Genomic DNA, 47,326 nt, shown 5'->3' with positions numbered 1-47,326 from the left:
AGCGGCGCGACCGAGTGGACCGCGACCCCGACCCCGTCCCGGTGCAGGGCGCTCAAACCGATGTTGAGCAGCACGGTCATGAGGCCGGTCATCCAGCGCAGCACGACGGGCCAGTGCCCGCCGTCGCCGTTCAGGCGGGCAAGCGTGGCATCCATGCGCACCACGATCACCACCGCCGCGTCCACGACGACCGGCAGGATCGGCGCCGTCCACTCCCACCCCTTCGGGGTGTGGCCGGCCATGAGCGGGGTCACCGTGAGCACGCTGTAGAGGACCGCGCCGAACGTGATCGCCCACGTCCCGGCGGTCAACGCGCGCTCGGCGGATCGGATCTGCGCGGGGCTCATTGCCGCCTTCATCGCGGCCCCCGCTCCGGCCGCAGTGAGCGGCTGGTGAGCGCGCTCACGGCGGCCGTGAGCGCGGTGAGCAGGTGGCTGTTCACGCCGCCACCCGCTCGGTGCTCGCGGTGCGGCGGATGACCGCCGGGCGCCGCAGCGGCACCGGGGCGGTGCTCAGCAGGCGCTCGGCGTAGGCGGCCAGCTCCGGGTCCTCCCGGCGCAGGTCCGCCAGCACCGCCAGCGCCACGTCCATCCGGGCTCGGTACGCGAGCGCCGACTCACCGGGCACCCCGGCGAACAGCTCCTCGTCCACGCCCAGCGCCAGCTCCGCGAACTCCTCGGAGTCCACGGCGTACTGGCCTGCAACAATCGACTTCACGGGTCACCTCTTCCAGAGGGGGAGGTGGGCCCCAGGGGCTGCCGCGCGCCCGGCCAAGGAAAGCGCGGCGGCCCCGACGTATCCGGGCCCAGACCACTCGTCACGTCACGAGTAGCCATGACCCCCGACCCGCCACAGGACGGATCGGGGACCAAAGACACTCGTTGTTGATCGGTTGCGTCTTTCGGGAGCGTGCTCCCGCTTCAGGCAGACGCGGATCTTGCGATCACTGCCCTCCGGACTGAAAAGGCGCCGGGAACCATGGCCCCGTGAGGCCGCTTCGCCCTGGGACCGGCGGTAGCCGACCATTCGCAGGCGCATTCGTGCAGGTCAGAGCAGCCCAAAGAAGGGCTGTCAGTTCGCCCGCCTCGCTGTGCGAGACATGTTGAACATGTCTCTTACGATGCCGAGAAGCGGACGGTTCGTCAAGTCCTTCGCTCGGTTCGGCCGGTGAGTCCCGGCCGCGCATCAATAGATTCGGCCCTCTGGCCCTGTCGGAACACGGCGCATCTGGACGGCTACGGTCCGACTTCGCTACGGTCGAAGTCGTCCCAGATCGTCCAGGCGCCGCACCATCGTCCAGGGGAGGGTGAGATGGCCAATGAGAGACTGAGAGGGGCGATCCTCGCCGCCAATTTGACGGTTGAGCAGATCGCGGAGCGGCTCGGCGTGAGCACGCGAACCGTCGAGCGGTGGGTGGAGGCCAAGGACGAGCGCCGGCCGTATCGGCGCTTCCAGTACGCACTCGCCAACCTGCTGCAGCGAGACCTGTCGGAACTGTGGTCGGACGAGCAGACCAGCAGCGCGAGGGCGGAAGCAGGACGAGCTGAGCTGGTGAAGCTGTACCCACACCGCGCGGTCGTGCCGAAGGACCTGTGGACGTCCCTATATGCGAAGTCCACGCGGCACTTCGACCTGGTGGTGTACGCCGGTTTCTGGCTCTCGGAGGACCCGCTGTTCTTCCGCCTCGTTCGGGAGAAGGCACAGGCTGGCGTACCGGTACGGCTCATGCTGGGTGACCCCGGCTGCGTGGGCGTGGCTCAGCGGGGTGAGGACGAGGGGATCGGCCCGGCCATGGCGGGCAAGATTCGCAACGCGCTTGCCAACTACGCGCCGCTGTTCAGCGTTCCCGGAGTTGAGTTCCGGCTCCACGCGACGACGCTCTACAACTCGCTCTACCGGGCCGATGACGACCTGCTCGTCAATGGACACGTCTACGGTGTCGGCGCCTATCTGGCCCCGGTGATGCACCTTTCCCAGGTGCCCGGCGGAGAGTTGTTCAGCACGTACGCGGCGAGCATCGAGCGGATCTGGGAGAGCTCCCGGACCATCACCTCGCCGCATCTTGAGAATGAGGCAGCATGAGCCGTATTGACTACTTCCATGACCCGGCCGCCCCGCCGGCGAACTCCGTTGTGCCCTCTGTTACCGCCGTCGTAACGGACACCGACGGGCGGCTGCTGCTGATCCACAAGACGGATAACAACCTGTGGGCGCTTCCCGGCGGCGGTCACGACATCGGGGAGTCCGTGGCGGACACCGTGGTTCGAGAGGTTCGGGAGGAGACGGGGGTCGACGTCGAGGTGGCTGCGGTCGTCGGTCTCTACACGGACCCCGGTCACGTCATGGCCTACGACGACGGGGAGGTCCGGCAGCAATTCTCCATCTGCTTCCGGGCTCGTCCCGTCGGTGGCGACCTCCGGACGAGTTCGGAATCGAAGGAGGTCCGCTGGGTGAACCCAGCGGACCTCGACGACCTGGACATTCACCCGTCCATGCGGCTGCGGATCAAGCATGGCTTGGCGTCGGACCGCACCGAGCCGTACATCGGCTAGGCCGACGGGCCGACCTGGAGCAGCCGGCCCTCGACGCGTCGCGAGGCCGCATCGATCTCCGGCTCAGCGCGGCGGATGAACCGGCCGACGACGCTGTCGGGGCCGTATCGCCCCACGATCTCGGCGATCCGGTCGGGCGTCGTCGTCGGCGTGCCGTCGGGGGTGGTGGTCATGTCGCAGTAGATCATCGCGTCCACCAAGTGAGGTTCCTCCAGGGGGAACTCCACCTCCAACTCCCGGCGAAGGCCCCGCTCCTCGGCTTCGAGCAGGGCGCAGGAGTGGTGGGCGACCAGGCGCACGACGCGCTCGTCCACGTTCTCCGCGCGGAGGAACCGCGCGCCGTCGAGCGGGTGGAAGCCCGTGTCGGCGATCCGCGGCGAGTAGCCGACGTCGTGCAGGACGGCTGCGGACTCCAGCAGCTCAGCATCCGGGCCGAGGATGCCGGCCAAGGTGCGCGCCTTGCTGGCCACCCCCTTGGAGTGGTCCCAGCGGCGCGGCAGGTCGGTGGACAGAAGGGATTCGGCAAGCTCGTAGGCCCACACGATGGCATCCGTTCCTAGGTGGCTGGGGTCAGGCGTGATTGGCGGGAAGGGCGCGGACGCGTCGCCCCTTCCCGTGACGTACTTCGAGAACGCCGGCGCCTTCCAGCTGTGCGAGGGCGCGCCGGACCGTGCCCCGCGCGGCGCCGGTCGTCTCGGTGAGTTCCTTCTCGGACGGAAACTCGGCGTCGACACCGAGTTTGTGAACCAGGGCGGCGAGCTGGTCGAGCACCGGGACCTTGGGCGCGCCTCCGACAACGAGCCACCCGACACCGGGCTGCGATCGGATCAAGCCCTCGGCCGCGAGGACGTCGAGGGCGCGCTTCACCGTGGTGCGGGCGACGTCGTGCTCCTTCATCAGGTCGGCTTCCGATGGAAGCGACGCCACGGTGGAGTCTCCGCTGATCTTGGCGCGCAATGCGTCGGCAATCCGCAAGTACGTACCGCGCGGGCTCCGCTCAGGCACAGGGCCGCTCCTTCCGTAGGTGGATACCTAGACAGGATGGACGATCCCGGGGGCAGTTGCCAGCCTCGGCGGTAGCCTGCCCCATACCGGCGGTGAGCTGGGGTGATCTCGTGCGCCTGCGACATCACCTTCTGACATCAACAGCAGCGGACACCGGCAACCCCACCGGCACTTGGGTGGATCATCGCCGGGCCGCGATCAAGGGCGCGTGCAGCTCCGGACACCACCCGATCGAACTTACAAAGCAGGTGTGTGCCTGGGCCGCCTGTGGGCCGCCCGGGGCTGGCCGGTGGTGGCCAATGGCGCTCGCCAGTGACCGCTCCGTGGCCGGTGATCAGAGGCTGAGTGATCCTGTACGGGGATGGCATCAGTTCCTGCGCAACAAGAAGCAGGAGTGGGAGGAGTACCGCTCCGAGGTGACGCCGTTCGAGCTGCGCAAGAACCTCCAGGTGCTCTGAAGATTCTGACGATCAGTCAACCGTAGTGGATGGTACGGCCGATGTCCCCCGGGCATGGTAATCCGTTGGGCCAAAGCGGCTAATCCGCAGCGGTGCGAGCCGTTGCGGGGTGACGAACAGGCGTATGCAGAAGATCCGTTTTGCGGATCACCCTGGAGTGTCATGCGTACTCGAATCACCACCCTGGCCCTGTCCGGACTGACCTCGGCCGCCCTCGTGTGTGGGGCCGCCTCGGCGGCCTACGCCTCGCCCTCCGCCGACCACCGTGCAGCCGCCGAATCGGCCGAGGCCCAGGGTGAATGGGTCGACGGTCTCCTCCGTCAGGCCGCGGAGGACAGCGGCGACACCATTCACGCCCGGACCTTCGGCAACCGCGACTCGCGGCCGGCGAAGCTGGTGGTCCGGCAGTTCGACCGGACGGACGGCGTCACCGAGACGGTCGCGGTCGACCCGGCCGAGGCGGCCCCGGCCGACGTCGTCCCGGCCGAGGTGGCCCCGGCCGGCGGTCAGGCGCCGGCCGTCGCCGCCGAGCAGGGCGTGGTGGCCCGGGAGGGCGACGAGGGGGACGAGCAGGGGGTCGCGGCCCAGCCGGCCGAGGAGGGAACCGATCAGGGCGCGGAGGAGCAGCCGGGCGAGGACGAGCGCGGGCTGCCCGGTGTCCGGCCGTCGAGGCCCGGGTTCCTCGACGGGCTGAAGGGGCACTCGTCGGCCCCCACCGGCAAGCACTGCCACCACGAGAAGCCCGCCTGCCCCTGCCACCACGAGCACGGCGGGCACGAGGAGCACGGCGAGCACGGTGGGCACGAGGAGCACGGGGACCACCAGGGGCAGTCCGAGACCCAGGGACAGGGGCAGTCCGAGAGCCAGGGCCAGAACCAGTCCGAGAGCCAGAACCAGGCCCAGGGTCAGTCCCAGAACGGCCAGCAGAGCCAGGACTCGCAGATCAACGTGACGGTCGTCGTGCAGAACCACATCCACAACGACGTCAACAACAGCGCGAACACCAGCGTCGCCAGCCACGTGAACAACTCCTCGAACAGCTCCGCCAACAACTCCCTGAACAACTCCGCCCAGAACACGGCGAACAACAGCAACAGCAACAGCCAGAGCCAGAATCAGACGGCCTCGCAGAGCAACACCGTCAGCAACGTGAACAAGTCCAAGTTCGTCGAGGTGGAGCACCCGACCCCCAAGCCGCCCCACCACGGCCAGGAGCACAACTGGCACCACGGGGAGCTGGCCGAGACGGGCAGCGGGAGCTCGCCGGCCCTGGCCGGACTCTCGGCGGCGTTCCTCGTCGCGGGCGCGGCGGCCATGCGGATCGGCCGACGGTCCACGCGGTCCACGCGCTCCGCGTGACCCGGTCCGGCCCGCAGGGCGCCGGGTGAGCGCCGGCCGCGGTGGCCGGAGCAGGCAGTGACGGACGGGCGGTGCGCGATACGGCGCACCGCCCGTCCGTCGTGTGCCCGTCCGCCCGGCTCACCGCAGTTCGGCGGGCGGGGCGCGGACCGGGTCCATCGGCTCCTCCCGCAGCAGGCTGCCCCAGACGGCCATCCGGTAGCGCGAGGTGTAGACCGGCGTGCAGGTCGTCAGGGTGATGTAGCGGCCGGGTCCCCCGTACGGGGAGCCGGCGGGCACCGGGGCGATGACGCCGGTGTCGTCCTTGGAGGTCTCGGGCAGCGTGGCGTCGACGCGGTAGACGTACCAGCGGTCCCGGGTCTCCACGACCAGCGGGTCGCCCGGCTTCAGCCGGTCCAGGTCGTGGAACTTCGCGCCGTGCCCGTCGCGGTGGGCGGCCAGGGCGAAGTTGCCCTGCGGCTCCCAGGGCATGGCCGCGCGGTACGGCGCCGTGTAGGCCCCGGCGACCCCGTCCGCGAGGGTGTCCGGGTCGGCGCCGACCTCGATCAGCACCTGGTAGCCGGAGCCGAGGGCCGGGACGTGGAGGAAGCCGATGGCGTCGCCCGGGTCGAACGGGGGCGGTGCGGGGGAGTCCGGCGGTGCGGCGGCGGTCGGCGGGGCGGCGGCCGGGGCCGACCAGGACCGGCGCAGCCGTTCGCCGGAGAGGTCCGCGTGCCGGGCGGCCGTGAGGTTCGTCCACCACAGCGAGTGGACGAGCAGCAGGGCGAACAGCACGCCGACGGTGAACAGCAGATCGCCGGACACGCCGATCGCGACCCGCAGGGGGTGTTGGCCCCGGATGCTCCGCCCGGCCGGGTACTCGCTCGCCATGGGTCGTCCCTTCGGGTGGGAGTGGGGGGAGAGCCACGGGTCGGCCGGTCCGGCGTCCCGGCCGGCCATGCGTACTCCACCGCGCCGCCGAGCCGACGGGCAAGGCGACACGCCCTGCGGGCCCGGGGCGCGTAGCCTGCTGGGGCGGACCGACGGAGGGACGATGGCGGTGGAGGAACAGCGGGCCGGAAGCCGGGTCAGCCGGCCGGAGATCCGGCTGGTGCGGCGGGGGTTCACCGATCCGGAGCGGGCGCTGCGGCTGCTCGCCGAACCGGCGCTGACCGGTCTGGCCGCCGATCCGCTGCTGCTCGACGCGCTCGCCGCCACCGCCGACCCGGACCTCGCGCTGCTCGGCCTGTCCCGGCTGCTGGAGGCCGCCGACCCGGCCGACCAGCAGACCCTGCGGGACACCCTCACCACCTCCAAACCGCTGCGCGACCGGCTGCTCGGCGTGCTCGGCGCCTCCACCGCGCTCGCCGACCACCTGGCCCGGCACCCGCACGACTGGCACGTCCTGGTCACCTTCGAGCTGCGCGACATGCACCCCGGCCCGGAGGACTTCCGCCGCGCGCTCGCCGAGGGCGTCGCCGCCGCCGCGGCCGACCCCGCCGGCCGCCCGGCGGACGCGCTGCGCGTCGCCTACCGCCGCTGCCTGCTGGCCATCGCCGCCCGCGACCTCACCGGCACCACCGACCTCGCCCAGACCGCCGCCGAACTCGCCGACCTGGCCGGCGCCACCCTGCAGACCGCCCTCGACCTCGCCGCCGCCCAGGACCCGCAGGCCGCCGAGGCCTGCCGGCTCGCCGTCATCGGCATGGGCAAGTGCGGCGGGCGCGAACTCAACTACGTCTCCGACGTCGACGTCGTCTACGTCGCCGAGCCGCGCGAGGGCGTCGGGGAGCAGGAGGCGCTCCAGGCCGCCACCCGGCTGGCCGCCGCCCTCACCCGGCTGTGCGCCGACACCACCGGCGAGGGCACCATCTGGCCGGTCGACGCCAACCTGCGCCCCGAGGGCCGCAACGGCCCGCTGGTCCGCACCCTGGCCAGCCACCTCGCGTACTACCAGCGCTGGGCCAAGACCTGGGAGTTCCAGGCGCTGCTCAAGGCCCGCCCGGTGGCCGGCGACCCGGAGCTCGGCGAGGCGTACACCGCCGCGCTGGCGCCGATGGTCTGGCAGGCCGCCGCCCGGGAGAACTTCGTCGCCGACGTGCAGCAGATGCGCCGCCGGGTGATCGACTCGATCCCGGCCACCGAGCTGGACCGCCAGCTCAAGCTCGGCCCCGGCGGGCTGCGCGACGTCGAGTTCTCCGTCCAGCTGCTCCAGCTGGTGCACGGCCGCAGCGACGAGGCGCTGCGCAGCGGCAACACCCTGGAGGCGCTGGCCGCGCTCTCCCGCGGCGGCTACGTGGGCCGCGCCGACGCCGCCTCGCTGGACACCGCCTACCGGTTCCTGCGCTCGCTGGAGCACCGGATCCAGCTGCACCGGCTGCGCCGCACCCATCTGATGCCCACCGGCGATGAGGACCAGCGCAGGCTCGCCCGCTCGCTCGCCCCGCTGATCAACGACGACACCCGCTCCGACCCGGTCGCCGCGCTCCAGCGGGAGTGGAAGCGGCACGCGGTCGAGGTGCGCCGGCTGCACGAGAAGCTGTTCTACCGGCCGCTGCTGGACGCCGTCGCCGAACTGCCGACCGGCGCGGCCGGCCTGCGCCCGGAGGCCGCCCGGGCCCGGCTGGAGGCGCTCGGCTACGCCGACCCGGCCGCCGCGCTGCGCCACCTCACCGCGCTCGCCTCCGGGGTCAGCCGCAAGGCCGCCATTCAGCGCACCCTGCTGCCGGTGCTGCTCGGCTGGTTCGCCGACTCCGCCGACCCGGACGCCGGGCTGCTCAACTTCCGCCAGGTCTCCGACGCCCTCGGCCGCACCCCCTGGTACCTGCGGCTGCTGCGGGACGAGAGCGCCGCGGCCGAGCAGCTGGCGCGGGTGCTGTCGGCCGGCCGGCTCGCCCCGGACCTGCTGCTGCGCGCGCCCGAGGCGGTGGCGATGCTCGGCGACCCGCAGGGCCTGGTGCCGCGCGGGCGGGACGCCCTGGAACGGGAGGTGCTGGCCGCCGTCGGCCGGGCCGACTCCACCGCGGCCGCGGTGGCGGCCGTCCGGTCGGTGCGCCGCCGGGAGCTGTTCCGCACCGCCGCCGCCGATGTGCTCGGCCGGCTCGGCGAGGACCCGGCGCAGGCGCTGGACACCGCCGGCGAGGCGCTCACCGCGCTGAACGCCGCCACCCTGCAGGGCGCGTTGCGGGCCTGCGTGGCCGGCTGGGAGGCCCGCAACGGCGCGCTGCCGACCCGGCTCGCGGTGATCGCGATGGGCCGGTTCGGCGGGCACGAGCTGGGCTACGGCTCGGACGCGGACGTGCTCTTCGTCCACGAGCCGCTGCTCGGCTCGCTGGAGGAGGAGGCCGCCCGGGCCGCGCAGGCGGTCTGCCTCGAACTGCGCGCGCTGCTCGCCGCGCCGTCCACCGAGCCGCCGCTGGAGGTGGACGCCGACCTGCGGCCGGAGGGGCGCAACGGCCCGCTGGTGCGCTCGCTCGCCTCGTACGAGGCGTACTACCGGCGCTGGTCGCACGCCTGGGAGAGCCAGGCGCTGCTGCGGGCCGAGCCGGTGGCGGGCGACCCGGAGCTGGGGGAGCGCTTCCGGTGGCTGATCGACCCGCTGCGCTACCCGGGCACCGGAGTGCCGGAGCGGGACCTGCTGGAGATCCGCCGGATCAAGGCCCGGATCGAGGCGGAGCGGCTGCCGCGCGGCGCCGACCCGACCACCCACACCAAGATCGGCCGGGGCGGGCTGGCGGACGTCGAGTGGACCGTCCAGCTGCTCCAGCTCCAGCACGGGCACGGACTGCCGGGACTGCGCACCACCCGGACCAGGCAGGCGCTGGCGGCGGCGGCCGGGGCCGGGCTGGTCGGGGCCGAGGACGCGGAGGTGCTGGACGCGGCCTGGGTGCTGGCCTCCCGGGTGCGCTCGGCGGTGATGCTGGTGCGCGGCCGGGCGGGCGACTCCTTCCCGACGGACGCCCGGGAGCTGGCGGGGGTGGCCCGCTACCTGGGCTACGGGGCCGGGCACAGCGGCGAGTTGGTGGACGACTACCGGCGCACCACCCGACGCGCCCGGTCGGTGGTGGAGCGGCTGTTCTACGGGTGAGCGCGCAGAGCTCCATGGGTGAGCGGGCAGCCGAAAGGGGCCCCGGTTTCTCCGGGACCCCTCTCGGCGTCTTGGCGGCCGCTAGCGCCGGGCGCTGCTCACCGCGGGTTCGCTCCACTGCTCCGGGACGGTGACCGGCCGGGCCGGCTCCTCCTCCCGGGCGGGCACCTGCGGGAGCTTGTAGACCCAGGAGTGGTAGAACCAGCGGGCGGCGAGGAAGCCCACCAGCAGGCAGATCTCGCCGCCGACGGCGTCCATCCAGAAGTGGTTGGCGGTCGCGACGATCACCACCAGGGTGGCCGCGGGGTAGAGCAGGCCGAGCACCCGGACCCAGGTGCGCCGGGCCAGGAAGAAGATGGTCAGCCCGCACCACATCGACCAGCCGATGTGCATCGAGGGCATCGCGGCGAACTGGTTGGAGACGTGGGTGGCCGGGCCGGAGGCCATCGAGCCCCAGGTGCCGTGCGACTTCACGGTGTCGATGAAGCCGCCGTCGGTCATCAGCCGGGGCGGCGCCAGCGGGAAGAAGTAGAAGCCGACCAGCGCGATCGCGGTGGTGACGAACAGCACCGTGCGCACCGCGACGTAGCGGCCCGGGTGCCAGCGGTAGAGCCAGACCAGGACGCCGATGGTCACGATGAAGTGCAGCGTCGCGTAGTAGTAGTTCATCCCGGTGATCAGCCAGCCGACGCTGTCGACCGCGTGGTTGATCGAGCGCTCGACGGCGATGCCCAGGGAGTGCTCGAGGTCCCAGATCCAGCCCGCGTGCTTCTGCGCCACCGACTCCTGCTCGGGGACGGCGTTGCGCACCAGCGAGTAGATCCAGTAGCTGAGACCGATCAGCGCCAGCTCGAACCAGATCCGCGGGCGGGCCGGCGAACGGCGTTGCGCGCGGACGCGGGCGCGCAGCGCGGCCGTCCGGGTCTGGGCCGCGCTGGTGGCTCCGTCGGGCATGCGGCCGCCGTTCTGCTGGATCTCGGTCGGTTCCCCCATGGACGAGAAGTCTGCCAGACGTCCCGTAGCCGTCCGCTCATCCTCCGGAAGTGGATTCTTCACCGGCTGTCCCCCTTGAGTGGTAGGGGGTGGCTCCCACCGGGGGAGGGGGTGCGGGCGGGTCTGGTGCGGACCGGTGGGACGGGCATACGTCCCATTGTCATGCCGGGAGGGCGGGGAGGCGCAATCGGGGGTGGGCGGCGGGCGGGGTGAGGCATTGTGCCCGCCCGCAAGGCTTTCCGCAGCTTGCTGAAACTTGTTCCAGGCCTGCGGGCCCTGTGCCGTGCGGGCTTCGACCGTTTCGGGTGCCTTCCGGTTCCGTTCAATGGACGGGGTTGACCGAAAACCGCCCGTGGCACGGCCGGAAAGGTGACGTGCCGCACCTGTCCGGCGCTGTCCGCCGCCGCCCGGGCCGGGGGTGGGCCCTGAGCGCTGGTCAGTGCCTGCCGGGGGTGAGCAAACCTTTTCGGCGGGAATGAAAACGATCTCCGGAAGTTCTCGCCGCCGTAACACTGCCGGGTGTCCGCCGGATCTACGGGCCGGTAGCTAATCGGCCAATCCATGGCATGCATCTGTCATTAACGGCTCGTTTGCTGCCACGATTCCTCCTGCTGCAGCCGAGGGGACCCCACCCCCCGGCGCAGCGGTCCGAGGTGAGGAACGGCGCGTCCCCTGCCGGAAAACGCTCGACCACCTTGCTCCGCAACCGCACCCGCGCCGCGTATCGGCGGCGGGGGCCCCCACTGAGTCGCAACCGCGGCCAGGTTCTCTCCACCGTCCGCGAACCCCGCGGCGGTCGGAAAAGGAGTCCGCATGTCCCGTTACGCCCACGCCCGGAAGGCCGCGGTTGTCATGGCCGCATCCACCGCGCTGCTGGTGACCGGCATCCCGGTCATCGCGCAGGCGGCCACCCCTGACGCGCCGGCGGTCGTCGCCGCGCAGCAGGCGAGCCGGGCGGAGCTGATCGCCTCCGCGAACCAGCAGACCGTCGGCATCGCCCAGACGCTGGGCCTGACCGGCAACGAGAAGCTGGTCACCAAGGACGTCGTCCAGGACACCAACGGCGCCCGCCACCTGCGCTACGAGCGCACCTACGCCGGTCTGCCGGTGCTCGGCGGCGACCTGATCGTCCACCAGGACGCCACCGGTGCCACCACGGGCGTGACCAAGGCCAGCGAGGCCGTGCTGAGCGGCGTCGACACCACGCCGAAGCTCGCCGCGCCCAAGGCGCAGGAGACCGCGCTGGCCGCCGAGGCCGGCTCCGCGCTCGACACCGCCCCGCGCCTGGTCGTCTGGGCCGCCGACGGCACCCCGAAGCTCGCCTGGGAGACCGTCGTCTCCGGCCGGGAGTCGGACGGCACCCCGAGCCGGCTGCACGTCGTCACCGACGCGACCACCGGCGCGGTCCTGAACAAGGCCGACGGCATCAAGACCGGCACCGGCACCGGCGTCTTCGTCGGCAACGTGCCGCTGACCACCACCCAGAGCGGGTCCAGCTACCAGCTCAAGGACGGCACCCGCGGCGGCCAGTACACCACCAACATGAACCACGGCACGTCCGGCAACGGCACGCTGTACAGCAAGACCAGCGACACCTGGGGCAACGGCCAGGCCAGCAACAGCGAGTCCGCCGCCGTCGACGCCCAGTACGGCGCCGCCGCCACCTGGGACTTCTACAAGAACACCTTCGGCCGCAACGGCATCCGCAACGACGGCGTCGGCGCCTTCAGCCGGGTCCACTACTCGACCGGCTACGTCAACGCGTTCTGGGACGACAGCTGCTTCTGCATGACCTACGGCGACGGTTCGGGCGACACCCACCCGCTGACCGAGCTGGACGTGGCCGGCCACGAGATGAGCCACGGCGTCACCTCGGCGACCGCCAACCTCAACTACTCCGGCGAGTCCGGCGGCCTCAACGAGGCCACCTCGGACATCTTCGGCAACGCGGTCGAGTTCTACGCGAACCTGCCCGCCGACAACCCGGACTACCTGGTCGGCGAGCTCATCAACATCAACGGCAACGGCACGCCGCTGCGCTACATGGACAAGCCCTCCAAGGACGGCTCCTCGGCCGACTCCTGGTACTCGGGCGTCGGCAACCTGGACGTGCACTACTCGTCCGGCGTCGCCAACCACTTCTTCTACCTGCTGGCCGAGGGCAGCGGCGCCAAGGTGATCAACGGCGTCAGCTACAACAGCCCGACCGTCAACAGCATCAGCCTCTCCGGCATCGGCCGGGACAAGGCGCTGCAGGTCTGGTACAAGGCGCTGACCACGTACATGACCTCCACCACCAACTTCGCCGCGGCCCGCACCGCGACCGAGAACGCCGCCAAGGACCTCTACGGGGCGGGCAGCCCCGAGGTGATCGCGGTCGGCACCGCGTGGGCCGCCGTCAACGTCGGCACCCTGCCGCCGGACCCGGGCGGCGTCACCGTCACCAACCCGGGCAACCAGAGCACCAAGGCCGGCACCGCGGTCAGCCTGTCCGTCAAGGCGAACGGCGGCACCGGCGCGCTGACCTACTCGGCCACCGGTCTGCCGGCCGGCCTGTCGATCAACGCCTCCACCGGCGTGATCAGCGGCACCCCGACCACCGTCGGCAACTCCAACGTCACCGTGACGGCCAAGGACTCGGCGGGCAAGACCGGGACCACCAGCTTCACCTGGGCGGTCACCGACCCCAACAGCAGCTGCACCCCGGCGCAGCTGCTCGGCAACGCGGGCTTCGAGACGGGCACGGCCGCGCCGTGGACCGCCTCCAGCGGCGTGGTCGACAACTCGTCCTCGCAGGCGCCGCACGGCGGTTCGTGGAAGGCGTGGCTGAACGGCTACGGCTCGACGCACACCGACACGCTGTCCCAGACGGTCACCATCCCGGCGGGCTGCTCGGCGACGCTGAGCTTCTACCTGCACATCGACACCGGTGAGTCCGGCACGACGGCGTACGACAAGCTGGCCGTCCAGGTGAACGGCACCACGCTGAAGACCTACTCGAACGTCGACGCGGCCGCCGGCTACCAGCTGCGGACCTTCGACCTGTCGGCCTACGCGGGCCAGACGGTGACCCTCAAGTTCACCGGCACCGAGGACGTCTCGCTGCAGACCAGCTTCGTGATCGACGACACCTCGATCACCACGAGCTGACCCCGCGCCGGTGAAGCCGGCGGAAACCAGGTGAGACAGGGGCAGGGCCCGGCGGGTGCGACCGCCGGGCCCTGTGTCGTGCGCGGGGTATTGACGGCCTCCGGCCGGGCCCCTAGGTTCAGCGCTGCAAGTTTCTGAAACATTTCAGCAAGCTTTCGCGCGTGGTCCCCGGACTTCCCCCACCCGGCCACCCCCCCCCACAGGAGACAATGTGGTCACCACCGCCCGCGCAGCCGGCGCGCTCACCGCCTCGGCGGCTCTCGCGCTCTCCCTCACCACCGCCTTCGGCGCGGCCCCCGCCGCCCAGGCCGCCCCGCCCGGCAGCGGCAAGGACGTCACGGCGACGCTCTTCGAGTGGCGCTTCGACTCGGTCGCCAAGGCCTGCACCGACACCCTCGGCCCCAAGGGCTACGGCTTCGTCGAGGTCTCGCCGCCCCAGGAGCACATCCAGGGCAGCCAGTGGTGGACCTCCTACCAGCCCGTCAGCTACCGGATCGCCGGGCGCCTCGGCGACCGGACGTCCTTCCAGCGCATGATCGACACCTGCCACGCGGCCGGCGTCAAGGTGCTCGCCGACTCGGTGATCAACCACATGTCCGCGGGCTCCGGCACCGGCACCGGCGGCACCGTCCACAGCAAGTACACCTACCCCGGCTACTACCAGGACCAGGACTTCCACACCTGCCGGACGGCGATCGGCAACAACTACGGCGACCGCTCGAACGTGCAGAACTGCGAACTGGTCGACCTCGCCGACCTGGACACCGGCAGCACCTACGTCCGGCAGACCATCGCCCGCTACCTCGACGACCTGGCCTCGCTCGGCGTCGACGGCTACCGGATCGACGCCGCCAAGCACATCGCCGCCACCGACCTCGCCGCCATCAAGGCCACGACGGCCAACCCCCAGGCCTACTGGGTGCAGGAGGTCATCTACGGCGCCGGCGAGCCGATCCAGCCCTCCGAGTACACCGGCACCGGCGACGTCGACGAGTTCCGCTCCGGCACCTGGCTGAAGAGCGCCTTCCAGGGCGGCAGGCTCGCCGACCTGTCCGGCTGGGGGAGCGGCCTGCTGCCCACCGCCAAGGCCCGCACCTTCGTCGACAACTGGGACACCGAGCGCAACGGCTCCACGCTCACCCACCGGGACGGCTCGACCTACACCCTGGCCAACGTCTTCCTGCTGGCCCACCCGTACGGCTCGCCGAACGTGTACTCCGGCTACGCCTTCACCGGCCACGACGACGGCCCGCCGAACGGCGGCACCGTCAACGCCTGCTACCAGGACGGCTGGAACTGCACCCACGCCTGGCGGCAGGTGGCCAACATGGTCGGCTTCCGCAACGCGGTGGCCGGGACCGCGCTCACCAACTGGTGGACCAACGGCGCCAACGCGATCGCCTTCGGCCGCGGGAGCAAGGGCTTCGTGGCGATCAACCGGGAGAGCGGCCCGGTCACCCAGACCTACCAGACCTCGCTGCCCGCCGGCTCCTACTGCGACGTCCAGCACGGCGACCCGGCGTCCGGCGGCTGCACCGGCCCGTCCTACACGGTCGGTACGGACGGCCGCTTCACCGCGACGGTCGGCGCGGGCGACGCCGTCGCGCTCCACATCGGCGCGCCCGGCAGCGGCACGGCGGTGACCGGCGGCGCGTCCTTCGGCGTCAACGCGACCACGGTCTACGGGCAGAACATCTACGTGGTCGGCGACAACACCGCGCTGGGTTCCTGGGACACCACCCGGGCGCTGCCGCTCTCCTCGGCCGGGTACCCGGTCTGGAAGCTCGATGTGGCGATGCCCGCTGGTACCGCCTTCTCCTACAAGTACATCCGCAAGGACACCTCGGGCGCCGTCACCTGGGAGTCCGGTGCCAACCGGACCGCCACTGTGCCGGCCTCGGGCAGGGTGACGCTGAACGACACCTGGCGCCCGTAGCAGCCCCGTTGGGCCAGGACCCTCGTCTCCGCCGGGACGAGGGCCCCGGTTTCTGCCGGGGGTCAGCCGCGCCCGATGTACGGCATGGCGCTCGCCATCACCGTCGCGAACTGCACATTGGCCTCCAGCGGCAGCTCCGCCATGTGCCGCACCGTGCGCGCCACGTCGGCGACGTCCATCGTCGGCTCCACCGCGACCCGCCCGTCCGCCTGCGGCACGCCGCTGCTCATCGCGGCCGTCATCTCGGTGGCGGCGTTGCCGATGTCGATCTGCCCGCAGGCGATCCGGTACGGACGGCCGTCCAGGGAGAGGGACTTGGTCAGCCCGGTGACGGCGTGCTTGGTCGCCGTGTAGGCGGCCGAGCGCGGTCGCGGGGCGTGGGCGGAGATCGACCCGTTGTTGATGATCCGGCCGCCCTGCGGCTGCTGCGCCCGCATCTGCCGGAACGCGGCACGGGCACAGAGGAAGGCACCGGTGAGGTTGACGTCGACCACGGCCCGCCACGCGTCGACGTCCAACTCGTCCACGGTGCCGGCGGGGCCGAACGCCCCGGCGTTGTTGAACAGCAGATCCACCCGCCCGAACCGCTCGACCGCCGCCCCGAACAGCGCGTCCACCGCCTGCGGGTCGGTGACGTCGGTCGGCACCACGAGCGCGTTCTCCCCGCCACTCGACCGACCGCTCTCCCGCAACGCCTCCTCCCGCCGCCCGGCCAGCACCACCCGCCACCCCCCGACGGCGAGTTCCACCGCGACGGCCCGCCCGATCCCGCTCCCGGCTCCGGTGACGACGGCGACGCGTTCCAACATGGCGGGCTCCCGGTCGGGTTGCTGTGGGCTCGGACGGGCGACAGGGCTTGAGCCCTCAGCAGATCGTAGGGCGCCCGGCGGTGGGATACCTCGTCCGCATCTTCGAAAGGAGCACCGGACCGGCTCCCCTCCTCGTAGGCGACGACTGACGGGTTCCGGTGGGCGGGTGGCGGTTGGGGCCCGCCGGTCGGCGGGGGTGGGGGCCCCGCCGGTTGGGAGGGGTGGTGGGGGGCTTTACCGGATCGGGAACAAACATTGGATCGGTGCTGGCCAACGCGCAACCGGGGCATGGCGGCCCACGTCATAAGATCGCAGGACGGCGCGCTCCCGTGAGGGCGGCCTCCCGGGGGTCCCGCACAGTGTCGCGGCCCCGGTCCTGTCCGGCCCCACCCGGGGGCCACCGCCCGGCTCCGTGGGAGCGGGCGCGACACCGGTCGGAGAGTTCTCACCGTGCAGCCGCAGTCCTTCCGTTTCCGCGCCGTGCTGACCGGCGCCACCGTGTTCACCCTGGCCGCCGCGCTGGCGGCCTGCGGCAGCTCGGACGGCGGGAGCGCCGGGAAGGCGGGGGACGCGGCGAAGGGCGGCAGCTCCTCGGCGGCGGCCACCGGTTCCTCCTCCGCGCCCGGGTCCCCGACGGCGGCGGGGTCGAGCTCGTCGGCGGCCGCTCCGGCCACGACCGCGCCGCCCGCGACCCCCGCGTCGTCCGGCAAGGTGCTGATGCCCACCGGCCCGCAGGCCGCGTTCAGCAAGGCCAGGGACACCGCGGCCGGCCAGATCACGATGACCACGCTGACCGGCGCCAAGTCCGGGGTCACCGGAAAGGTCTGGGTCTGGCTCCCGCCCGAGTACAACGACCCCAAGTACGCGAAGACCGGCTTCCCGGTGCTCACCCTGTACGCGGGCGGCCAGAGCGCCGGCTACAACACCTGGACCGACAACCAGCTGCCGATCCAGGAGGTCGACGCCGACCTCGCCAAGCAGGGCAAGGCGCACCCGTTCATCATGATCATGCCGGTGCAGAACCTGGACTCCAACGAGGCCAAGGCCCTGGAGTGCGCCGACATCCCCGGCCAGCCCAAGATGGGCACCTGGATGGCCGAGGACGTCCCCGACTTCGTCCGCGCCAACTTCCGCACCGTGAAGGGCCGCGACGGCTGGGGCCTGATGGGCGCCTCCACCGGCGCGTTCTGCAGCGCCAAGCTGGCCCTGCAGCACCCGGACAAGTTCAAGGCCGCCGTCCCGATCGACGGCTACTTCACCCCCGACTCCCCGCTCTGGAAGGGCTACGAGAACGACCGCCAGGCCAACAGCCCCGACCTGCTGGTCACCCAGGGCAAGGCCGACGTGCGGATGCTGGCCACCGCCGGCGGCGCCAACGCGTACGAGAACAAGCTGGTCAAGGCCTGGGTCGCCAAGGCCGCGCCGCCGCTCACCGTCGAGTACTACGAGCAGCCCGGCGGCAAGCACCTGACCAGCGACTTCAAGAAGATGATCCCGGACACGCTGCAGTGGCTCAGCAAGAACCTCGAGGGGCCGCAGAGCGACTGAGCCCTGCGCGGCTGTGACGGGAAAGGGGCCGGTCGGGCTGGGCGGATCGCCGAGCCCGACCGGCCCCTTCGTCGATCGCGCGGCGGAATGTTGCGCCGCGTTCGCCGGCGCGTCTGCCGGAACCGGCCGAACGGCCGCTGAGCTGCACGTCAATCGGACATTGATTCGCCTCTGATGTCCTCTCACCACTGTGGTGGGAGCGTCGTCCCGCCAGTTGTGCCAGGCCGAGCCAGGCCCCTGTCCGAGCGTGAAAAGAGTGCCATGCCCAGCCACCTGCTGCCCGTAGCGTCCCCGGTCTCGCCGGCAGTGCCCGCCAAGGGCGGCCCAGCGCACGAGCACGTCGTCGACGAGGAACCGCAGGCCGTCCGCTTCGCCGGACTGCGCCTGGTGCACGCCGCGCTCCGCCGGGACCTCGCCAGGCTGCCCAACGCGCTTCGGCTGCTGCAGCCCGGCGAGGACGAGAAGGGTGCCGCGCTGCTGCGGCACTGGACCTTCGTCACCGCCATGCTGACCTGTCACCACGAGCAGCAGGACACCCGGATCTGGCCGATCGTGCGCCGGTTCGCGCCCGAGCTGCGGCTGCTGCTGAACTGGCTGGAGGCGGACCACCACAACCTCGACCACTCGTTCACCCGGGTCACCACCCTGGTCCGGATCGCCAGCCGGGACACCGGCTCGGTCTGGCCGGTGGCGTACGCCATCGAGGACCTGGAGGCCCGGCTGGAGACCCACCTGCGGACCGAGGAGCGCCAGCTGCTGCCGCAGATGGAGCGGGTCTTCGCGGAGAACTCGCGGGTCGGCAGCCTGCCCGAGCTGCTGGACGTGCTGCACTCGGCGCAGGGTCCGGGCAGCCCGGACGCACTCGCCTGGCTGCTGGACGGCGTCGAGCCGGCGATGGTCGAGCGGTTGCTCTCCGACTGCGACGACCTGGTGGCCCGGAACTGGCCGCACTGGCAGTCCACCTACCAGCGGTGCACGGCTCCGCTGTGGGGGGCGCCCGGGGCGTGGGACGCGACGAACGACTGAGCGCGGGAGGTTTTCGCGGGCCGTTGATCTACGCGCGTGGCACATGTCGATGGCGTATGCCTGGAGTGTGGGGGTCAGCGCAGGCCGAACCGGGCCAGGTAGCCCGGAAGATCGGCCGGGTCGTGGGTGGCCAGGCCCAGGTAGCCGTCCGGCCGGACGACGAACAGGCCCCGCCCGTACGCCCGCTGCGCGACGCCGCCGTCGACGCGGTGTCCGCGCACCCCGGTGGGCAGTCGCGGTAGGGCGTGGCCGATCGCGAGCACGGTGACCTGGGGGCCGCGCAGCAGCTCGAACAGCCGGCGCCCGGCCAGGGCGTTCACCGGTGCGCCGTCCAGCCGGGCGCCGTCCAGCGGGGCGTCGGGTGCCCGCTCGCCGGCCCGCAGCGCCTCCTCGGGCAGGCCGGGGCGCGCCTCGACGGTCAGCGGGCCGTCCTCGTAGCCGAGCCCGAGTTGCTCGGTGCGCGGGCCGCGCCGCAACCCGCCGGCCCGGACCCCGCCCGCGCGGTGCAGCCGGGTGGAGATCTCCAGCACGTCGGCGGCGATCGGCAGGCGCTCCTGCTCGTAGCTGTCGAGCAGCGCCTCGTCGGCGCCGTGCCGCAGCACCTGGCCGAGCTTCCAGCCCAGGTTGTACGCGTCCTGGACGCTGGTGTTGAGGCCCTGGCCACCGGCCGGGGAGTGGATGTGCGCCGCGTCGCCGGCGAGGAAGACCCGGCCCTCGCGGAACCGCTCGGCGAGCGCCGCGCGCGGCCGGAAGCCGGACGCCCAGTGCACGGCGCCGACCGCGGACTCCGGCAGGTGGGTGCGGGCGGCGATGGTCCGCCGTACGCCGTCCGCCGAGATGTCGGGCTCCGCCGGGTCGCTGTTCGCCGGGCTGCTGTTCGCGGGGCTGCTGTTCGGCGGGTCGACGTCCGCCGGGCTGCCGTCCGCTCGGCCGAACTGGGCGAACAGCTGGAAGGCGGTGGTGCTCGGCAGCGGGCAGAGCAGCAGCGCGCCGCCGGGCGCCTTCGGCCAGCAGTGCCAGTTCTCGCGGTCCAGACCGTCGATCTCGACATCGGCGACCAGGGCGGGCCGCGGGTCGACCTGCTCGCCCGTCATCGGGATGCCGACCGCCCGGCGGACGGTCGACCGGCCGCCGTCGGCGGCGACCAGGTAGCGGGCGGTGACCGTGCGGCCCGTGCCGTCGGGGCCGGTCAGCCGGGCCTCGACCCGGTCGGGGCGCTGGTCGAGGCCGTTCAGCGCGGTGCCGAAGGCGACCTCGCCGCCCAGTTCGCGCAGCCGCTCGTACAGCAGCTCCTGGGTGCGCCACTGCGGGAGCATCCAGACGTCCGGGAACGGCACGGTCGGGTCCGGCTCGGCGCGCCCGACGAGGTCCCACTCGCCCTGCCGTTCGCCGTCCTCCCAGCTCACCATGCGCGGGTACGGGCCGCCGGCGGCGTGGACGGCGGCGAGCAGGCCGAGGTCCTCGAAGACCTCCTGGGTGCGGGGCTGGAGGCCCTTGCCGCGTGAGCCGGGGAAGAGCGCCGGGGCCTGCTCGACCAGCAGCGCGGACACCCCGCGCCGGGCCAGGTCGCAGGCGAGGGTCAGTCCGGTCGGCCCGGCGCCGACGATCAGGACCTCGGTCCGGCTCCGGTTCTGGGCGTGCGCCATCGCACACTCTCCTTAACGTTGTTAAGTGGCGGACGTCCAGAAGCATCGGCTTAACGGTGTTAAATTGTCAATGCCGGACGTCGGCGTCGGGACGACGGCAGCCACCTGGAGGGAAGTGCGACATGCCGCCGAAGCTGGACCGCGCCCAGGTGGTCGACACCGCCCTGCGCCTGCTCGACGAGACCGGGCTGGACGGGCTCACCCTGCGCCGGATCGCGACCGAGCTGGACGTCAAGGCGCCCGCGCTGTACTGGCACTTCGCCAACAAGCAGGCGCTGCTCGACGAGATGGCCACCGAGATGCTCCGCCGGATGTCCGCCGGGCCGCCCGCCGTCCCGGACACCTGGCAGGACGCCGTCGCCGGTACCTGCCGCGGCCTGCGCGCCGGGCTGCTCGGCTACCGGGACGGGGCCAAGGTCTTCAGCGGCACCCGGCTCACCGACTCCGGGCACGCCGGAGGGCAGCAGGCCCTGCTCGCCGTGCTGGGCCGGGCGGGCTTCGAACTCGCGGACGCCGTGCTGGCCTTCACCACCGCGTACGCGTTCACCATCGGCTTCGTGATCGAGGAGCAGGCCGTCCATCCGATGCCGGGGGAGCGGGCACCCGGTTACGACCCGGACCGGCGGGCGGCGGGCATCGATCCCGAGCACGCCCTCGCCGCCGCCGCGAGCCGGGAGCTCTTCGGCGACTTCGAGCGGCGCTTCGAGCGCGGCCTGGCGATCGTCCTCGCCGGGATCGAGGCATCGCTGGTCGTGTCGTCAACTTCGGCCAACCCCTAAGGGTTTCCCCCTCGGGTTCGGTGGTGGCGACGGCCTCGGGCGTCCGGGGCGGGCCAGGGGCGGAGTACCGCCGCCGGGCGATGTCCGGCGGTCGGCGCGCGCCTACCGTCGGTGCCATGACCAGCGCGCCCACCTCTCCGCACCAGGACCACCGTCCGACCCGTCGCCCCGGCCGTCGCCGGGTGCCGGCCGTCCGCTCGGCCGCCCTCGCGCTCGGCGCCGTCGTCCTCCTCGGCGCCGGACTCACCGCCTGCAAGGGCGGCGTCGCGCTCTGCCTCGACGACAACAGCTGCGACGTCGCCGTCCGCACCGAGAACGCCGACTCCACGTACAGCGCCGAGGTGTTCGGCGGCGCCAAGACGCTCAATCTGACCGTCGGCCGGATCACCGACACCACGGCCGAGGTCAAGCTCGGCGACGAGACCAAGACCCTCACCGAGGGCACCGATACCGTCTTCGGCTCCGCGACGGTCAGCCTGCGCCACGCGAACGCGCGTGAGCACACCGCCGAACTCCACGTCGTCCGCTGACCCTTCCCGCGCCGGCCGGTCCGGCGCGGGAAGGTGCGCCGTGGAAGGCGTGCGGCGGAGGCCGTGCGGTGGCTACTCCGGCAGGCGGTTGAGCCAGCTGATCGGCGTGACCGCGATCGCCGTCTCCGGCGAGCCGTCCCACTCCACCGGCAGCCCGGCCGCCGCCAGCGCGGCGGCGACCTCGCGCCCGACCTCGGCCGTCCGCCGCACAGCCGCCTCGGTCGGCTCGCCGTCCACCTGGAACCCGCCGTACCGCAGCATCAGCGAACCGCCCCCGGCGGCCCGTTCGGTGTCCTGCTGGTGGAAGAACACGAAGCCGCGCGAGCCCTCCTCGGCCTCGCCCCCGATCTCGGCGTAACCGCAGTTCGCGCAACAGGTGAAGTCCATCGCGGCGACGATGCCCAGCTCCTCCAGGGCGTCGAAGGCGGCCTCCAGCCGGTCGACGTCGGTCGTCTCCGGCCAGCCGGCCTGCTCCCGCAGACGCTCCTGCCACAGCGGAGCGACGATGCGCTCCGCCTCCTCCACCGTCAGCCCCTGGTCGTCGAGGTACTCGACCAGGGACTCGGCTATCTCGTCCGGTTCCTGGAAGCCGCACCGGATCAGCTCACGGGCCTGCTCCTCGGCGTCCCGCAGTACCTCGGCGGCAAGGGTGCTCTCCACGGTGTCCTGGTCCATGCCCGCATCCAAGCACCCACCACTGACAATTCGCCCCGCCGCCCACGGCCACGGCCAAGGCCACGGTGCTAGCGTCCCGTGGTGACCTCCCTCCTCCAGCCCCCGCTGATCACCCGGCTGCTCGCCGCCGAGCGCATCCTGATCGCCGGCGCGGGCGGCGGCTTCGACGTCTACGCGGGCCTGCCGCTCGCCCTCGCCCTGCGCGCGGCCGGCAAGGAGGTGCACCTCGCCAACCTCTCCTTCAGCGCGCTCGACGCCCTGCCCGCCGACGTCTGGCAGGAACCCGACCTGGCCCTCATCGGCCCCGACACCCCCGCCACCGAGGGCTACTTCCCGGAGCGGACGCTGGCCCGCTGGCTCCGGCTGCACGGCATGCCCGACGCCGTCTGGGCGTTCCCCAAAACGGGCGTCCGGCCGCTGCGCGCCGCCTACCGGGCCCTCACCGGCCGGCTCGGCATCGACGCCGTGCTGCTGGTCGACGGCGGGACCGACATCCTGATGCGCGGCGACGAGGCGGGCCTCGGCACGCCCGAGGAGGACATGGCCAGCCTCGCCGCCGTCGCCGGCCTCACCGAGGTCCCGGAGCGCCTGGTCGCCTGCCTCGGCTTCGGCATCGACGCCTATCACGGGGTCAACCACGCCCTGGTGCTGGAGAACCTCGCCGCCATCGACCGGGCCGGCGGTTACCTCGGCGCCTTCTCCGTACCGCGCGACAGCCGGGAGGGCGCCCTCTACCTGGACGCCGTCGAGCACGCCCGGGAGGCGTTCCCGCTGCACCCGAGCATCGTCCAAGGCTCGGTGGCGGCCGCGCTGCGCGGCGAGTTCGGCGACGTCCGGTTCACCTCCCGGACCAGCGGCAGCACCCTCTTCGTCAATCCGCTGATGACGCTCTACTTCGGCGTCACGGTGGAGGCCCTGGCCGCCGAGCACCGCTACCTCGACCGGATCGAACACACCGTCCTGATGCGGCAGATCAGCAGCGCCATCGGTGAGTTCCAGGACTCGCTGCCGTCCCAGCGGCCGCCCCGCCAGTTCCCGCACTGACGGTCGGTCAGGCGGCGGCGAGCCGGAACTCCAGGTTGCCGAACCGCACCTGGTCGCCCGGCCGCACCCGCACCCCGCCGACGATCCGGAACCCGTTGACGTGCGTGCCGTTGGTCGAGCCGAGGTCGTACAGCACCCAGCCGTCGCCCTCCCGGCGCAGCTCGGCGTGGTGCCGGGAGACGGACGCGTCGTTCAGCCGCAGCCCCGACCCGGGGATCCGGCCTATCGTCAACTGCCCGGACCCGGCCTCCGGGAGGCTCAGCCCGGGCAGCCGCTCGGCCCGCCAGGCCTCGCCCACCCGGACGCCGAACGCGGAGACCCGGCCGACCGCCCGCAGCACGAAGCGCCCCACCGGGTTGCCGGCCGGCAGGTCGGCCATCACCGCGTTCAACTCGGCGCGGCTGCCCGCGTGGAGGACGAGGTCCAGCCGCCCGAGAAAGGTGTCGTGCGACAGCCGGCCGTTCCCCGCGCCCTCCCGCAGGACCCCGAGGGCCCGTTCCCGCTCGGCCTCCGACGGCCGGACCACTCGGGTCCGGTTCTCACGCGACGTCATGGACCGATTCTCGGGCGCCCCCGCCCACCTGTCCAGATTCCCCGGACCGCCACTCCAGCGCGAGGCCGGCGCCCACCGTCAGCCGCCCGCCGTCCTTCCGCACCGGCGCCGCCGTGCCGGAGCCCGTCGCGCCGAACCCCGCCGCGTCGAGCCGGAACCGCTCCAGCCGCTCGGTCTTCGCCACGACCAGCTCCCACGGCCCGGCCTCCTCGGGCGGTACCGCGAGGTGGACGACCGCCGACGCGGGCGCGGTCGGGTCGTAGCCGTGGCCGGCGAAGCGGACCAGCAGCAGCCGCACCGCCGCCTGTTCGGTCTGCGGTCGCGGCTCGGCGACGGGCCTCGGCACCGCCCGCAGCCGGTCGGCCAGACGCTCTGCCCACTCCCCGGTCCGGCCGTCCCGGCGCCCCAGGGCGAGCTGCTCCGCGAACCAGCCCGCCCACGCGTCGCCGCCGCGCGCCACCCACCGTTCGATCAGGGCGCGCCCGCCCTCCTCGCCCTGCCGGGCCGCCGCGAGCAGGTCCGTCCCGGCGCCCTCGAAGACCCGGCAGAGCTCCAGGATCGTGCGGCGGGAGGCCGATCCGGGGAAGCGGGCCATCCGGATCTCCAACATCGCGCAGTGCACGAGCGCCGCCGCCAGTCGGTGCGCCCCGCCCTCGCGGACGGTGAACGGCGGGCCGGGCGGCCGACCGTGCCGGTTCCGCCCCAGCCGCCCGAGCAGCCCCGGCCGCGCGGGCCGCCGCTCCACCGGTGTCGCGGCATCCGCCGCCCGCCCGGCCGCGGTCAGGTGCCAGTAGCGGTCCTCGACGGTCAGCGCGGCCCGGGCCGCCCGCAGCAGCCCGACCCCGGCCACCCGCAGGTCCACCCCGTCCGCGTCCGCCCGCCACTCCAGCGGACCCGTCACGGCCGGTCCGGCGTCGAACTCCGCGGCCGACACGTCGTCCAGCCGCAGGTACAGCCGCGGCGCAGGATGTCCGGCCGCCCCGTCCCCCTCGGGCGGTCCGCAGACGCGCTGCACCTCCACCTCCAGGGCCGCGCGCAGCCGCGTGCCGGACAGTTCCGCCTCCAGCCGCAGCAGGCGGGCGCGGGAGAGGTCGTACCCGTCCACGGCCGTCTCCGTCAGCGGCCCGGTCACCGGGAAGAGCGTCCCGTCGTACCCCCGGTAGGGGCTGTGGCCGTCCGGGGGCGGCACGGGTATCAGCCCCTCGACCGGGTGCCCGGCCGCCGCCGACTGCTCCACCATCCACGCGTACCGCGCCTCGCCCAGCCCGGCCATCCACCGCAGCCCGGCCCGCGCGGCCCGCTCCCGGCGCAGCGCGGTCCGGCGGATCACGGTCGTGGACAGCGGGAAGGTGTTGTTGTCCCAGACGTCCGCGCAGCGCGCGACCGTCGCGCGGTCGAAGGTCCGGCCGTCGGCCGCCGCCTCCGCGATCCGGACGAATGAACGGTCGAGCAGCGCGACGTAGGCGTCCAGCGCGGAACGGGCCAACGGGGCCTCCGAGTGGTCGTGGGCGGGGGACGGGCCTTCCGCGTGGCTCGGGCCCTCCGCGTGGCTCGGGCCTTCCGAGAGGTTCAGGCCTTCCGCGCGGCGGCGAGGATCTTGACCGTGGTGTGCAGGAACCGCGAGGTCGCCGAGCCCCGGTAGGACTTCCCGAAGAGCGCACCGCTGGTGACCCACTTGCCGTCCTTCAGGTGCACCACGACGTACGCGGTGCCCGGGTCGGCGCCGATCACCTCGTAGTCACCCTTCGGAGAGGTGTACGGGATCGGGAAGTCGGCCGGCAGCGGCTCGGAGAGGAAGTTCACCGTGAGCCGCACGTCCGGCGTCACCTCGACGTCCGCGAACGGCTCCGCGTCCAGTACCGCCTGGACCTCGTCCACCGTGCGCAGCAGCACCGGCACCGGGTAGCCCAGCTGCTCCTCCAGGTGGCGCTCGATCCGTCCGGTCAGCGCGGCCCGGTCCGCCGCGTCGGTGGTGTCGGCGGTGAAGAAGACGTTGCCGCTCTGGATGTAGGAGCCGACCCGCTCCAGGCCGAGCTCGCCGAACAGCGCACGCAGCCGTTCCATCCTGACGGTCCGGCCGCCGACGTTCACGGCCCGCAGGAAGGCGATGTAGGTGGTGGTAGTGGTCACCCGGCCAGTGTGGCACCGGGCACCGACACCGGACGGCGGTTGTCGGTGCCCGGTGCCACACTGGCGCCATGGCTACCTGGCAGGATTTCGAGCACGAGGCACCGGACCTGGCCCCCGCCGTACGGGCCCGCTTCGAGGCCAACAAGCACCACGTCCTGGCGACGCTCCGCGAGGACGGCTCGCCCCGGGTGAGCGGCACCGAGGTGGACTTCATCGGGGCCGACGTCATGCTCGGGTCGATGCTCGGCGCGGTCAAGGCGCTGGACCTGCGCCGCGACGCCCGCTTCGCGCTGCACAGCAACCCGAGCGACCCGACGCTGGCCGAGGGCGATTCCAAGCTGTCCGGCCGGGCCGTCGAACTCACCGAAGCGACGGACATCGCCTCCTACGAGGCCGAGCTGCCCGAGCCGCCGCCCGGCCCGTACCACGCCTTCCGGCTGGAGCTGGAGCAGGTCGTGCACACCACCGTCGAGGACGATGCGGTGCGGATCAGCTCCTGGCGCCCGGGCGAGCCGGTGCGGCGGTTCGAACGCCGCTGACGGCCGTCCCGCCGCCCGGCCACGCTCTCCGGCCGCGCCGCCCGGTCGCTCGTTCCACTCCTCAGGGCATGACGGACTTGAGGGCCTCGGGGGTGCGGGCGACCACGGCGTGCCCGTCGTCGGCGGTGATGATCGGGCGCTGGATCAGGATCGGGTGCTCGGCCATCGCCGCGAGCCAGCGCGCCCGGTCACCGGCCTCCCGGCCCCACTGCTTCATGCCGAGGTCCTTGGCCACCTGCTCGTCGGCCCGGGTGATGTCCCACGGCTCCAGGCCCAGCCGCTCCAGCACCTGCTCCAGTTCGGCGACGCTCGGCGGGTCCTCCAGGTAGCGCCGCACGGTGAACGTGACGCCGGCGCCGTTCAGCTCGTTCAGCGCGGTGCGGCACTTCCCGCAACGGGGGTTGATCCAGATCTCCATCCCGCCAGCCTACCGACCGTCCCCGCCCCGAGGCCCGTCCCGCGTCGCCGGCCCGGCCCTGCCCAGGACCCCCTCCGGACCTCCCCGGACCCCCTGGCGACCTCCCCCGGGAACTCCGCTCCGCCCAGCAACAGTTGTCCGTCCGGGAGTTGGATCCACGGAGGGGAAGACCGGATGGACGGCGCGTCGATCATCGAGCAGCTCATGACCACCGAGGGGCGCCTCGACCCCTACCCGCTCTACGCGCGGGCGCACGAACTCGGGGAGGCCGCCCCGGCCGGCCCCGGGGCGGTGCTGGTGGTCGGACACGCCGCCGCCAACCAGGTGCTGCGCAACCCCGCCTTCGCCCGGGAGGAAACCGGCACCCCCTCCGACGACCGCGCGGAACTGTTCGCCCATCCCTCCGTCGCGCTGTTCGGCCGCTCGATCCTCGAGCGCGACGCCCCCGACCACGGCCGGGTCCGCTCGCTCATCGCCTCGGCCTTCAACGCCCGCCGGGTGGCCGCGCTGCGGCCGGCGATCGAGGCCACGGTGGAGCGGCTGCTCGACGAACTGGCCGGCCGGGGCGCCGACGGCTCGCCCGTCGACTTCATGGACGCCTTCGCCTTCCGTCTCCCGGTCGAGGTGATCTGCGAACTGCTCGGCATCCCCGCCGCCGACCGCCACCGCTTCCGCGGCCTCGCCTCGGACCTCACCATCGCCCTGGAACTCATCCAGGACCTCGGCGAACTGGCCGCCGCCGATGTCGCGGCCATTGAACTGTCGGCCTACTTCGAGGAGTTGACCGCCGAGCGGCTGGCCCGCCCGACCGGCGACCTGGTCAGTGACCTGGCCCGGATCGCCGCCGACTCCCCGGACCGGATCTCCGGCGAGGAACTGCTGAGCAACCTCGCCCTCCTCCTGGTGGCGGGCTTCGAGACCACCACCAACCTCCTCGGCAACGGCCTCGCCCTGCTCTTCCGCCACCCGGAGGCCGCCGAGGGCCTGCGCACCGGCGCGTTCGACCCCGCGCTCTTCGTCGACGAGGTGCTGCGCTACGACTCCCCGGTCCAGCTGACCTCCCGGATCTCCACCGCGCCCGACCTCACGGTGGCCGGAGTGCCCGCCCCGACCGGCACCGTGGTCCTCACCCTGCTGGGCGCCGCCAACCACGACCCGGCCCGCTATCCCCGCCCGGACCGTTTCGACCCCACCCGCACCGACAGCCAGCCGCTCAGCTTCGGCGGCGGACCGCACTTCTGCCTCGGCAGCCAACTCGCCCGCCTGGAGGGCGAGATCGCGGTACCCGCCCTGCTCGACCGCTTCCCCCGCCTCGCCCCGGCCGGCATCCCCACCCGCCGCGACCGCCTCGTCCTGCGCGGCTACGAGACCCTCCCGATCACGGTCCGCTGACCCGCTCCCGGGGCGGGCCGCCCGGCCCGTCCCACTCCATCAGGTTGGCGAACAGCGCGGCCTGCTCCCGGGCGTCGTCCAGGGCATGGTGGGTGTGCGGCAGGTCGGGCAGCAGCCCCTCGGGCATCGAGCGCTCGCACCGCCACCGCCAGACCCCGGAACGGCCGACCGGCGGAAGCGCACCCGTGAAACGGTGCGCTTCCGCCGGCCGGCCGAGGGCCCCCTACAGGTCGTAGTAGAGCTCGAACTCGTGGGGGTGGGGGCGGAGGGCGATGGGGGCGATCTCCTGGGTGCGCTTGAAGTCGATCCAGGTCTCGATGAGGTCGGGGGTGAAGACGTTGCCGGCGAGGAGGTACTCGTGGTCGGCTTCGAGGGCCTCCAGGACGGCGGGGAGGGAGGAGGGGACCTGGGGGACGTTGGCGTGGTCCTCGGGGGCCAGCTCGTAGAGGTCCTTGTCGACCGGCTCGAGGGGTTCGATCTTGTTCTTGATGCCGTCCAGGCCGGCCATCAGCATGGCGGAGAAGGCCAGGTAGGGGTTGGAGGAGGGGTCGGGGGCGCGGAACTCGATGCGCTTGGCCTTGGCGTTGGAGCCGGTGATCGGGATGCGGATCGCGGCGGAGCGGTTGCGCTGGGAGTAGACCAGGTTGACCGGGGCCTCGAAGCCGGGGACCAGGCGGTGGTAGGAGTTCACCGACGGGTTGGTGAAGGCGAGCAGCGACGGGGCGTGCTTGAGCAGGCCGCCGATGTAGTAGCGGGCGGTGTCGGAGAGCCCGGCGTAGCCCTGCTCGTCGTAGAAGAGCGGTGCGCCCTGGGTCCACAGCGACTGGTGGACGTGCATGCCCGAGCCGTTGTCGCCGAAGATCGGCTTCGGCATGAAGGTGGCCGTCTTGCCGTTCCGCCAGGCGACGTTCTTGATGATGTACTTGAACAGCATCAGGTCGTCGGCGGCGTGCAGCAGGGTGTTGAACTTGTAGTTGATCTCGGCCTGGCCGGCGGTGCCGACCTCGTGGTGCTGGCGCTCGACCTCCAGGCCGGCCCTGGCCAGCTCCAGGGACATCTCGGCACGCAGGTCGGCGAAGTGGTCGACGGGCGGGACGGGGAAGTAGCCGCCCTTGTACTTGACCTTGTAGCCGCGGACGTCGCCCTCGGTGGAGCCGCTGTTCCAGGCGCCGGCCTCGGAGTCGATGTGGTAGTACGAGGCGTTGGCGCTGGTGTCGAACCGGACCGAGTCGAAGACGTAGAACTCCGCCTCGGGGCCGAAGAACGCGGTGTCCGCGATGCCGGAGGAGGCGAGGTAGGCCTCGGCCTTCTTGGCGACGTTGCGCGGGTCGCGGCTGTAGGCCTCGCCGGTCACCGGGTCCTGGATGAAGAAGTTGATGTTGAGGTGCTTCTCCTGGCGGAACGGGTCGAGCCGGGCCGTGGCGAGGTCGGGGACCAGGGCCATGTCGGACTCGTGGATGGCCTGGAAGCCGCGGATCGACGAGCCGTCGAACATCAGGATCTCGGACGGGTCGAACGTCGCCGCGGGTACGGAGAAGTGCTGCAAGACGCCCGGCAGGTCGCAGAAGCGGACATCGACGAACTTCACGTCGTTGTCCTGGATGAACTGCTTCACTTCGGCGGCGTTGTTGAACATCCATCCTCCTCGGTGTTGCGAATGTGGCTCACCCTAGGAACGGGCCGTTTCCGGTCGGTGACCCAGTCGTTTCCTGAATGTTAACCACACCTGTCCGGAGGACGGCAAAGCCGTACGGGACCGGACAAAGCGCCTCGGCCTGCCAGGTGGGGCCACCGGAGTGGTCTGGATCATTCGGCGGGGGTGGTGGAAAGCCGGCGACGGCCGATTCACCCGTCGGTGGCGGGTCCGGCGGGGGAGGCGGTGGCCGTCCCCGGCGTTCGCCCGGTTAGTGTGGATTCGTGGACACCAGAGAAGCGTTGGGATCGTGGATCGACGGCCCGAAGGCGGCCGCCGAGAAGATGGGCGCCGACTTCGGCCACCGCGGTGAGCGCCTCGGACTGCCCAAGGAGGGCCCCGGCTCGATCGCCGGACCCGGCCGCCGGATGGGCGCGCTGCTCGTCGACGGCTGGCTGGTCGCCCTGGTCGCCTACGGGCTGATCGCCAAGGGCTCCACGTCCTCGGCGAACATGTGGACCACCCCGCTGTTCTTCGCGGTCACCGTGCTGCTGCTCGCCACCACCGGGACGACCGTGGGCAAGCGGCTGTTCGGGCTGCGGGTCGTCCGCCTGGACGGCAGCCGGGCGACCATTCCGCAGGTGCTGCTGCGCACGGTGCTGCTCTGCCTGCTGGTGCCGGCGCTGGTCTGGGACCGGGACACCCGCGGGCTGCACGACAAGGCGGTCGGCACCGTCGAGGTCCGGATCTGAGGACCCCGGTCCGGCCGGCGAGGTCCGGATTATCCGGGCACCCCGGTCCTCCGGGAGCGCACGAGAACGACGAACGGCCCCGCCGCGGAGCTTCCGCGGCGGGGCCGTTCTCGTGCTGTCGACGGGGGAGGGGGTCAGCGGACCTGGCCGCCCTTGGGCATCCGGGCACCCTTGGGCATCGGGCCCTTGGGGATGGGGGCCTTGGAGAGCAGGTCGCCCAGCGCGCGCAGCCGGTCGTTGGTCTCGGTGACCTGGGCGGGCGTGATGGCGCGCGGCAGACGCATCAGGTGGATCTGCAGCTTCTTGAGCGGGACCTCGCCCTCGCCGTTGCCCACCACGATGTCGTGCACCGGCACGTCGCCGACGACCCGGGCCATCTTCTTCTTCTCGGACGCGAGCAGCTGGCGGACCCGGTTCGGGTTGCCCTCACCGATCAGCGCGATGCCGGCCCGGCCCACGGCGCGGTAGACCGCGTCCTGGCTGCGGGTGACGGCCACCGGGGTGGTGTTGGCACTCCAGCCGCGCCGGATGTTGTTCAGCACCGCCGCGACGGCGCCCGGCTGGCCCTCCATCTGCCCGAACGCGGCGCGCTCGGCCCGGCGCCCGAAGACGATCGCCATGGCCAGGACGGCCACGATGAAGCCCAGGATGCCCAGGTAGACGGGGTGCTCGATCGCGAAGCCGATGGCGAGGAACACGCCGAAGGTCAGCAGGCCGACGCCGGCGATGATCAGGCCGATCTTGGTGTCGACCTTCTTGGTCATGGTGTACGCCAGGCGGATCTGCTTCAGTCGCCCGGGGTTCTCGGATGTTTCCCTCGCCATAGGGCTCATGGTACGTGGCGTGGGTACGGGATATCCAAGCCCGGGTGCCCGTTCGCCCCGAACCGTGACCCGGGTGCCGCTACGGAAGCGGTCGGCGGCGTGCCGGCCGACCCGTCGCCGACCCCGTGACGGGGCCGGACGGGGGGCCCGGCGGGGCCCCCGACACCAGCGCGTCGTGCCGTCGGTCGGCCGCGTACCGGCGGTTCTCGCACACCGCCGCCCAGGCGTTGCGCCGGGCCTGCCGCTGTCCGCCGGACAGCAGGACGCTCTCGGCGAACCGCAGCGCAACCCCCATCGACCGGATCCGCATCTGCATGCCGAACAGCTCCCCTCGCGGCCGCGGCCGTGGCTGAGAAGAATCGAACACTCGCGACGAGTCCATCGTCACCACCCCGTGTTACCAGCCCGTGACCAGGCAGTCAAAGTGTGATGAACGCGGAAGGGCGGAGCCTCGGCTCCGCCCTTCCAATGGCTCAAACACGCTCACGCTCGGCGAGCGCGGCCGGTCGACCGGTTCGGCTCGTGGCCGGTCGGCTCAGACCGCGGCCTGCTCCCGGCGCTCCAGCGCCTGCCGGTACAGCCGCCCGGCGCGGTACGACGAGCGGACCAGCGGACCGGACATGACCCCGGCGAAGCCGAGCTCCTCGGCCTCCTCCTGCAGCTCGACGAACTCCTGCGGCTTGACCCACCGCTCCACCGGGTGGTGGCGCAGCGAGGGGCGCAGGTACTGGGTGATGGTGATCAGCTCGCAGCCGGCCCCGACCAGGTCGGCCAGCGCCTGGCTGACCTCCTCGCGGGTCTCGCCCATGCCCAGGATCAGGTTGGACTTGGTGACCAGCCCGGCGGCGCGCGCCTGGGTGATGACGTCCAGCGAGCGCTCGTAGCGGAAGGCGGGCCGGATCCGCTTGAAGATCCGCGGCACCGTCTCGACGTTGTGCGCCAGCACCTCGGGGCGGGACGAGAAGACCTCGGCCAGCTGCTCCGGCACCGCGTTGAAGTCCGGGATCAGCAGCTCGACGCCGGTGCGGCCGCTCTCGCGGCCGGCGGTCATCGCGTGCACCTGGCGCACCGTCTCGGCGTACAGCCAGGCGCCGCCGTCCGGCAGGTCGTCACGGGCGACACCGGTGATGGTGGCGTAGTTGAGGTCCATGGTGACGATGGACTCGGCGACGCGGCGCGGCTCGTCCCGGTCGAACTCGGCGGGCTTGCCGGTGTCGATCTGGCAGAAGTCGCAGCGGCGGGTGCACTGGTCACCACCGATGAGGAAGGTCGCCTCGCGGTCCTCCCAGCACTCGAAGATGTTGGGGCAGCCGGCCTCCTGGCAGACCGTGTGCAGCCCTTCCTTCTTCACCAGCGACTGGAGGGCGTTGTACTCCGGGCCCATCTTCGCGCGGGTCTTGATCCACTCGGGCTTCCGCTCGATGGGGGTCTCGCTGTTGCGGACCTCCAGGCGGAGCAGCTTCCTGCCGTCGGGTGCGACAGCGGACACGTGCGACTCCTAGAACTAGACGGGGTACCCCCAGGGTACGCCTGTGCTTGTACGGCCTTCGCCGGGGCAGTGGCCCCGCAATCGCAGGGCAACAGGGCTACTGGCGGGTAGATTCCCGGGGGGTGTTGACGGGGACGAGCGGCTCTGGGGACGAGCGGCTACGGGGACGAGCGAGAACGGGGACGAACGGAAACCGGGGCGGCGGGCCTCAGCGGCCGGGGGCCGGCTCGGGAAGTTCGGCGAACACCTCGGCCAGGTGCTTCTCGACCAGCGGCAGCGCCTCGGAGACGGTGAGGTCCCGGCCCAGCTCGCCGGTCAGCGAGGCGACCCCGGCGTCCCGGATGCCGCACGGCACGATCTTGTCGAACCAGGTCATGTCCGGATCGCAGTTCAGCGCGAAGCCGTGCATGGTGACCCCGCGCGCGACCCGGACGCCGATCGCGGCCAGCTTGCGGTCGTCACCGCGCTGTCCGGCGTTGGACGGCGCGTACTCGGGGCCGGCCAGCCGCGGGTCGATGCCCAGCGGCAGGCCCATCCGCAGGGTGAGCTTGCCGATGTCGACGACCTGCGCCGGGTCCACCACCGCGTCCGGGATGGACTCGCCCAGCACCCAGACGCCGCTGCGGCCCTCGACCCGGGTGCTCTCCACGCCGAACGCGCCGCAGCTGCGGATCAGCGCCTCCTCCAGCCGCCGCACGTACGCGATCACGTCGATCGGGTCCGGCAGCTTGACGATCGGGTAGCCGACCAGCTGGCCGGGGCCGTGCCAGGTGATCTCGCCGCCCCGGTTGACCTCGACCACCGGGGTGCCGTCCAGCGGCAGATCGGCCGGGTTGGTGCGCTTGCCCATGGTGTAGACGGGCTGGTGCTCCAGCAGCAGCACCGTGTCCGGGATCTCGTCCGCGACCCGCAGGGCGTGCAGCCGCTGCTGCTCCTCCCAGGCCTCCTGGTAGGGGACGGCGCCCTCGCCGATGCCCATGCGTATGAACCGCACGTTCTCGCTCACCACTGCTCCTTGCCAGGCGTTCGAGACCAACCTCCCCACTGTACGCCCGCCCGTCGGCGGCCCGGCCGGGCCCCTTCCCCGCGGGGCCCCGGCCGAACAGGGCCCCGCACGCCGCTCACGGCCCGGACAGCCGTTGCAGCCGCAGCGCCAGCTGGAGCTCCAGCGACCGCTCCGGACCGTTCCAGTCCCCGCCCAGCAGCACCTCGACCCGGTCCAGTCGCTGCACCACCGTGTTCACATGGACGTGCAGCTCGTCCTTGGCCCGGGTCAGGCTGCCGCCGCAGTCGAAGTACGCGCGCAGGGTGCGGACCAGCTCGGTGCCGCGCCGGGCGTCGTACTCCAGCAGCGGGCCCAGCGTCGCGCGCACGAAGCCCGCCACGTCGTGGCCGTCGCCGAGCAGCACGCCCAGGAAGCCGAGCGCCCGCGCCGAGGCGCCCTCGCCGGACCGGCCGAGCACGCGCAGCGCCCGGACGCAGCGCAGCCCCTCCCCGTAGGCGGCGGCCAGCGCGACCGGTCCGGCGGCGGGACGGCCGGCGCCCACCGTGACCGGGAACCCGGCCAGCCGGGCGAGCCGCTCGGCGGCGTGCTGCGCGGCCTCGGAGCCTCCCGTGGCGTCCCTTTCGGCGGCCCCGCCCTCGCCGGCCGGGACCAGCAGCACCACCGCCTCGCCGTGCTCCGCGCCGATGCCCCGGGAGCCGAACAGGTACCGCCCGGCCGCGCCCGCCAGCCGGGAGCGGGCGGCGGCGTCCTGCGGGTCGCCCGGTTCCGCGACCAGCACCAGGTGCGGGCGGCCGAGGTCCACGCCCAGCCGCCGGCCGCGCGCGGTCAGCCCGGCCGGGTCCCGGTCCGCAGCGGTGAGCAGATCGGCCAGCAGCTCGCCGCGCACCCGGTTCTCGGTCTCGGCGACCGAGCGCCGCAGCAGCAGGAGCAGCGCGGTCACCACGCCCGCCCGTTCGAACAGTCGGCGGTCGGCGTCGTCGAGGTCCGGACGGCCGCGCAGCACCAGGGTGCCGAGCTGCTCCTGCCCGGCCAGCACCGCGCACACCCAGGCCGCGCCGTGCCGCACCGACCGCCCCTCGGCCCGGGACGCGGCCGTCGCCTCGGCCGGTCCGGTGCCCGGTGCGGCGGCCCGGCCGGCCAGTGGCTCGCCCTCGGCGTCCAGGACGGCTATCTCGCCGCCGAGCAGGGTGGCCAACGCCGCGGCGACGTCCGGCACCTCGGCCCCGCGCAGCACCAGGTCGGTGAGCCGGTCGTGGCCCTGCGCGGCGCGCTGGACGGCGGCGGAGTGGGCGCGGATCAGCTCGTTGGCGCTGTTCAGCTCGGCGAGCGCGGCCCGGGTGTCGGCCAGCGACTTGGCGGTGTCCAGCGCGATGGCGGCGTGCGCGGCCAGCGTGCAGAGCAGCGCGACCTCGTCGGGGGAGAAGGCGCGCGGCGAGCGGTCGGCGGCGAACAGCACGCCGATCACCCGGCCGCCGAGCAGCAGCGGCACGCCGATGATCGCCACCAGGCCCTCGTCGAGCACGCCCGCGTCGATGGTGCCGGTGTGGTGGAAGCGGCCGTCGGTGCGGTAGTCGGGGGTGGCGTACGGGCGGGCGGTCTGCGCGACCAGGCCGCCGAGGCCGTCGCCGAGGCTCAGCCGCAGGGTCTGGAAGAGCACCGAGACCGAGCCGTCGGTGACCCGCATGTAGGTGTCGCCGGCGGCCTCGTCCGGGAGGGTCAGATAGGCGGTGTCGGTGCCCAGCAGCATCCGGGCCCGGCGGACGATCGCCTGCAGCACGGCGTCCAGGTCGCGGGAGGCGGCGAGGTCGCCGGCGGTGTCGAAGAGCGCCGTCAGCTCGGCCTCGCGGCGCCGGTGCTGGCGCATCGTGCGGTGGACCCGCAGCGCCTGCCAGGTGGCGTCGTCGATCTCGCTCAGCACCGGCGCCGGGGCGCCCTGCCGGCGGGCGTCGGCGAGTACGTCGGCGAAGTCCTCGGTGGCGGCGCCGGAGACGAGCAGGTCCAGCAGGCGGCGGAGCGCGGGTGCCGAGCTGGTGTGGAGGTCGTTCATCGTGCGGCCGCCCGTCGACAGTGGGTGTTTCGTGCCCCAAGGAGGGAAGCGAGATCGTAGCTGTTCGGCCCCGCCGGTCGTCGGGAGCCGACGGGCATGCGGTAGTGCGCGCCGAGCTCCGGACTCCCCGTCAGGGCCCTGTCGGCCCACGGTAGGAAGCGCGGGGGAGCGGCACTATGTGAACGGTCGCTACATCCCGGCGGATCGTCATAGGTGCGCGGCCCACGTCCTAGGCGGGTCGTCCGGAGGCCGCCGAGCGGTCCGGTCGGTGGTCCGGTCGGCGATCCGGTGCTCGACCGCGGGGGCGTGTCCTCGACCACCACGCCGGCGTCGGCCGGCCCCGCCTCCAATGTGGCGGCTCCCTACAGCACCCCGCTGAACTGTGGTGTTCCCCGCCATCACGCCGTCAGCGCGGCCGATGGCCGAAGAGCGTCCTCCAAGCCAAACCCATCCAGAGGTGTCTTCCCCACAATGGGCGCGGATGCTTCACCCGTTCGGAGGATTGCTGGGTCAGAACCACCCATAGCGCCCGAATGCTCGCTACATTCACGCCGATTCCCGACAGGGGGCGTCGCCACAGGCAGCCGAACCGCTGGTGGAGCCGGTGCGGCGTCCGAGAGGTGTTGACTGACTATGCCCCAAAGGCCTGCAACCGACAGCCCGGCGTACGGACCGCTCGACCCGCTCGACCAGCACCGAGGTCCGGTCGGCCGGGCCCTTCCGGACGCCCCCGACGCCCCGACCGCCGCCGACGACCTGCGGCTGCCCGAGCAGGCCACACCCGCCGACCGGCACGCCGCCGACCGGCACGCCGCCGAGCACCATGCCGCCGAGCACCATGCCGCAGAGCGCCATGCCGCCGACCGGCACGCTCCGGAGCGGCCGCACGCGCCCGAACGGCCGCACGCCCCGGAGCGGCACCAGTCGGCCGGCACCACCCAGAACCTCCAGCTCGCCGCGCTGATCGAGGAGGCCGGCTTCTCGCACGCCGGCCTGGCCCGCCGGGTCGACCAGCTCGGCCTGGAGCACGGCCTGGACCTGCGCTACGACAAGACCTCCGTCACCCGCTGGCTCCGCGGCCAGCAGCCCCGCGGCGCCACCCCGGCGCTGATCGCCGAGGTGTTCACCCGCCGGCTCGGCCGCCGTCTCACCGCGCAGGACCTCGGTCTGGACGCCTGTGCCCCGGTCTACGCCGGCCTGGAGTTCGCCGAGACGCCGCAGGAGGCGGTGGACATCGTGGCGAGCATGTGGCGCAAGGACATCGGGCCGCAGTCCGAGCTGCGCCGGATCGCCTTCACCCCGGCCGGCCTGGTGGTGCCCAGCCGCGACTGGCTGATCGGCCGCACCGACGAGCGGGTCGCCAGGGACGGCTCCACCCTGGCCCGGCCCGACCCCGGAACCGGTGTGCCGCCCGTCGGCCCGCCCGGCGGGGCCGTCGGCCACCCCGCGGGCCCCGCGCCGCGCGGCCCGGCCCCGGTCGCCCGGACCGGCCCCGCCGGGCCCGGCACCGCCCCGACGGCCGGCGCCGCCGCGCTCGGCGCCCGGGTGCCCACCCAGAGCCGGCGCCCCCCGATCGCCGTCGAGCCGCCGTTCCACGACCCGGGCCGCGAACAGCGCCCGGCGCTGCGTGTCGGCCGCGGCGACATCGCCGCCATCCGCGCCGTCGGCGACCTGTTCCGCGCGCTGGACCACGCCTACGGCGGCGGCCACGCCCGCCAGGCGCTGGTCCGCTACCTGGAGAGCGAGGCCGAGCCGATGCTGCGCGGCCGCTACGGCGAGCAGATCGGCCGCGCCCTGTTCGGGGCCGTCGCCGACCTCACCCGGCTGGCCGGCTGGACGTCCTTCGACATCGCCGCGCACGGTCTGGCCCAGCGCTACTTCGTCCAGGCGCTGCGGCTCTCCCAGGCCGCCGGGGACCGCGCGCTCGGCGGGTACGTGCTGGTGACGATGAGCCAGCAGGCCGTCCACCTCGGCCACGGCCGGGAGGCCGTCCAGCTGGCCCGGGTCGCCCAGCAGGGCGTGGGCACGGCGGTGCCGCCGACCGTGCAGGCACTGCTGCACGCCGCCGAGGCGCGCGGGCACGGCCTGCTCGGCGACGTCCGGTCCTGCACCACCGCGCTGGTCCGGGCCGAGCGGGCGCTGGCGGCGGCCCGGACCGGCGACGAGCTGCCGTCCTGGGCCCGGTTCTTCGACGAGGCGCAGCTCTCCGACGAGTTCGCGCACTGCTACCGGGACCTCCAGCAGTGGCGCACGGCCGCCCAGCACGCCGAGAAGTCGCTGCGGCTGCGCTCGCCCGCGTACGCCCGCAGCCGGATCTTCTGCCGGCTGGTGCTGGCCACCGCCCGGCTCGGCATGGGGGACCTCGACGAGGCCTGCGGCATGGCGACCGACGCGCTGCGGGCGGCGGGGGAGATGCGGTCGGCCCGGTCGCTGGAGTACGTGCGCGACTTCCACCGCCGGCTCACCCCGTACCGGGGCAGTCCGGTGGCGCGCGCGTTCGAGGAAACGGCCCGCCAGGCGGGGGTGATCTGACCGGCCCGAGAACTCACCGGCCCCGACCGGTCCGAGGAGTCACCAGCTCTCGGCGTTCACCCGCGGCCGGCCGCCCCCGACGGCGGCCGGCGGCCGGACGTCCCCGCGCAGCCGCTGCGCGGTCAGCGGGAACAGCAGCACCGAGAGCATGCCCGCGCCGACCAGGGCGGCCGCCGTCGAGGACGGCAGGTGGCCGGTGTCCACCTCGATCGTGGTGATCACCACGACCAGCGGCAGCGCGGTCGCGCCGTACAGGCCGAGCGCGGCCCGGTCACGCCGCCCCAGCCCGGCGGGCGCGAGCAGCGCGGCGGGCACCCCGCGCAGGGCGAGCAGCAGGAGCAGGAAGACCGGTACGAGCAGCAGCGTGCCCGGGTCGCCGAGCAGCGCGTCCAGGTCGAAGTTCATACCGCTGACCACGAAGAACACCGGGACGAGGAAGCCGAAGCCGATGCCCTCCAGCTTGGCCTCGATGACCTCCTCGGTGTGCCGGGGCATGTCGCGGAGCAGCAGCCGGGAGACGATGCCGGCGGTGAACGCGCCGAGCAGCATGTCCAGCTCCAGCCAGAGCGCGGCGGCCACCATGGTGGCGAGCACCAGGACCACGGTGCGCACGGCGAACTGACCGGAGGTGCGCAGGGTGCCCCGGATCAGCCCGGTCATCCAGGCCGGCCGCGGGCGCCGGGCGCCGCCGACCGCGACGGCGGTGATCACCGCGAAGGCGGCCAGGATGACGGCGGTGCGGGCCGGGGTGTTGCCGCTGAGCAGCGCGGCGACGGCGATGATCGGCCCGAACTCGCCGACCGCGCCGGTGGCCATGACCAGCGAGCCGAACGGGGTGGGCAGCTCCCCGGAGTCGCGCAGCACCGGCAGGATGGTGCCGAGCGCGGTGGTGGTGAGCGCCAGCCCGGCGAAGGCGCCGTCCAGCGGGTGCGGGTCGACCAGCGCGCCGAGGCCGAGCGCGGCCAGCACGGTGACCAGCCAGGCGGCGACGGCCCGGTGCAGCGGGCCGCCGCGCAGCCTGGCGAAGTCGATCTCGTACCCGGCCAGGAACATCAGCATGGCCAGCCCGAACCGGGAGAGCGCGTCGATCAGGACGTCGACGTGCACCCAGCCCAGGACGTCGGGGCCGATCAGGACGCCGAGCAGGATCTCGAACACCACGCTGGGCACGGCGATCCACCGCAGCAGCCGGTCGGCCAGCAGTGGGGCGGCGACCGCGGCGGCGGGGACCAGGATCAGCGCGAGCGGCTGGACGGTGGGTCCGGCGCTCACGCGGCGGCCGGTGGGGTGGCGGTCGTCATCCGATCAGCGGTCATATCGGCATATTGGCATGCGGTCCGTCACCCGTCCGGCAGCCGGACCGGGGACGGACCGCGTGCCCTCGGGTCCGTCAGGCCGCAGCGGCCTCCGGGGTGCTGGTCGGCAGCCCGAGGTCGCGCGTCACGGCCTCGGCCGCGCGCCGCCCGGAGACCAGCGCCCCCTGCACGCTGCTGGTGTCCCGGTGGTCGCCGCACACGTACAGTCCGGCCAGCAGCCGCACCGGCCGCCGGGTGTTGTGCGGCGGCGGCATGGCGGGCACCGCGTCCGGCAGGTGCCGCACGCCGAGGAACTGCCAGCCGCCGGTCGGCGTGCCGTACAGCTCCGCCAGCCGTTTGCGCACGGCCGGCTCCAGCGCGGCCGGCCCGCCGGCGTCGAAGGCGCGGCGGCCGAGCACCGTGGTGGCGATCAGCGCCTGTCCGGGCGGGGCGTACGAGGGGTGCAGCGCGCTGAGCACCAGCGAGTGCGAGACCAGCGACGGACGTCCGCCCGGACGGTCGCCGTCCAGCAGCAGCGCGGCCTCGCCCAGCGGCGCCCGGTCGGCCGCGTGGTGGAAGGTCGTGACGGGGTGGAAGTCCGGCAGCCGCAGTCCGGGCAGCAGCTCGGCGGCGGAGCGCGGGTCGGTCGCGACGATCACGGCCTGTGCGCCGATCCGCCCGTGTTCGGCGGTCTCCACGCCGTCGGCCGCGATCGCGGTGACCCGCACTCCCGTGCGGACGGTGCCGGGGGGCAGCGCGGCGGCCAGCTGGGCCGGCACGGCCGCGATCCCCCCGGCGGGCAGACAGAGCCGGCCGCGCGCGTAGCAGCGCAGCACCAGGTCGGCGACCCGGCTGCTGGTGCCGAGGGCGGGGTCGCTGAGCAGGGCGCCGAGCAGTGGGCGCAGCAGGCCGTCGACGGTGCGCGGGGCGAGCCCGCGTTCGCCGAGGGCCCGGGCGGCGGTGGTCTCCGGCCGGGCCTTCAGCCGGCCGGGCGGGGTGGCGGCGAGTCGGTTGAGCCAGCTGCCGAGGCGTGCCTTGTCCAGCGGGCTGCCCAGCGGTGCCCGGGCGGCGGCCTGCCGGGCGGTGGTCAGCTGCGGGTCCCCGACCCGGTACCGGCGCCCGCCGTTGTGCACCAGGACGCCCGGGGCGAGCGGGCGCAGGTCGAGGCGGTCGAGGTCGAGCACGCGGCGCGGCTCGGGGAAGGCGGTGTTCAGCAGATGGCTGCCGTGGTCGAGTCGGAAGCCGTCCTGCTCGTGGGAGGCCGCGCGGCCCCCGATCCGGTCGGCGGCCTCCAGGACCTGGACGGTGATGCCGTGGCCGGTGAGCACGCGGGCGGCGGCGAGGCCCGCGAGGCCGGCTCCCACCACGACGACGTCCGGATCGGATTGTCGGCGGGTGCGGCGAGTGAAGTCGTACGTGGGCACGGGTGGCTCCCTCCCTGGTCCCGGATGTTTCGGGCCGGCGCAGGCAGCGGGGTGCTGGGACACGGTCCGATCGGTGTGATGCCCAGTCAGTGCGACGGTCAGACAAGCGCATCGGGCCCGATCCGAGGCGGGGAAGAGGAGTGATCGCATCCAGTGGAGGTGCCGTCACGGACTGTGCGTCGATCGGGCCGTGATGGCGTCCGGCGGGCGCACACCGTCACCGGGGGCGCGTAGCGCGCCCGCCCCGTGCTCCCGTGCGCCCCCTCCCGGAGCCCCCTCCCGGGAATCGCCCGGCAAGTGCCCGGCAGGCGCCCCGCGATCGCCCGGCCTCCGTTCGGCATATGCCCCTGGCCAGGGTGAACGTCGTAGCGCGGCTACGCGTGGGGGCCGGGCACGACCGTGCGCCCGGCCCCCGAAGGCTCCCGCCCCTTCCTCAGAGCGCCGCCCGCGCCGCCGAGTCGACGTCCGGGTGCTCGAACCGGAAGCCCGCGTCCAGCAGCCGGCGCGGCACCACCCGGTGGCTGCCGACCACCTCGATCGCCAACTCGCCGAGGACCGCCTCCAGTACGGCCCGCGGCACCGGGAAAGGCGTCGGCCGGCGCAGCGCCCGTCCGAGCGCCGCCGTCAGCTCCGCGTTGGTCACCGGCTCCGGGGCGGTCAGGTTGACCGGACCGCCGATGTCCTCCCGGTCGATCAGGAACCGCAGCGCGGCGACCTCGTCGGCGAGCGAGATGAAGCTCCAGTACTGCCGGCCGTCGCCGAGCCGCCCGCCGAGGCCCAGCCGGAACAGCGGCACGAGCCGGCCACCCGCACCCCCGGCCGCGGAGAGCACCAGGCCGGTGCGCGGGTGGACCACCCGGATCCCGGCCCGCTCGGCCGGTGCGGCGGCGGACTCCCACTCCGCGCAGACCTCGGCCAGGAAGTCGTCCCCGGCGGGCGAGGACTCGTCGATCACCCGGTCCCCGGTCTGGCCGTAGTAGCCGACGGCCGAGGCGCTGACGAGGACCTTCGGCGGCTCGTCCAGCCCGGCCAGTGCGGCGGCCAGCGTCTCGGTGCCGAGCACCCGGCTCTCCCGGATCTCCCGCTTGTAGCCCTCGCTCCAGCGACGGTCGCCGACCCCGGCGCCGGCGAGGTGCACCACCGCCTCGACCCCGGCCAGCCCGGCCCGGTCGACCTGGCCCAGCAGCGGGTTCCAGCCGATGGCGGTGGTGCCGTCCGGCCGGGGCCCGGTCCTCGAGCGGTGCCGGACCAGCCGCACCACCTGGTGCCCGTCCGCCAGCAGTGAGTCGACGAGTGCCGAGCCGATCAGTCCCGTGGATCCTGTGACCGCGATTCTCATGCGCCCATCCTCGCAGCCGGTCGTGCCCGTTCACGGGAGCGCCGGTGCCGGGCGGCTCCGGCGAGGAGCCGGGGGCGAAGCGGCGGCGGGGGGAAAATTCCGTGTACGTCCGCGCGGCCCGTCGTTAGCATGCCGCGCATGCACGAAACCGACGATCTGATCATCCGCCCGGCCCGGCCCGAGGACGAGAAGGAACTCGCCGTCCTCAACCGCACCACCTGGACCCCGCTGGCCGACGTCGGCCCGCGGCCCGCCGAGGACGCGGGGGTCTTCGACGAGCGCCACCTCCCGGACCAGTTCCGCCTCGCCCTGCTCGACGGCCGGATCGTCGGCTACATCCGGATCGCCCCGCCGACCCCGCTGGCCAGCAACCAGCACGTGCGCCAGATCCAGGGACTGGCCGTCGACGCCTCCGTCCGCGGCCGGGGCATCGGCGTCGCGCTGATCGAGGAGGCCTGCCGGGCGGCCCGCGGCCAGGGCGCCCGCAAGCTCACCCTGCGGGTGCTCGGCCACAACGCCCCGGCCCGCGCGCTCTACGGGCGCTGCGGCTTCGTGGTCGAGGGCGTGCTCGCCGAGGAGTTCCTGATCGACGGCGCCTACGTCGACGACGTCTGGATGGCCCGCCCCCTCACCGACTGAACCGGCCGACCCCGCCGACCCTGCTGACCCTGCTGACCCTGCTGACCCGGCCCGACCCCGCCCGACCCGGACGACCCCGCCGAACCTCGGCCGGGCCCCCGCACCGCCCGGCACTCGACTGACACTCCGTCAGAAACGTTGTCCGGGTGGTGCAGAGTCGTGACGGACCCGGCCTGTCTGGAGCATCACCCGGGCGGGTACGGTCTTGCCGTGAGCAACTCGACGCCTCCCGGGTGGTACCCGGTTCCGGGTGCGGACGGCACGGCCGGTCATGAGCGCTGGTGGGACGGCACGGCCTGGACCAGTGACGTGCGCCCCGTCCAGGCGGGCGGCGGCCCGATTGCCGACGCCCCGACGCAGGTCTCCTGGCAGAGCCCCGGCGGCCCGTCCGCCGCGCCCCCGCCGCCCTCGTACGCCTACGGCCCGCCGCAGCCGGGGCAGCCCGGCTACGGCTACCCGGCGCAGAACCCGCCGGCCTACGGCTACCCGCCGGCGGCCTACCCGCCGCCCTCCAGGCCGAACCGGATCAGGACGGGTACGGCCGTCGGCATCGGGGTCGCGGTGCTGGCCGTGGTCGGCGTGGTGGCCGCCATCGCGCTCAACAGCGGCGGTGACGGCCCGTCCGCCGGCAGGTCCCGTCCGGTGACCACGGTCACCGTCACCGACACCCCGGCCCCGGCTCCCACCACGACCAGGCCGGACTCGTCGTCGCCCACCGCGTCGGCGCGCCCGACCCCGGCGGTCAAGGACACCGTCGCCGACCCCCAGCACGGCATCACCGTGCCGGTCTTCGAAGGCTGGCAGGCGAACACCAGCGGCGCCCACTCGACCGTCTTCCTCGGCACCGGCCAGTACACCTGCCCCGGCGGCGGCAACTGCATCCGCGGTCAGTTCTCGGTCGAGAAGGACACCATCTCCGGCAGCACCGCCCGCGCGGCGGCCGAGGCGGCGATGCCGGCCTACGCGGCGGCGATCTTCACCGACATCAGCTCGCACACCGACGCCGGCTCCTCCAGCACCACCGTGGCGGGTATCGCCGGGTACGCGGTGCGCTGGCACATCGTGACCTCGGACGGCAGCAAGGGCTACATCCTGCTGGCGGCCGTCCCGGCCAAGGGCGGCGGCTACGTGGCCTTCGAGGGCGGGGTGGACGACGCCGCGGGCGCGCCCGACCCCTCGGCCCTGGACCAGATCCTCAAGGGCATCAAGCAGGACACGGGCGCGGCGGGCGGTTCGAGCGTCTGAGCCCCCGGCCGCGCCCGGTGCCGGTCGTCCTCGGCCCCTCGCCCTCCGTCCCCCGTCCTCAATCCCCGTACCGCTCCCAGAGCTTGGGAAACCGTTTCGCCATGACGTCCGGGTCGTCGAAGTCGAAGGCGGCTCCGGACGGCCGCGCGGGCTGCCGCCCGCCCACCTCGGGCAGCGGCAGTCCGGTCAGCTGCTCGTAGGCCTCGTCGGCGGCGTAGCCGAGGTCCTCGGCCTCGCCGTCCTCCTCCTCGTCGAACTCCGGCAGCAGGTCCGCCAGGTCGTCGGGCTCGTACAGGCCGCCCTCGAAGACGTCCCGGCCCTGGCCGATCAGCCAGCACCGGAAGTAGTCGAAGGAGTCCTCGGAGGCGCCGCCCAGCAGCAGGTACGCCGCGCCCCACAGGTCGTAGCGGTAGGCGCGCTGGAAGCGGGCCTCGAAGAGCCGGGCGAAGTCGATGACGTCGTCCGGGGCCAGCTCACCGAGCCGTTCCACCAGGCGGTCCGCCTGCTCGTCCGGGTCGCCCTCGGCGGCCTCCCGGGTCTCGTCGATGATCAGCCAGAAGTCGGTCTCGTCCATCACCGCTCCAGCATCCCTGTTCGGCCGCACGCGCGCATGCGAAGAACGGGTGAATCACCCGGAACCGCTCGAAAAACCCGGAACGGCGCGAAGCCCCCGGCCGTGGCCGCCGGGAGGGCCCCGGACACGCGGAACCCCGCGCCGTCCGGGGACGGCGCGGGGTTCCGGTGCTGCCGGAGGTGGACTCCCGGGGCCTTACAGGCCGAGCTCGACCTCGAACTCGCCGGCCTCCAGGATCTCCTTGACGGCCACCAGGTAGCGGGCGGCGTCGGCGCCGTCCACCAGGCGGTGGTCGTAGGAGAGCGACAGGTAGGTCATGTCGCGGATGCCGATGGCGGTGCCGCCGTCGGCCTCGATGACCACCGGGCGCTTGACCGTGGCGCCGATGCCCAGGATCGCGGCCTGGTTCGGCGGCACGATGACGGTGTCGAACAGCGCACCGCGCGAACCGGTGTTGCTGATGGTGAAGGTGGCGCCGGACAGCTCGTCCGGGGTGATCTTGCTGTCGCGCACCTTGCCGGCCAGCTCGGCGGTCTTCTTGGAGATGCCGGCGATGTTGAGGTCGCCCGCACCCTTGATGACCGGGGTCATCAGACCCTTCTCCGAGTCCACCGCGATACCGATGTTCTCGGTGTCGAAGTAGGTGATGGTGCCCTCGGCGTCGTTGATCCGGGCGTTGACGACCGCGTGGGTCTTCAGCGCCTGGGCGGCGGCCTTGACGAAGAACGGCATGGGGGAGAGCTTGACGCCCTCGCGGGCCAGGAAGCCGTCCTTGGCCTTGGCGCGCAGCGACATGATCTTGGTGACGTCCACCTCGACCACGCTGGTGAGCTGCGCCTGCTCGTGCAGGGCCTTCATCATGTTGTCGCCGATGACCTTGCGCATGCGGGTCATCTTGACCGTCTGACCGCGCAGGGCGGACGGCGCGACGGCGGCCTTGGGTGCGGCGGCCGGCGCGGCGGCGACCGGGGCCGGGGCCTGCACCTGGGCGGCCTTGGCGGCCTCGGCGGCGGCCAGGACGTCCTGCTTGCGGATGCGGCCGCCGACACCGGTGCCGGTGACGGCGGACAGCGCGACGTCGTGCTCGGCGGCGAGCTTGCGCACCAGCGGGGTGACGTAGGCGTCACCGGCGTCGGCGACCGGGGCGGCGACCGGAGCCGGGGCAGCCGGGGCGACCGGGGCCGGAGCGGCGACCGGGGCCGGAGCGGCCGGAGCGGCGGCAACCGGAGCCGGAGCGGCAACCGGGGCGGCGACCGGAGCCGGAGCAGCCGGGGCGACCGGAGCCGGAGCGGCGACCGGGGCCTCCACGACCGGGGCCGGAGCCGCGACCGGGGCGGCCGGAGCAGCGGCGACCGGAGCGGCGGCGACGGCACCCGCGGCACCGATCAGCGCAAGCTGGGCGCCGACCTCGGCGGTCTCGTCCTCGCCGACCAGGATCTTCACCAGCGTGCCGGCGACCGGCGACGGGATCTCGGTGTCGACCTTGTCGGTGGAGACCTCGAGCAGCGGCTCGTCGACCTCGACCGTGTCGCCCTCGGCCTTCAGCCAGCGGGTGACGGTGCCCTCGGTGACCGACTCGCCCAGCGCCGGCAGCAGCACCGGGGTGGCGTCGGCGGCCGGAGCGGCGGCGGGGGCGGCCGGAGCCTCGGCGACCGGGGCCGGAGCGGCGACCGGGGCCTCGGCGACCGGGGCCGGGGCGGCGACCGGAGCGGCCGGGGCAACCGGAGCGGCCTCGGCGACCGGAGCCGGAGCGGCGACCGGGGCACCCGAGCCGTCGTCGATGATCGCCAGCTCGGCGCCGACCTCGACGGTCTCGTCCTCGGCGACCTTGATCGAGGCCAGAATGCCGGAGGCCGGGGCCGGGATCTCGGTGTCGACCTTGTCGGTGGAGACCTCGAGCAGCGGCTCGTCGACCTCCA

At 73.3% G+C, this 47,326-nt stretch carries 41 protein-coding genes and 2 pseudogenes (1 of these 43 running past the window's edge); 18 read left to right on the top strand and 25 right to left on the bottom strand.

All coding sequences use genetic code 11. The features are described 5' to 3' along the window. Positions 1-347 (bottom strand): annotated as a pseudogene (locus ACFVUH_RS05410) (hypothetical protein); the annotation flags it as partial. Between the two features lie 91 nt (positions 348-438). Continuing rightward, on the bottom strand, positions 439-717 hold the full coding sequence (locus ACFVUH_RS05405) for a hypothetical protein (RefSeq protein ID WP_387911319.1): 279 nt from the start codon (positions 715-717) through the stop codon (positions 439-441). 594 nt (positions 718-1,311) lie between these two features. Here ACFVUH_RS05405 and ACFVUH_RS05400 point away from each other — a divergent pair. Next, a complete protein-coding gene (locus ACFVUH_RS05400) occupies positions 1,312-2,082 on the top strand; it encodes a helix-turn-helix domain-containing protein (protein ID WP_387911318.1) in 771 nt (256 codons plus the stop codon). Then, entirely contained in the window at positions 2,079-2,552 is a 474-nt protein-coding gene (locus ACFVUH_RS05395) for an NUDIX domain-containing protein (protein ID WP_387911316.1), read from the top strand. Before ACFVUH_RS05400 ends, ACFVUH_RS05395 begins: the two co-directional genes overlap by 4 nt. Here the strand turns inward: ACFVUH_RS05395 and ACFVUH_RS05390 are convergent. Next, a complete protein-coding gene (locus ACFVUH_RS05390; RefSeq protein WP_387911315.1) occupies positions 2,549-3,094 on the bottom strand; it encodes an HD domain-containing protein in 546 nt (181 codons plus the stop codon). The two genes, ACFVUH_RS05395 and ACFVUH_RS05390, sit on opposite strands and share 4 nt — an antisense overlap. Positions 3,095-3,122: 28 nt before the next feature. Further along, positions 3,123-3,557, bottom strand: coding sequence for a GntR family transcriptional regulator (locus ACFVUH_RS05385; RefSeq protein WP_387911314.1), 435 nt, complete (start codon positions 3,555-3,557; stop codon positions 3,123-3,125). A 371-nt stretch (positions 3,558-3,928) separates the two neighbouring features. Here ACFVUH_RS05385 and ACFVUH_RS05380 point away from each other — a divergent pair. Both ACFVUH_RS05380 and ACFVUH_RS05375 read left to right on the top strand, forming a co-directional pair. Then, positions 3,929-4,015: pseudogene (locus ACFVUH_RS05380) on the top strand (glutamine synthetase); the annotation flags it as partial. 162 nt (positions 4,016-4,177) lie between these two features. After that, positions 4,178-5,374 carry a hypothetical protein gene (locus tag ACFVUH_RS05375; protein WP_387911313.1) on the top strand — a complete coding sequence of 399 codons (1,197 nt, stop codon included), beginning with the start codon at positions 4,178-4,180 and terminating at the stop codon, positions 5,372-5,374. 120 nt (positions 5,375-5,494) lie between these two features. Here the strand turns inward: ACFVUH_RS05375 and ACFVUH_RS05370 are convergent, their stop codons facing one another. Further along, positions 5,495-6,244: a class E sortase gene (locus tag ACFVUH_RS05370; RefSeq protein ID WP_387911312.1), complete on the bottom strand. Its 750-nt coding sequence runs from the start codon at positions 6,242-6,244 to the stop codon at positions 5,495-5,497. Positions 6,245-6,407: 163 nt separating this feature from the next. On the opposite strand from ACFVUH_RS05370, the gene ACFVUH_RS05365 reads away from it, so the two are divergent. Beyond that, complete coding sequence (locus ACFVUH_RS05365; RefSeq protein ID WP_387911310.1) at positions 6,408-9,440, top strand: bifunctional [glutamine synthetase] adenylyltransferase/[glutamine synthetase]-adenylyl-L-tyrosine phosphorylase; 3,033 nt, start codon at positions 6,408-6,410, stop codon at positions 9,438-9,440. An 81-nt stretch (positions 9,441-9,521) separates the two neighbouring features. Here ACFVUH_RS05365 and ACFVUH_RS05360 read toward each other — a convergent pair whose 3' ends face one another. Further along, the gene (locus ACFVUH_RS05360) at positions 9,522-10,433 is read right to left on the bottom strand and encodes a phosphatase PAP2 family protein (protein ID WP_355361929.1); all 912 of its coding nucleotides are present in this window, start codon (positions 10,431-10,433) and stop codon (positions 9,522-9,524) included. Positions 10,434-11,246: 813 nt separating this feature from the next. Here ACFVUH_RS05360 and ACFVUH_RS05355 point away from each other — a divergent pair. After that, positions 11,247-13,583, top strand: coding sequence for a M4 family metallopeptidase (locus tag ACFVUH_RS05355; protein WP_387911308.1), 2,337 nt, complete (start codon positions 11,247-11,249; stop codon positions 13,581-13,583). A 211-nt stretch (positions 13,584-13,794) separates the two neighbouring features. Then, positions 13,795-15,519, top strand: a complete 1,725-nt coding sequence (locus tag ACFVUH_RS05350) for a carbohydrate-binding module family 20 domain-containing protein (RefSeq protein WP_387911306.1) — start codon at positions 13,795-13,797, stop codon at positions 15,517-15,519. A 62-nt stretch (positions 15,520-15,581) separates the two neighbouring features. Here the strand turns inward: ACFVUH_RS05350 and ACFVUH_RS05345 are convergent, their stop codons facing one another. Further along, a complete protein-coding gene (locus ACFVUH_RS05345; RefSeq protein ID WP_355361923.1) occupies positions 15,582-16,328 on the bottom strand; it encodes an SDR family oxidoreductase in 747 nt (248 codons plus the stop codon). A 450-nt stretch (positions 16,329-16,778) separates the two neighbouring features. Between ACFVUH_RS05345 and ACFVUH_RS05340 the strand changes: the two genes are divergently transcribed. Further along, positions 16,779-17,876: an alpha/beta hydrolase gene (locus ACFVUH_RS05340; protein ID WP_387911304.1), complete on the top strand. Its 1,098-nt coding sequence runs from the start codon at positions 16,779-16,781 to the stop codon at positions 17,874-17,876. A 261-nt stretch (positions 17,877-18,137) separates the two neighbouring features. Continuing rightward, positions 18,138-18,902 carry a hemerythrin domain-containing protein gene (locus ACFVUH_RS05335; RefSeq protein WP_387911302.1) on the top strand — a complete coding sequence of 255 codons (765 nt, stop codon included), beginning with the start codon at positions 18,138-18,140 and terminating at the stop codon, positions 18,900-18,902. 74 nt (positions 18,903-18,976) lie between these two features. Here the strand turns inward: ACFVUH_RS05335 and ACFVUH_RS05330 are convergent, their stop codons facing one another. Then, positions 18,977-20,548 carry an FAD-dependent monooxygenase gene (locus tag ACFVUH_RS05330; protein WP_387911300.1) on the bottom strand — a complete coding sequence of 524 codons (1,572 nt, stop codon included), beginning with the start codon at positions 20,546-20,548 and terminating at the stop codon, positions 18,977-18,979. 122 nt (positions 20,549-20,670) lie between these two features. Between ACFVUH_RS05330 and ACFVUH_RS05325 the strand changes: the two genes are divergently transcribed. Both ACFVUH_RS05325 and ACFVUH_RS05320 read left to right on the top strand, forming a co-directional pair. Continuing rightward, positions 20,671-21,327, top strand: a complete 657-nt coding sequence (locus ACFVUH_RS05325) for a TetR/AcrR family transcriptional regulator C-terminal domain-containing protein (RefSeq protein WP_387911298.1) — start codon at positions 20,671-20,673, stop codon at positions 21,325-21,327. A gap of 116 nt (positions 21,328-21,443) precedes the next feature. Further along, complete coding sequence (locus ACFVUH_RS05320; protein WP_355361913.1) at positions 21,444-21,857, top strand: hypothetical protein; 414 nt, start codon at positions 21,444-21,446, stop codon at positions 21,855-21,857. A 72-nt stretch (positions 21,858-21,929) separates the two neighbouring features. Here ACFVUH_RS05320 and ACFVUH_RS05315 read toward each other — a convergent pair whose 3' ends face one another. After that, entirely contained in the window at positions 21,930-22,532 is a 603-nt protein-coding gene (locus ACFVUH_RS05315) for a DUF6891 domain-containing protein (protein ID WP_355361911.1), read from the bottom strand. Positions 22,533-22,613: 81 nt separating this feature from the next. On the opposite strand from ACFVUH_RS05315, the gene ACFVUH_RS05310 reads away from it, so the two are divergent. Next, entirely contained in the window at positions 22,614-23,576 is a 963-nt protein-coding gene (locus ACFVUH_RS05310) for a DUF1152 domain-containing protein (RefSeq protein WP_387911296.1), read from the top strand. Positions 23,577-23,583: 7 nt separating this feature from the next. Here ACFVUH_RS05310 and ACFVUH_RS05305 read toward each other — a convergent pair whose 3' ends face one another. The 3 genes from ACFVUH_RS05305 to ACFVUH_RS05295 form a co-directional block, all read right to left on the bottom strand. Then, positions 23,584-24,129: a DUF1707 and FHA domain-containing protein gene (locus ACFVUH_RS05305; RefSeq protein WP_355361907.1), complete on the bottom strand. Its 546-nt coding sequence runs from the start codon at positions 24,127-24,129 to the stop codon at positions 23,584-23,586. Further along, positions 24,116-25,615, bottom strand: a complete 1,500-nt coding sequence (locus ACFVUH_RS05300; protein ID WP_387911294.1) for a hypothetical protein — start codon at positions 25,613-25,615, stop codon at positions 24,116-24,118. Before ACFVUH_RS05300 ends, ACFVUH_RS05305 begins: the two co-directional genes overlap by 14 nt. Before the next feature lie 83 nt (positions 25,616-25,698). Continuing rightward, complete coding sequence (locus ACFVUH_RS05295; RefSeq protein ID WP_387911292.1) at positions 25,699-26,259, bottom strand: DUF1697 domain-containing protein; 561 nt, start codon at positions 26,257-26,259, stop codon at positions 25,699-25,701. A 68-nt stretch (positions 26,260-26,327) separates the two neighbouring features. On the opposite strand from ACFVUH_RS05295, the gene ACFVUH_RS05290 reads away from it, so the two are divergent. Continuing rightward, positions 26,328-26,798: a pyridoxamine 5'-phosphate oxidase family protein gene (locus tag ACFVUH_RS05290; protein ID WP_387911290.1), complete on the top strand. Its 471-nt coding sequence runs from the start codon at positions 26,328-26,330 to the stop codon at positions 26,796-26,798. 61 nt (positions 26,799-26,859) lie between these two features. On the opposite strand, the gene ACFVUH_RS05285 is transcribed toward ACFVUH_RS05290, so the two are convergent. Beyond that, complete coding sequence (locus ACFVUH_RS05285; RefSeq protein ID WP_355361899.1) at positions 26,860-27,216, bottom strand: arsenate reductase family protein; 357 nt, start codon at positions 27,214-27,216, stop codon at positions 26,860-26,862. Between the two features lie 174 nt (positions 27,217-27,390). Here ACFVUH_RS05285 and ACFVUH_RS05280 point away from each other — a divergent pair, with 174 nt between their 5' ends. Then, on the top strand, positions 27,391-28,608 hold the full coding sequence (locus ACFVUH_RS05280) for a cytochrome P450 (RefSeq protein WP_387911289.1): 1,218 nt from the start codon (positions 27,391-27,393) through the stop codon (positions 28,606-28,608). Here ACFVUH_RS05280 and ACFVUH_RS05275 read toward each other — a convergent pair. Beyond that, complete coding sequence (locus tag ACFVUH_RS05275) at positions 28,595-28,735, bottom strand: hypothetical protein (protein ID WP_387911287.1); 141 nt, start codon at positions 28,733-28,735, stop codon at positions 28,595-28,597. The two genes, ACFVUH_RS05280 and ACFVUH_RS05275, sit on opposite strands and share 14 nt — an antisense overlap. Before the next feature lie 96 nt (positions 28,736-28,831). After that, positions 28,832-30,244, bottom strand: a complete 1,413-nt coding sequence (gene glnA / locus ACFVUH_RS05270) for a type I glutamate--ammonia ligase (protein ID WP_355361871.1) — start codon at positions 30,242-30,244, stop codon at positions 28,832-28,834. Positions 30,245-30,525: 281 nt separating this feature from the next. Here glnA and ACFVUH_RS05265 point away from each other — a divergent pair, with 281 nt between their 5' ends. Further along, a complete protein-coding gene (locus tag ACFVUH_RS05265; protein WP_355361869.1) occupies positions 30,526-30,993 on the top strand; it encodes an RDD family protein in 468 nt (155 codons plus the stop codon). Positions 30,994-31,127: 134 nt separating this feature from the next. On the opposite strand, the gene ACFVUH_RS05260 is transcribed toward ACFVUH_RS05265, so the two are convergent. The 5 genes from ACFVUH_RS05260 to ACFVUH_RS05240 form a co-directional block, all read right to left on the bottom strand. After that, positions 31,128-31,817 carry a DUF4191 domain-containing protein gene (locus tag ACFVUH_RS05260; RefSeq protein WP_355361867.1) on the bottom strand — a complete coding sequence of 230 codons (690 nt, stop codon included), beginning with the start codon at positions 31,815-31,817 and terminating at the stop codon, positions 31,128-31,130. A gap of 79 nt (positions 31,818-31,896) precedes the next feature. Next, positions 31,897-32,133, bottom strand: a complete 237-nt coding sequence (locus tag ACFVUH_RS05255; RefSeq protein WP_387911284.1) for a hypothetical protein — start codon at positions 32,131-32,133, stop codon at positions 31,897-31,899. A 219-nt stretch (positions 32,134-32,352) separates the two neighbouring features. After that, positions 32,353-33,306: a lipoyl synthase gene (gene lipA, locus ACFVUH_RS05250; RefSeq protein ID WP_355361863.1), complete on the bottom strand. Its 954-nt coding sequence runs from the start codon at positions 33,304-33,306 to the stop codon at positions 32,353-32,355. Between the two features lie 208 nt (positions 33,307-33,514). Then, on the bottom strand, positions 33,515-34,285 hold the full coding sequence (gene lipB, locus ACFVUH_RS05245) for a lipoyl(octanoyl) transferase LipB (protein ID WP_355362117.1): 771 nt from the start codon (positions 34,283-34,285) through the stop codon (positions 33,515-33,517). Positions 34,286-34,427: 142 nt separating this feature from the next. After that, positions 34,428-36,359, bottom strand: coding sequence for a helix-turn-helix domain-containing protein (locus ACFVUH_RS05240; RefSeq protein WP_387911283.1), 1,932 nt, complete (start codon positions 36,357-36,359; stop codon positions 34,428-34,430). Between the two features lie 633 nt (positions 36,360-36,992). Between ACFVUH_RS05240 and ACFVUH_RS05235 the strand changes: the two genes are divergently transcribed. After that, positions 36,993-38,891, top strand: a complete 1,899-nt coding sequence (locus ACFVUH_RS05235; RefSeq protein WP_387911281.1) for a regulator — start codon at positions 36,993-36,995, stop codon at positions 38,889-38,891. Positions 38,892-38,930: 39 nt separating this feature from the next. Here the strand turns inward: ACFVUH_RS05235 and ACFVUH_RS05230 are convergent, their stop codons facing one another. The 3 genes from ACFVUH_RS05230 to ACFVUH_RS05220 all read right to left on the bottom strand — a co-directional run bounded on the left by ACFVUH_RS05230 (position 38,931) and on the right by ACFVUH_RS05220 (position 42,949). Next, a complete protein-coding gene (locus ACFVUH_RS05230; RefSeq protein ID WP_387911280.1) occupies positions 38,931-40,163 on the bottom strand; it encodes a cation:proton antiporter in 1,233 nt (410 codons plus the stop codon). Positions 40,164-40,281: 118 nt separating this feature from the next. Continuing rightward, the gene (locus ACFVUH_RS05225) at positions 40,282-41,610 is read right to left on the bottom strand and encodes an NAD(P)/FAD-dependent oxidoreductase (RefSeq protein WP_387911278.1); all 1,329 of its coding nucleotides are present in this window, start codon (positions 41,608-41,610) and stop codon (positions 40,282-40,284) included. Between the two features lie 433 nt (positions 41,611-42,043). Continuing rightward, on the bottom strand, positions 42,044-42,949 hold the full coding sequence (locus tag ACFVUH_RS05220; protein WP_387911276.1) for a TIGR01777 family oxidoreductase: 906 nt from the start codon (positions 42,947-42,949) through the stop codon (positions 42,044-42,046). A 129-nt stretch (positions 42,950-43,078) separates the two neighbouring features. On the opposite strand from ACFVUH_RS05220, the gene ACFVUH_RS05215 reads away from it, so the two are divergent. Together ACFVUH_RS05215 and ACFVUH_RS05210 are read left to right on the top strand one after the other, a co-directional pair. After that, complete coding sequence (locus ACFVUH_RS05215) at positions 43,079-43,588, top strand: GNAT family N-acetyltransferase (protein ID WP_387911275.1); 510 nt, start codon at positions 43,079-43,081, stop codon at positions 43,586-43,588. A gap of 210 nt (positions 43,589-43,798) precedes the next feature. Then, positions 43,799-44,833: a DUF2510 domain-containing protein gene (locus ACFVUH_RS05210; protein ID WP_387911274.1), complete on the top strand. Its 1,035-nt coding sequence runs from the start codon at positions 43,799-43,801 to the stop codon at positions 44,831-44,833. A gap of 58 nt (positions 44,834-44,891) precedes the next feature. Here ACFVUH_RS05210 and ACFVUH_RS05205 read toward each other — a convergent pair whose 3' ends face one another. Beyond that, the gene (locus ACFVUH_RS05205; RefSeq protein ID WP_355361845.1) at positions 44,892-45,407 is read right to left on the bottom strand and encodes a DUF4240 domain-containing protein; all 516 of its coding nucleotides are present in this window, start codon (positions 45,405-45,407) and stop codon (positions 44,892-44,894) included. Positions 45,408-45,602: 195 nt separating this feature from the next. Beyond that, positions 45,603-47,326, bottom strand: partial view of a 2-oxoglutarate dehydrogenase, E2 component, dihydrolipoamide succinyltransferase gene (sucB, locus tag ACFVUH_RS05200; protein ID WP_387911273.1) — the 3' portion only. 88 nt of this gene lie beyond the right edge of the window; only the last 1,724 of its 1,812 coding nucleotides appear in the window; the start codon falls outside the window, past its right edge; its stop codon occupies positions 45,603-45,605.

The sequence above is a fragment of the Kitasatospora sp. NPDC058032 genome (assembly GCF_042885845.1).
Lineage (GTDB): Bacteria > Actinomycetota > Actinomycetes > Streptomycetales > Streptomycetaceae > Kitasatospora.
The sequence above is the reverse complement of the archived record's forward strand: the minus strand, read 5'-3'. Positions and strand labels throughout refer to the sequence as shown.

What these genes read in the sequence shown, in the direction of transcription:
- ACFVUH_RS05400 (WP_387911318.1), top strand. Translation starts at nt 1,312, where the DNA reads ATGGCCAATGAGAGACTGAGAGGGGCGATCCTCGCCGCCAATTTGACG.
- ACFVUH_RS05395 (WP_387911316.1), top strand. Translation starts at nt 2,079, where the DNA reads ATGAGCCGTATTGACTACTTCCATGACCCGGCCGCCCCGCCGGCGAAC.
- ACFVUH_RS05375 (WP_387911313.1), top strand. Translation starts at nt 4,178, where the DNA reads ATGCGTACTCGAATCACCACCCTGGCCCTGTCCGGACTGACCTCGGCC.
- ACFVUH_RS05370 (WP_387911312.1), bottom strand. Translation starts at nt 6,244, where the DNA reads ATGGCGAGCGAGTACCCGGCCGGGCGGAGCATCCGGGGCCAACACCCC.
- ACFVUH_RS05365 (WP_387911310.1), top strand. Translation starts at nt 6,408, where the DNA reads ATGGCGGTGGAGGAACAGCGGGCCGGAAGCCGGGTCAGCCGGCCGGAG.
- ACFVUH_RS05360 (WP_355361929.1), bottom strand. Translation starts at nt 10,433, where the DNA reads ATGGGGGAACCGACCGAGATCCAGCAGAACGGCGGCCGCATGCCCGAC.
- ACFVUH_RS05355 (WP_387911308.1), top strand. Translation starts at nt 11,247, where the DNA reads ATGTCCCGTTACGCCCACGCCCGGAAGGCCGCGGTTGTCATGGCCGCA.
- ACFVUH_RS05345 (WP_355361923.1), bottom strand. Translation starts at nt 16,328, where the DNA reads ATGTTGGAACGCGTCGCCGTCGTCACCGGAGCCGGGAGCGGGATCGGG.
- ACFVUH_RS05335 (WP_387911302.1), top strand. Translation starts at nt 18,138, where the DNA reads ATGCCCAGCCACCTGCTGCCCGTAGCGTCCCCGGTCTCGCCGGCAGTG.
- ACFVUH_RS05330 (WP_387911300.1), bottom strand. Translation starts at nt 20,548, where the DNA reads ATGGCGCACGCCCAGAACCGGAGCCGGACCGAGGTCCTGATCGTCGGC.
- ACFVUH_RS05325 (WP_387911298.1), top strand. Translation starts at nt 20,671, where the DNA reads ATGCCGCCGAAGCTGGACCGCGCCCAGGTGGTCGACACCGCCCTGCGC.
- ACFVUH_RS05320 (WP_355361913.1), top strand. Translation starts at nt 21,444, where the DNA reads ATGACCAGCGCGCCCACCTCTCCGCACCAGGACCACCGTCCGACCCGT.
- ACFVUH_RS05315 (WP_355361911.1), bottom strand. Translation starts at nt 22,532, where the DNA reads ATGGACCAGGACACCGTGGAGAGCACCCTTGCCGCCGAGGTACTGCGG.
- ACFVUH_RS05305 (WP_355361907.1), bottom strand. Translation starts at nt 24,129, where the DNA reads ATGACGTCGCGTGAGAACCGGACCCGAGTGGTCCGGCCGTCGGAGGCC.
- ACFVUH_RS05290 (WP_387911290.1), top strand. Translation starts at nt 26,328, where the DNA reads ATGGCTACCTGGCAGGATTTCGAGCACGAGGCACCGGACCTGGCCCCC.
- ACFVUH_RS05285 (WP_355361899.1), bottom strand. Translation starts at nt 27,216, where the DNA reads ATGGAGATCTGGATCAACCCCCGTTGCGGGAAGTGCCGCACCGCGCTG.
- ACFVUH_RS05280 (WP_387911289.1), top strand. Translation starts at nt 27,391, where the DNA reads ATGGACGGCGCGTCGATCATCGAGCAGCTCATGACCACCGAGGGGCGC.
- ACFVUH_RS05275 (WP_387911287.1), bottom strand. Translation starts at nt 28,735, where the DNA reads ATGCCCGAGGGGCTGCTGCCCGACCTGCCGCACACCCACCATGCCCTG.
- glnA (WP_355361871.1), bottom strand. Translation starts at nt 30,244, where the DNA reads ATGTTCAACAACGCCGCCGAAGTGAAGCAGTTCATCCAGGACAACGAC.
- ACFVUH_RS05260 (WP_355361867.1), bottom strand. Translation starts at nt 31,817, where the DNA reads ATGGCGAGGGAAACATCCGAGAACCCCGGGCGACTGAAGCAGATCCGC.
- ACFVUH_RS05255 (WP_387911284.1), bottom strand. Translation starts at nt 32,133, where the DNA reads ATGCAGATGCGGATCCGGTCGATGGGGGTTGCGCTGCGGTTCGCCGAG.
- lipB (WP_355362117.1), bottom strand. Translation starts at nt 34,285, where the DNA reads ATGGGCATCGGCGAGGGCGCCGTCCCCTACCAGGAGGCCTGGGAGGAG.
- ACFVUH_RS05240 (WP_387911283.1), bottom strand. Translation starts at nt 36,359, where the DNA reads ATGAACGACCTCCACACCAGCTCGGCACCCGCGCTCCGCCGCCTGCTG.
- ACFVUH_RS05235 (WP_387911281.1), top strand. Translation starts at nt 36,993, where the DNA reads ATGCCCCAAAGGCCTGCAACCGACAGCCCGGCGTACGGACCGCTCGAC.
- ACFVUH_RS05220 (WP_387911276.1), bottom strand. Translation starts at nt 42,949, where the DNA reads ATGAGAATCGCGGTCACAGGATCCACGGGACTGATCGGCTCGGCACTC.
- ACFVUH_RS05215 (WP_387911275.1), top strand. Translation starts at nt 43,079, where the DNA reads ATGCCGCGCATGCACGAAACCGACGATCTGATCATCCGCCCGGCCCGG.
- ACFVUH_RS05205 (WP_355361845.1), bottom strand. Translation starts at nt 45,407, where the DNA reads ATGGACGAGACCGACTTCTGGCTGATCATCGACGAGACCCGGGAGGCC.